A 57671-nucleotide genomic window follows, 5' to 3' on the forward strand; every position below is an offset into this window, starting at 1 on the left:
AATACTGGACGTTCTCCAATAATCTCCTCAACGCGATCATTTAAACTTACAATTTCTTCTTTTTGTACCTCCTCAGATACTTCCGGTATTGTCACATGATTGTATGTATGATTACCTATAAAAAAGCCCATATCATGAATTTCTTTTAACATTTTCTCTTCTTCGGGTGTATCAAGAAAATGACCATTCACAAAAAATATCGCTTTAGCATCTAATTCTTTAAGTGTTTTTGCCATTTCTACTGCATGTTTATCTGGTGCATCATCAATTGTTAATAATACTACATCCTCATTCGCACCTTCTTTAATTGGAACAAGCGACCAATTTTCGGTGACTTTGTATTTAGCTTCTGCTTTTTCTTCTATTTCCTCTTCATGCGAATTTTCATTTTCAGCATTTTCTTCACTTTCAGCTTTTTGCTCCTCTACTGCTTCTGATTCATTACTACTGGATTCTGATTTTCCTTGACTTGTTGTTTCAGTATCATTTGAGCATGCGGATACGATGAGACCTAACAAAATAAAGTACAACAAAGTTTTCTTCATATGTAAATTACCTCCTATATGGAATGAATAGATTACTAGATTTATTATAGGGTATTATGTCACTGTGGGCAATTTTGCAATCTTAGTATGTATACCAATATTAGGGTGAAACTTTATTTTCGCTGTATCTGATATTCTCAAAATATGGGAAAATTAAACTTGGGAAGCCTGATGACAAGCCTGACTTTTCCTATATAACATGGTTTGCCATGCTATTCAGTGCCGGTATGGGAATTGGTCTTGTATTTTGGGGTGCGGCCGAACCATTATCACATTTTAATACCCCACTATACGGTGAATCTGGAACAGGTGACGCTGCTAAGACGGCTATGCATTGGGGACTTCACCCATGGGCAATTTACGCAACTGTTGGATTAGCATTGGCTTTTTTCAAATTCCGAAAACAATCAACTGGATTGGTAAGCTCTATTCTACACCCATTGTTTGGTGACAGTATTAAAGGCGGATGGGGAACAATGATTGATACATTAGTTGTTTTCGCAACTGTAATCGGTGTAGCAACTTCATTGGGTTTCGGAGCAATACAGATAAGCGGAGGGTTATCCTATGTATTCGGCATGGAACAATCAGTTTTTATGGAATTAATCATAATCGCTATTGTGACCGTACTGTTTATGCTATCTGCAATGACCGGACTGAACAAAGGCATTAAGTTTCTAAGTAATACCAACTTAGTTCTTGCTATTGCATTATTACTTTTAGTATTTTTTCTTGGACCAACCAATTTTATTCTGAACTTATTTACGAATACGATCGGTAGTTACGTTCAAAATTTACCTAGTATGAGTTTTCGAACGGCTCCCTTTGATGGAGAAAACTCTGGTTGGATTAATGATTGGGCAATCTTTTATTGGGCTTGGTGGATCGCATGGGCCCCATTTGTTGGAACATTTATCGCTCGAGTCTCAAGAGGACGGACTATTCGGGAATTTGTTTCAGGTGTATTACTCGTACCAACTATATTCGGTGGATTATGGTTTACTGTTTTCGGAGGTACTGCCATCCATATGGATATGTTCCAAGGAACAAATATAATAGAACAAGTAACTATGGGCGGTGAAGAAATTGCATTATTTGCAATGCAGAAAACTTCCCAGCAGGGACTTTCATATCCATTATTTCCATATTACTTATCAGTACGTTTTTATCACATCTGCGGACTCAGCTACTTTCGTACTTGGTATGCAGACATCAGGGGGGAGCTTAGACCCTTCTATTCGCATTAAGTTCACTTGGGGTATTATTCAATCCGCAACAGCCGCTGTATTACTTTGGCAGGGTGGACTTCAAGCACTTCAAACAGCTTCAATTATTGCCGCATTACCTTTTACCATTGTCATGCTGCTCATTGTAATTTCATTGGTCAAGTCTTTAAAAGAAGAAGTCATCCTCATGGAAAAAACGAATAGAAAAAAGTTAATTAAAGAGGATTAGGTTCTCATAGAGAGAACCTGACCTTTTTTAATCATAGTTTCGTCGACAACCTAACAGCGATTATTTCTATTAGATGATAATTGTTTAATCTCATATCATTTAGTTAACAGTTTATTTACATTGGTTCTACAAACGCGTTTCTCTGATAAACTGAAGTTAATTACTATAAAACTAGTTTTTTAACTATGAGGATGTGAGCAGGTTTGAGAAGCAAACAATTGTTATTGATTCTCATGTTACTACTATTAACAAGTTGCCATAATGATGAATCAATTGAAATCATTACCTTTGCTCCATCTGATAACTATAATGTTGTCTTCATACCTAAGAAAACGACTGATGATATGAATGAAATGTATATGGATGCACTTATTGAATTAAAGGCGAAGTACCCATTTGAATTAAAAGAAATAAATAAAACCAAAAAGAAACCTGAAGAACTGAATGTAAGTAATGTAATGGCTAGCCCATCACTTACTATTTTTAAGAATGGACAAGTTGTTATACAACTGTCTGGAAATCCATCCAAGGATGAAATTAAAAGGAATCTCGAAATAACTGTTGGAAATGAAAAAAAGGATGCTCCGAATTGATCGGAACATCCTTTTATTTGTATATTAGAAAACACTTGCGCTTTTGTACATTAAGCTATTTCATCATATGAATCGGTGTACCTATTGCTACTTCTGCTGCTTCCATTGTAATTTCTCCTAAAGTAGGATGTGCATGTATGGTCAATGCAATGTCTTCAGCAGTCATGCCAGATTCTATAGCAAGTCCGATTTCAGAAATCATGTCACTTGCATTAGGACCGGCAATTTGGCCACCGATTACTAATCCATCCTCTTTACGAGTAATTAGTTTTAAGAAGCCATCACTATTATTTAATGATAGTGCACGGCCGTTTGCAGCAAATGGGAATTTCCCAACTTTAACATCATAGCCTGCATCCTTAGCTTCTTTCTCTGTTAATCCAACAGTTGCAAGTTCTGGTTCAGTAAATGCTACAGCCGGAATACCGATGTAATCCACTTCAGATTTTTCTCCACTAATTGCTTCAGCAGCAATCTTACCTTCGTAAGATGCTTTATGTGCCAGTGGTGGTCCTGCAACGATATCACCGATTGCATAGATATTTTCTATATTGGTACGGCTTTGTTTATCAACCTTGATTAAACCTCTATCATCAAGTTCAATTCCAACTTGTTCCAGTCCAATTTCACTTGTGTTCGGACGACGGCCAACAGTTACCAATACATAATCTGCTTCGACCGTTTCTTCTTTACCGCCTGCTTCATAAGTTACTTTCACACCAGCTTTTGTTTCTTCTACACCTTTAGCCATTGCTTCAGTAACGATGGTAGCGCCTTTGTTTTTCAAACGCTTTTTAACAAGCTGTGTCATTTGTTTTTCAAATCCACTTAGAATATCTTTAGCACCTTCGACAAAGATAACCTCCGTACCGAAGTTTGCATATGCAGATCCTAATTCACTTCCAACATAACCAGCGCCAATAACAACCAATTTCTTAGGGATTTCTTTCAAGTTCAATGCACCGGTTGAGTCTAGAACGCGGTCAGAAAACTTAAATGTCGGAATCTCAATAGGTGTGGATCCTGTAGCAACAATACAATTTTTAAATTTGTAAGTTTGGGAGGATTTTTCATCCATTACTTTCGCTGTGTTTTTATCAACAAAATATGCTTCACCTTTAACAATATCCACTTTGTTACCTTTAAGCAGACCTTCAACACCTGAAGTAAGTTTGTTAACAACAGAGCCTTTCCACTCCTGTACTTTGCCAAAATCAACCGTTACATTTTCTGATTTAATGCCGAGGTCTTCAGATCCTTTAGCACTTTCAGCTAAATGTCCAGCTTGGATTAGTGCTTTAGAAGGTATACATCCAACATTAAGACATACACCACCCAATGCTCCTTTATCAACAATTGTTACCTTTTGTCCTAGTTGCGCTGCACGGATTGCGGCAACATACCCACCAGGGCCTGCCCCAACGACTAGTGTGTCTACTTCTACCGGAAAATCTCCTACTACCATTCCTTACGCCTCCATCATAATTAGTTGTGGATCATTTAGCAATCGTTTAATTTGGTTTAATGCATGTTGCGCAGTTGCGCCATCAACGATACGATGATCAAAGCTTAAAGATAAAGCGAGAACTGGAGCAACTACTATTTCTCCATCACGAACAATTGGTTTTTCGGCAATACGGCCAATTCCAAGAATTGCAGCTTCAGGGTAATTCAATACTGGAGTAAACCATTGTCCGCCAGCTGAACCAATATTAGAGATCGTATTTGAAGCTCCTTTCATCTCGTCTGGTTTAAGTTTACCATCACGAGCTTTTCCTGCCAATTCATTGATTTCCTGAGAGATCTCAAAAATTGACTTTTTATCGGCATCTTTAACGACAGGTACTAATAAACCACGATCCGTATCTGCAGCAATACCGATATTGTAATAATGTTTTTGTACAATTTCGTCCGTGTTCTCATCAATGTAAGAATTCATGATTGGGAACTTCTTGGATGCTGATACAAGTGCTTTAACAACATATGGCAGATACGTAAGCTTAATTTCTTGCTCTGCAGCAATTGATTTGAATTTCTTACGATGTGCAACTAGGTCTGTTACATCGATTTCATCATGCAATGTAACATGTGGTGCTTTTGTTTTTGAGTTGACCATTGCATTAGCAATTGATTTACGAATACTCGACATTTTCTCACGTGTTTCTGGATATTGACCTTCTGGTGTTGCAGCTGGCTTGGATTCAGTGTTAGCTGATTGATCAGCAGTTTCACCTTTTTCAGTTGGTTGATCTCCACTTAGATAGCTATCAATATCTTCTTTCAATACACGACCATTTTTACCAGAACCTGATACAGCACTGATTTTCACATCATTTTCACGTGCATATTTACGTACAGACGGCATTGCGATTACTCGAATTCCTTCTGAGTCTGCTTCTTCCGATGGTTGCTCTTCTTGTTTTGTAGCTTGGGATGCTTCTTCTTTTGTAGCCGGTTCTTCTTTCTTCGCATCTTCCGGTTCTTCCTCGGATTCATAACCTTCTGCATCAAAAGAAATTAGCGTTTCACCTACTGTTGCAACTGTTCCTTCTTCAACATGAACTTTGGTAACCGTTCCATCCACTTGTGATGGAATTTCTACGACTGCCTTATCATTTTGAATTTCACATAACACGTCATCTTCTTTTACTTCGTCGCCTACTTTAACGAACCACTTAACAATTTCACCTTCGTGGATTCCTTCACCAATATCAGGCATTTTAAAATTAAAAGCCATTTCAAGAAAACCTCCTACTTAAATTTAGAAATTCATTACTGCATTTACTTTTTCAACAATATCACTATGATTCGGCAACCAAACTTCTTCTGCATCAGAAAATGCATAAACTGTATCTGGTGCAGCAACACGTAGTACTGGTGCTTCAAGATGTAGGATAGCTTTTTCCTGAATTTCTGCCATTACATTCGCTGCAACACCTGCTTGACGTTGTGCTTCTTGAATAACTACAGCACGACCTGTTTTCTTAACAGACTCTAATACTGTTTCATAATCAATTGGCGATACCGTGCGAAGGTCAATAACTTCTGCATCGACACCATCTTTTTCAAGCTCTTCTGCTGCTTTAAGTGATGCATGGACCATAGCACCATAAGCAATAAGTGTTACGTCTTTTCCTTCTCTTTTTACATCTGCTTTACCAATTTCAACTGTATATTCTTCTTCAGGAACTTCGCCACGGAATGAACGGTAAAGTTTCATATGTTCTAAAAAGATAACCGGGTCATTGTCGCGAATTGCTGAAATTAATAAACCTTTAGCTTCATATGGAGTCGAAGGGATAACAACTTTAAGACCTGGTTGTTGTGCCATTAATCCTTCCAATGAGTCTGCGTGCATTTCCGGTGTGTGTACACCACCACCAAACGGAGCACGAACTGTAATCGGAGCCGTATGGTGGCCACCAGAACGATAACGCAGACGAGCCATTTGTCCACTGATAGAATCCATTACTTCATATACAAAGCCGAAGAATTGGATTTCAGGAACTGGACGGAATCCTTGTAATGCTAGTCCAATCGCAAGTCCGCCGATGCCTGATTCAGCTAGTGGTGTATCGAATACACGATCTTCACCAAATTCATCTTGTAGTCCTTCCGTAGCACGGAATACACCACCGTTTTGACCGACATCTTCACCAAATACAAGCACATTTTCATCATTTTTTAATTCTGTGCGCATTGCATCAGTGATTGCTTGAATCATTGTCATTTGTGCCATGATTTACTTCGACTCCTTTTCTTTATATATTTCCATTTGCTCCTGCAGATTGGATGGAAGTTCTTCATACATATTACCGATTAAATCTGTAACCTTTTGCTTCGGTTGTTCTTCTGCTTGTTTAATTGCTTTTTTGATATCATCTTTAGCTTCATCAATTACTTTATTTTCATCTTCTTCAGACCACAACTTTTTACCTTCCAAGAATTTACGGAAACGAACAAGTGGATCCTTTTTCGCCCATTCATTATCTAGTTCTTCTGTACGATAACGAGTCGGGTCATCACCAGACATTGTATGGGGGCCAAAGCGATATGTTAATGTTTCAATTAGTGTAGGACCATCACCATTAATTGCACGATCACGAGCATCTTTTGTCGCTGCATAGACCGCTAAAACGTCCATACCATCTACTTGAATCCCTTCAATTCCGGCAGCAACTGACTTTTGAGCTAACGTTTTTGAGTTCGTTTGTTTTTCAACAGGGACAGAGATAGCAAATCGGTTATTCTGAACAATGAAAATTGCCGGGGCTTTATATGCACCTGCAAAGTTAATTCCTTCATAGAAGTCACCTTGCGATGTACCACCATCACCTGTGTAAGTTATAGCAACATTCTTTTTGCCACGCTTTTTAAAACCAAGTGCTACTCCTGCTGTTTGTACATATTGTGCACCAATAATAATTTGTGGGCTCAATGCATGTAATTTTTCAGGGAATTGGTTTCCATGAAAATGTCCTTTTGAGAAGAGGAATGCTTGATATAATGGAAGTCCTTGCCAGATTAACTGTGGAACATCACGGTATCCTGGTAAAATAAAGTCTTCTTGCTCCAATGCAAATTGGCTACCTAATTGTGATGCTTCTTGTCCAGCTGTCGGTGCATAGAAACCTAAACGCCCTTGGCGATTTAATGCGATGGAGCGCTGATCAAGGATACGAGTGTATACCATACGACGCATAATCTCTTTTAGATCCTCATCTGATAAATCAGGCATATCATCTTTATTCACTATCTTTCCATCTTCATTAAGAATCTGGAACATTTCGAACTGACTCTCAACATTTTCAAGTACATGTTTCAAAATGGTTCACCTCTTCCTTTCTTCATACCTTTTTATTATTGTCTTTCCTAGCTTACCCAGAATACAAAATCTGTATAAATATATACACATAGTTGTTGTACCCTTTTGCAGTTATTGATAATCACTACTCTTACTAAATGATAACCTGTTACACTAAATATGTAAAGTGAGTTGATACAATAACTCACTAATTTAATTTATAGCCTGTTTTCACCTTTTGGTCAACTAATATATATGTTGAGTTATCTTAAATGAAAGGATTTACAAAAAAATAATACGAATTCATCCTTTTAAAATCAAACTGTTATAGTATTCATTTCACCTGTGTTAGTTTAAGTGAGACAGATGAAGAAAAATGACATCTAAAAAAGAACGGCATCTAGTCTGGATGCCGTTCTTTTTTAGAATAACTTATGATTCATATGCAACGTCTAATTCGGCTGCTTCGTAAAATTCTTTTTTCAATGCGTTGTATTCGACTGTATGATTATTAAATTGTTCGTTTAAGTTAAGAACCTGTTCATATGATTCATTAATAGAATTAATTTGGTTCGTTAGTTCTTCCTGCTCAATATTTTCCTGCTGAAGCATGTTGTATAACTCCCGCTCTTTTTCTAAGGAGGTCATATAGGCTTCATTGAGTTCTGAATAAACACTATATCGATTATTCATCACATCATACATCTTTTCTGCTTTTTCCTTCACAACTGTATCTTCAAGATTAGATATTAAATCTTCAATATTAATGAACTCATCTTGTGAAGATTCAATACTCTCTTTCTCCAGTTCAATTTTCTCCGCGCGTTGATCTATGATCGATAATGCTTCATTAGATAGCTCCGTTATTTGTTCAAAATCATCGATACCCAAGTCAATAATTTTACTATATATTTCCTGTTCTTGAGTTTCAAGATCAGTAATTGCGCTTTGCTGATTTTCAAACTCTTCTTCAAGTAGAACGGCTTCCTCTAAATGGTTATGTATCTGTTCCTCCGTTGATTGGCTGCTACATCCAGTTATAACTACTAATAGGATGCTTGATATTATAAAAAATAAGTTCCTTACTCGCACATTTCTTCCTCCTAATTTGTTCTATTATCGGTAATGTTTTTAAATTATATCACAAAATGTTCTTAAAAAAAGAATGATTACGATAAGCACATCCATCTATTTTAAATTATGATTTATTCCACTAACATATGTTAAGATATTAAATTGAAGTAGATTTCAAAATTCCTAATTTGTATTCCGTTTATTAAATACCCTATATAATATATATCATAAACATGAAGGAGCAATATATAATGATAACTATGAAAGATATTGTACGTGAAGGTCATCCTTCCTTGGAAAAAAAAGCAGCGGAAGTAAGCCTTCCAATAAGCGATGAAGAAAGAACATTACTTAAAGATATGTTAGAATTTCTTATGAATAGTCAAGATGAAGAAAAAGCGCATATTTACCAGTTAAGAGCGGGCGTAGGTATTGCAGCTCCACAACTTGGAATTGAAAAGAGATTAATTGCCATCCATTTTGAAGATTTTAATGGAAAGTTATATAGTTATGGACTGGTTAACCCGAGAATTATGAGTCATTCTGTTGAAAAGTCGTATTTAAGCTCTGGGGAAGGCTGTCTTTCTGTAGACCGACCAGTGGAAGGATATGTACCGAGACATGCAAGAATCACAATAAAAGCAACGGATATAGACGGTAATCCCATTAAACTACGATTGAAGGGTTATCCAGCCATCGTATTCCAACATGAAATTGACCACCTAAACGGTATTATGTTCTATGATCATATAAATAAAGATCATCCATACGCAATTCCCGATAATTCTACTCCAATCGAATAATTCGAAAGGGTGTCTATAATCAATAGACACCCTTTCCTTCTGCAGTTCGAATTATTTATTAGATACATACTGAGGCGAGAATGTATAAGATTAATCTCCATGTAAAAGATAAATATACGAGTAGTATTTGTAAGATTTTACTATTTTTTTAAAGAATTGATGTCTTTTTATTTAATTATTCCTCATTTCGTACTATACTATAGTTAAGAGGATTGGACGGTAGAATGTTTTGTTGCTTTTCTTAGATATCTGAAAGGAGACGTGTGTCCTCATGCTGAAGCGCCTAAAAGAAAAGCTTAAGAAACGGTGGAGAGACTTTTTAGGCAAAGAAGGACGTGTACCTACTACTTTTAAATAAGACTACCAAGGATGCAACCAATCACAATTTAATAGTTCATCATTCCTCCAGTATGCTACGGAAACATACTGGGAGGAAGGTTCTAACGGAAAACTAATAACATCTGTAATGGGAGACAGTTATCGCCAATACTCGAGCATAGCTTATTTCCTTGAACAAATATAAGAAATACAAAAATTAGTAAGGAGAGATGAAATGATTTATAAAGTTTTATATCAAGAGCTTCCAGACGAAGTTCCAGTACGCGAACGTACACAAACAATCTACGTTGAAGCAGATTCAGTGAGGGAAGTAAGAAAGAAATTAAGTGATCGGAATTACAACATCGAATATATCCACGAATTAGATGAGGCACATCTGAATTATGAAAAAGCAACCGGTAAACTAGAATTGGAGAATATATAAGCTATGAAATTTGTAAAAAATGATCAAACAGCCGTTTTTGCACTAGGTGGATTAGGCGAAATCGGAAAAAATACGTATGCTGTTCAATTTCAGGATGAGATTATTCTTATCGATGCAGGAATTAAGTTCCCTGAGGACGAACTTTTAGGGATCGATTATGTTATTCCTGATTATACCTATATCGTACAAAACCAAGACAAAATCAAAGGTCTATTCATAACACATGGTCACGAAGATCATATTGGTGGAATTCCTTATCTTCTGCGTGAAGTAAATGTGCCAATTTATGCAGGACCACTAGCAATAGGATTAATTAGAAATAAGTTAGATGAGCACGGTCTTTTAAGAACTGCTAATTTAACTACCATTCAAGAAGATGATATTATTAAATTCCGTAAAACTTCCGTAAGTTTTTTCCGTACGACACACAGTATTCCTGATTCATATGGAATTGTGGTCAAAACACCACCAGGAAACATTGTCCATACTGGTGACTTTAAATTTGACTTTACACCTGTAGGAGAACCAGCTAATCTAACAAGAATGGCTGAAATTGGTAAAGAAGGCGTGCTTTGCCTTCTTTCGGATAGTACCAATAGTGAAATTCCCGGTTTTACTATGTCCGAGAAAGTTGTTGGACAAAGCATTGATGAAGTTTTTACCCGTGTTGATGGCAGATTGATTTTCGCAACATTCGCATCCAATATTTATCGTTTACAACAAGTTGTTGAATCTGCAGTGAAATATAAACGGAAGGTTGCTGTATTTGGTCGCAGTATGGAAAATGCAATAAATATAGGTTTGGAGCTAGGCTATATTCAAGCACCGAAAGAAACATTTATTGAAGCAAACCAAATCAACAGGTTCCCTGCAAATGAGATGACCATTCTTTGTACTGGTTCACAAGGAGAGGCAATGGCTGCATTATCACGTATTGCCAATGGTACACACAGACAAATTCAGATCATTCCTGGTGACACTGTCGTATTTTCTTCTTCTCCAATCCCTGGAAATACAGTTAGTGTCAGCAGAACAATTAATAAATTATACCGTGCAGGTGCTGAAGTAATTCATGGTAAATTAAGTAATATCCACACTTCTGGACATGGAAGCCAGGAAGAGCAGAAGTTAATGTTAAGACTTATCAAGCCTAAGTTCTTTATGCCTATTCATGGTGAATATCGTATGCTTAAAGAACATATTAAACTAGCTGAATCATGTGGTGTAGAACAAGAGAATTCATTTATCATGGATAATGGCGATGTTCTCGCACTAAGCAAAGATCAAGCAAATATATCAGGGAAAATACCTTCTGGGTCTGTTTATGTAGATGGAAGCGGAATTGGTGATATTGGTAATATTGTATTACGTGATCGCCGTATTCTTTCCGAGGAAGGTCTTGTCATTGTCGTTGTAAGCATCAATATGAAAGAATTCAAAATTGCTTCAGGCCCTGATATTATTTCCAGAGGATTCGTATATATGAGAGAATCCGAAGACTTAATTAATGAGGCACAAAAACTTGTTTCTACTCATTTGAATAAAGTGATGGATAGAAAAACAACTCAATGGTCTGAAATTAAAAATGAAATTACTGATACAATAGCACCATTCCTTTATGAAAAGACAAAACGTCGACCAATGGTATTACCAATCATAATGGAAGTAAACTAAAGACTAATTAAAAAACAAATAAAGACCTGGAAGCAAGTTTTTCACGCTACCAGGTCTTTTAAATTTGGCTGTATTTGCATAGATTGTTTTTACTCTGTCCCGTAGTTGAGAAAAACTGCGAACTAACTAAGAAACTTCGGCGAAGCTCAGGGAAATATACTGCGCGAATTCTAAGGCGGCTGGTGAGCCCCTTCATGCAGACATTTCTCAGGGTCTCACCTATGTCTCTCTTCCGGCAGGAGTCTTCGTATATTTCCCCTGAGCTGGTTTGATGGTAACTGACAATTACTTGTACTACTTGACTTGCTAATAAATGAAGTCTGCATGCGTACACTTCACCAGTCCGGCATCGCTGTGGGCGGTGACTCCTGCTTAGACAGCACGTGTCCGAAGACCAGAAGAGTGGTTTTCTCTTCGGGGCAGGCCGTGCCCTAAGGATGCGCATCCGCCCCCAGCAATCCCGGACGGCGGGAAAAGCACTTACTTATAGCAGCAGTTACTCCACACTTTATAGAAATTGCGAAGGTTAAAAATCAATAATTCTTTTCGGTGGGGCGAGTAATCGTAGTCCCACCGAAAGGAGCCTAGATTATTGTCGGCCATCCTCTAAAGCCGCTTGCTTCCCTTTTTAGTTTAATCATCAATCACGAGTTTTCTTTCAAATCTTGATATATCCTTATCAGCACCAATCACGATTAATATATCTTCTTCCCATAGTCCATCATTTGCGCTTGGTGAAACGTTAATCTCACGTCCGCGTTTAATCGCCACAACATTACACCCGTAATTAGCACGGATATCTAAGTCAATTAATGATTTCCCAACCATTTTCTTACCAGCCTTCACTTCTACAATACTATGTTCATCTGATAATTCAAGGTAGTCCAAAATGTTGTTTGAGATAATATTATGTGCCAATCTTCTGCCCATATCACGTTCCGGATGTACAACCTGATGGACGCCAATTTTGTTAAGTATTTTTTCATGATAGTCATTTTGGGCTTTAACTGTTATTTTCTTTATCCCCATATCAGTAAGAATTACAGCAGTTAAAATACTTGCCTGGATATTCTCCCCTATCGCAACTATCACATGATCAAAGTTTTTAATTCCAATTTCCTTTAGCATATCTTCATCCGTAGAATCTGCTATTACTGCGTGGTATGCAATGTTTTTGTATTCGTTTACCTTTACTTCGTTTGAATCAATTGCCAGAACTTGCATACCCTCTTGACTTAGTTCACGGCAAATACTTCCCCCAAAACGGCCAAGACCGATAACAGCAAAATCTTTCTTCATTGTTTATCCTCCATTAAATACATGTTTATTACAATAATACTAATTCATAGGAAAAGGAGCAAACTTCAACCGTAAGATTGCTCCTTCATTACACTGTATCCATTTAGAATGGCAAACGATAATTTAGAAAATCAAAATGTTCTCTACTCCTTTAACACGCGCTCCAGCCGTCTTTGAAGCAATCTAATGCCTCCATTACGACCTGACTGAAAATGTTTTAGTTCTCCTTCTTGATTAAATATAAAATATGCCGGGACATATTTTACTTGAAATCTTTGGGACAGTATTTCATCGTGATCTGCAAATAAGGGTTCGGTTATTTTAAAGTTATCTGCTTCTAATTTAATTCTCTGTAGATCCTTATCGTCTTTTATTAAAGGGGTATGAATACTTATGATAGTTAAGTTATCCCCATACCGATCCCGTAATCGATGTACAAACGGCAACTCCATTTTACAAATATCACAGCTGATCGACCAAAAGTAAATAAGCGTAGACTTTCCCTCAGTTAGTAATTCTTCCACTTTTATTCCATTTGAATTAATCCACTCTCCACTTGCATTCAGTTTCGGCAATTGATCATTTATTCTCATAAATAAGAACCTCCCCAATTCATTCATTCTTATTTTATATATGAGCTACGCATGTATGATGACACAAAAAAAGCAGAGTCACCTACGAATCAGGATTACTCTGCCTTGGCTTTCTTAACTATTAGCTTAACTTCGCATTTATCATTTGGCAAACATCTTCTGCGCTTTGCCCCTGTGCATTAATTACTGGACCTGCAATGCTTGTCGTTTGCATACCCATCACATCTTTATCCTGACCGGAAATAATACAAGCATCACAATGTGCTGCATCCTCTTCCGTACGCAGGTCAATAATCTCGTGACCCATTTCCATTAATGCTGTTTTAACATCTGTTAATGTTCCTTCAACACCAATTCGCGCCATACGTAATTCCTCCTCTGAACATGAACATTTACAATCATAGTTTTTACTGAAATGTAAATCTTATACGCATGATTCGTGAAAAGGTATCAAAGTCTGATGACGATGATTGGCTTTTTAGGCAGATGTTCAACTGTTTAAGCTTGCTACTTTTTATACGAATTAATATATATATTCTTTTTAATCTCCTTAAGGATTGCCCTTCTCGTTAAAATCCCATCAAAGAAACCATCTTTGTCAACGAGACAGACAAACGTATGATCAATAACAGCATTTAGCCCCTCAAGTAACGTACAATCCCTTGTCAAAGTTGGAATATTGCGATCAATTACTTCTTTCACCTTCATCTCTGAAAGTTTTTCGATTTCAAAGTTTTCCAATCCTAACATTTGATCTAAAATGACAGTTTTACCGATGATTCCAACATATTTATATGAAGCATCCAAGACTGGAACTGCTGCATATCCTGATTTCACAAGTACAAGTAATGCATGCTCCAAAGGGTTATTTATTTGGACATGGGCTACTTTTTCAGAGGGAATCATCAATTCATCTATGGATATCTCGGTTAATTGCCTATCTTGCAAGAGACTCATTCCTACACACCCCTTTTTAAAACTTCAAAATCATTTATTACAGAGAAAAAAGATATAACCTATACTTATATTACCATATCAAAAAAAATGAAACATCATATACGCCAGAACTACTTGAAAAGTCGATACACATATTTTACAATATGAACATATGATCATATATTAGAGAGGTGGAATAATTTGCAGGATCATTCAATGGACGATCAATTAATTGAACACACTTCACAAATTTTTAAAGCTTTATCGGATCCAACTAGAATCAGGATTCTTCATTTACTTTCCCAAAAAGAATGTTCTGTAAATGAAATCGCAAAACAACTTCATATGAACCAATCCACCATTTCACATCAATTAAAATATTTAAAACAATTACATCTAGTGAAGAAACGAAGAGAAACGTGATTAACTTATTAGAAGAAACTATTGAACATACAAAACATACCCGTTAGGAGGTTAATTCTGGGACATCATCACCAACATGAACACGGTCATAGTCACGGGCATCATCACCACTCAACTAATACTCGGGTACTGTTCTGGAGCTTTATTTTGATCTTTATTTTATGATTGTTGAAGCTATCGGCGGTATTTTTACAAACAGTCTTGCCCTTTTATCTGATGCTGGTCATATGCTAAGTGATGCCGCAGCATTGGGTTTAAGTTTACTTGCTTTCAAAATTGGTGAAAAAAAAGCAACTGGTGAAAAAACCTTTGGCTTTAAAAGGTTTGAAATAATTGCTGCTTTTATTAATGGTATCAGATGGTATCACACTGATTGTCATTTCACTTTATATTTTCTATGAAGCATTAAATCGATTCGCAGATCCACCAAATGTGAGTGGAAACATGATGATTATTGCCTTCTTAGGGCTATGCGTCAATATCTTTGTAGCCTGGTTGCTTATACGTGGTGATTCAAAAGGTAATCTGAATATAAAGAGTGCATTACTTCACGTTTTTGGTGACTTGCTTGGCTCTGTTGGCGCACTCATTGCAGGCCTATTAATTATTCTGTTTGGATGGAATATTGCCGATCCGATTGCAAGTATAATTGTCGCAATCTTAATCGTCATTTCCGGGTACCGAATTACAAAGGATTCTCTACACATCTTAATGGAGGGAGAACCACAAAACATTAATATTGATTCGATGAAAAAGCCCTTACTGCTATCGAAGGAGTTGAGGATATACATGATGTTCATGTTTGGTCAATCACATCTGAATTCTCTTCCATGAGCTGCCATCTTGTAGTTCACGAATCCATTAATCGTGATGATATACTAATAAAGGCAAACGAGCTGTTAAAATCACAATTCTATATTTCGCATTCCACGATACAGATTGAAGGAAATCAAACAGAATTCCATCCTGACAGTAATCCATGCAATTAATGCCTTCAATAATTAGAATGGTTCTTTGTATTATATGCCTATCAATAACGTCTTAACTGATTAAAAGACCCAATTTCCTAAATAAATATAAGACTCTTTCCATAATGTTGCTCGCAGTTGATATAAACTGCGAGGTAACTTTATGTTTATTTTACACCGCGTCTAGTGCGGCTGTCCACAATTGCTCTGGGCGTATGCTGATGCTTTCCATGGGCATGGACTCATGCATCCCCTCGGAAAACCATACGGGGTCTTCGTCCACTTGTTCCTGTAAGAGTCACCGCCCAGAGCAATCCCGGAATGGTGAAGCTATTTGCTGTTATTTTAGCTATTGTACGTTTTTAACCACCCTAATCTAATAATAAGTGTAAGTAGATTGGATGTCAATAAATTTACTGACTATTTAAAATAAATAATAATCATTCTTCATTTAATACCGAAGTATAAAATCAGCTGGAATTCATGCTATACTCTAACCATCTGTTTTATGATTTCGGAAAGGTATGGGTAACATGAATCGACGAATCTTTTTAAAAAGAACTTTAGGTAGTCTATTGGCTTTTATTGGTATCAGTGGTGGAACTTATTATTACTTTAGAAATATTGAGCCTTCATTATTAAAAATTACCGAAGAAGTTATTTCTTCCTCTAAACTAAATTCCGCATTTAATGACTTTAAAATAATACAATTTTCAGATACACATATTGGTTTTCATTATACTTTGGAACAATTACAAGAACTGGCAAATAAAATCAATTCCCAAAATCCAGATATCATTGTTTTTACAGGAGACCTTGTTGACGAACCAGATCATTATCATTGGGATTCAAGATTAAGCTCTATCCTACAATCAATGAAAGCAAATTACGGTAAATATTGGATTTACGGTAACCACGACCATGGTGGATACGGAACGGAAATTGTCAAGGAAGTCATGGAAAAATCGGAGTTCCAACTATTGCAAAACAGCCATGTCTCCATCGAAAAGGATGGAGCAAGCATGGTTCTTGCCGGAATCGATGATGCCCTACTTGGAAAACCTAATTTAGAAACAGCACTACAATACACGGACCCCAATCTATTTACATTACTTTTAGCACATGAACCTGATTTTGTAGAAAACACTATAAACTATCCAATTGATATACAACTCTCAGGACACAGTCATGGTGGACAGGTTCGCTTTCCTATCATCGGGGATCTCTATACACCAGCACTAGCTGAAAAATATGTACAGGGAAAGTATATCGTGAACGAAAATCTATCATTATATGTAAATAGTGGTATCGGCACGACGAGACTTCCCTATCGTTTTCTTTGCAGACCAGAATTGCATGTTTATAAACTTAAAAGTAAAATGTCATAAAGTCTTCATGGGTCAGTAAATAACATATCTATTATTAATGGTATAATATTTCTGAATCCATTAAACAACTATGATAGACCATTTCGGAAAGGAAGTTAACATGAAATACTTATTTATAATAATTGGTCTTAGTATTTTCTTAACAGCCTGTGGTGATTATCCAATTGAAACAACGATGTCCCAAGATGTTGATGAATTTGAATTTACAACACAGGATAACGGTACATTAAGTCTAAATGATTTAAATGGTGAATGGTGGGTTGCAGATTTTATTTTCACGAATTGTACAACTGTCTGTCTTCCAATGACATCTAACATGGCAAATCTTCAAACAAAGCTCAGTGAAGAAGGTATTGATGCACAACTCGTATCCTTTACTGTCGATCCGGATTATGATAGCCCAGAAGTTCTTAAAGCATATGGAGAAAGATACGATGCTGATTTCAGCAATTGGAATTTCCTGACAGGCTATGATTTTGATACAATTAAAGAACTTTCCATTAAATCATTCAAAAATATGGTTGCCGCAGCCCCTGAAGGAACAGATCAGGTGACACATGGTACTTCCTTCTTTCTTGTAAGCCCAGAAGGAGAAGTCATTAAAAATTACAGTGGTGTGGAATCGAAAGCAATGGATACGATTGTCCAAGATTTAAAGGCAGTTCAATAATTTGGGATGAAAGAAGAGTTGAAATTAAATAATTTCACTCTTCTTTTTAATTTCTATTTGCCAGTGGACAAGCTTTACGATACGATAGAATTATAATTATTTTTAGAAAGGAGATGATGATATGAATCCAGAGACTTCACTGAGGAATTTGGCGCAAGCAATATTTACAATCAATCGACATGCGAAGACAGCCCCAGAACCACAACATTTATACCAAATTAAAAAGGATGCAATTAGTAAATTATTAAAGGAGAATAAAGCTAAAAAAATAGGACTGCATTTCTCTGATCATCCGAAATTTAGCAATCAGCATTCTACTTTACTAGTTATGGTTGATGATTATTATTTTCATATACCTCCATCCAAAGAAGACTTCAAGGCATTAAAACATCTTGGTTCCCTTGATCAAAATTATCGAAATCCGCAAACAAAGATGTCTTTGTCACAGGCCAAAAGAATTGTTTATCAATACATTGACTGGAAACCGGAAAAGAAACCGCAATCCAGACAAACTGGATACACTTCTTCCTACTATACTCCTTCCTCTCTAGGAAAAATGGAATGGCCTCCGAGTAGATCGCATCGTTAATCATCTCCCCTCTTTATGAATGTTTCATTACCTTGCTGTTGAGGGTAGTGTACAAATATAGGAGGCGGTATTATGAATCTACAGGACTTCATTTATGAACTTCATCGATATGCCGAGCAGGCACATGTATTAAAGGATAAATATGAAAAGTTATCTGAGACAGAAAAGATGTTAGTAATGGATGCTGCGCCACCAAGTCTGAAAACACCCAAAGAATATTTCCAGCCCGTCTATCAATGGTTGGAGACTATTAATAACTTAATGGATAAATAGTTAAAGCGCATAACACTTAGGCTGTTATGCGCTTTAACTTGTTCGACTGATAAAGTGTTTGAGCATGATCAATAGCATTAATAATATTCCATAGAGTGACACACTTTGTAAGGCTAATTTCATAACTTCCATTCCGTTCACATTTTCGATTAGAAAAGAAAGATTAACAGCCACCAATATGGTAAAAATGCTGCTGATTAAATAACCCAATAATTTACGTAATTTTAATCTAATAGCCCATTCTAGGATGGGCTTCACACTATAGGAAATGATAATTACTCCTGCCAAACCACAGATTAAGTATACATAGTCCTCTTCTAAACCTACGTTACCAATTTGAATGAGGTCCATTAATATAAAATTTCTCATCAAGATGAACTCCCCCTCTTCCTCAGGGTTACTAAGAACATGGAATAACCCAATTGCAATATAAACATTTTCTCCTTTTTTTATTGAATTATACCTTTAACCCTGTCAAATTGTTATAATCATATCTAACTACTAATCTTCTAGGGGGATATCTGTTTGAATATACATTTTCTTTTAATTATAATTGGTGCGGCGCTCTGGGGGACAATTGGTTGGTTTGTAAAACATTTGTATGAATACGGATTTACGCCAATGGAAGTTGTTACATTACGTGCATGGTCTTCTTCGATTTTATTAATTACGTATATGATGATAGTTTCACCAAAAAGTCTGAAGTTAAAATCACTTTCAGACAGTAAATATTTTATAGGGACTGGTATTTTTAGTATTATCTTTTTTAATTATTGTTTATTTACAGCGATTGAACGATCTACCATACCGGTAGCAACTGCTTTATTGTATACTGCACCTGCTTTTGTAACCGTTATTTCTTTTTTCCTCTTCAAAGAAGCCTTGACACGTCTTAAAATTATTGCACTTTTTGTTACAATACTAGGAACCTGTCTAGTAGTCGGTATTACTCCTCATAGTATTCATAACTTGGAAGTTGCAAGCATCCTTCTAGGACTTGGTTCTGGACTTGGATATGCACTGTACAGCATTATTAGTAAATTTGCGTTAAAAAGATATAATAGCTTGAGCATAACCACCTTTACATTTACTGTTGCTGCAATTGCTCTTTTACCATTTTTCCCATATACGGAAAAATTCCTACTATTATTTAATCCAACTGTTTTATTTTACGCTATTGGACTTGGACTATTGCCAACAGCAATAGCCTATATCGTTTATACTTATGGATTACAGCATACTGAAGCATCAAAGGCTTCCATTCTATCGACAATCGAACCTGTAGTAGCAACACTTATTGGTATATTTATCTTTATGGAACCATTAACAAATGTGCAGATGCTCGGAATGGGGTGCATACTGGGTGGGGTCCTGATAATCCACCTATATGGGAGAAGAAAATTACCTTTTAAAATCAGAAAAGCAGGATGACTTATAGTCATTCCTGCTTTATTCGTTAACTTTTATATTCAAATTCTTTACGTTGCTTCGAGACAAGTACTTCCTGTTTCTTTTCTAAACGCATTTCTATTCTTGATATACTTTCTTTATCATTTAGAAGCTCTTGTCTATTCTCCTTAACTAATTGTTCGAAATTTAATGATTTTGGTCGCATATGTGACACTCCTTCTTATGTTCTAACTACATTATACCCTATTTTTCGCGTCACAAATCGAAATTGTTTGAACATTTTATTAAATTTTTGTCACAAAATCGCAAAATTTCAGGAAAAATGAATAATTTCATGCTAGATAACTCGCTTTCGGTCATCTTTTTTTACTTTTGACTTCATCATAAAGATTTAATAGCCTATCAAGTTCCTGACTAATATGTACAGATTCGCTATTGGTAAATCCTTTATTCATGGCTACCTCTGTCATTTTATTTCTTAAGAATTCAATACGATTAAGAATATTTTCTAAAGTATACATAATCCATTGCCTCTCCATATTCTAAGTGTGAATGCCCCACCTGATCATCTTCCAATAATGTTTGAAGATGGACTTCCTGTTCAGAAGGCTATGTCTGCATTAACATAGCCTATAGTGCCTTTGACAGGCTTGATTTATACTGTTTGGACAACACCTTGCCCTACAGTTTTCTTATATGTCACTATATTAGTGTCAATTATTGGTGTTGTATGTTTGTGAGTATTTGTTCTGATTTAAAATCTGCGGGTTTTCCTTAATCCCAATAGATGCATCGTAATATTATTGTAGAAGGTTATGCCGTAATAATCTGTATATTTCTTAAACGTGGGGAACTTATCTCTTGTTGAAAGTACTTTATAAATACCATTCCTGCAATCAGGTTTATCGTAGAATACGCAAGTTATATTCCATTCTAGAACAAACGTTCGTTTTATGCAAGTTCTAATACGAAAGATGCTTAAAGAGCCGAATATTTTTAACTTTAAGCTTACAAATTGTCACATTTTTTTTAAAAATATTCGATTACGGAATAACTCTATGCTAAAATTAAAGTGAAACTTGTAAAGGAAGGATGACTTCTGTGCCGGAAGCAAAAAAGAAAAACGAATGGTATGAATGGGCAAAAGCAATTATTATAGCAATTTTAATCGCTCTTTTCCTTAGAACGTTTATCTTTGCCACTTCCATCGTTGAAGGTGAAAGTATGGACCCTACCTTGGAGGATGGAGAAAGAGTAATCGTAAATAAACTCCTTTATATTCTGGATGAACCGGATCGTGGAGAAGTTATCATCATTCAAAGACCAACAAAAAACTATGTTAAGAGAGTTATTGGTTTACCAGGTGAGACAATTGAATTAAAGGGTAATCATTTAATCATAAACGGTGAGGAACATACCCAATCATTCCTATCTGAAGAAGCACAATACAAAACAGGCAATTTCGGTCCGATTAATATTCCGGAAGATAGCTATTTTGTAATGGGGGACAATCGCGCTATAAGCAAGGATAGTCGAAACGGTCTCGGATTTATTCTAAAAGAAGAAATCATTGGCAGATCTGAATTAATCATGTACCCATTTAGTGAATGGGAACTCATAAAATAAATGGAAGGGGATGGCAATATAGCCTCCCCCTTTTACTTACTCTTTATCAAGAATACAGTATCCTATGTTAGCTACAAGAATTGCAAAACAAACTACACCAAGCATTAACTCCATGTAAGTGGCACCCCTTTCATTTTCCCCTGGCAAGGAAAATCTCTAATGTTTCCTAGAATATCCCACTCTCTTTATAATACCAATATCTCTCCCTTAAATAAAGCAAAATTTGATAAAAGCTTCGAAAATGCTAAGCTGAAGACTAGCCATAGGCGAGCAATATATAAGAAAAAGAAGTAAGTTCATCTGAAATACCATAAAGTCAAACTGAAATCCACCACTATCAGGGTGGATTTTCTAGTTAAAATCCTATTTTTCTAGTGCAAACGTCTATACACATGCTCACCAGATGCATACAGTAATAATGTACCATCGGGAGGTGAAAAAGCATGGGCTTTGGATATGGCGGATACAACAACTGCGAAAATTACGGCGGCTATAAATGCGGTAGTGGATACGGGAATAACTTTGCACTAATTGTGGTGCTTTTTATCCTATTGATTATTGTAGGAGCTGCATTTTACTGCTAATAAAACTGGCTTGTGCTAATCATATAGCACAAGCCGTTTTTAATCCTTTTCACTTATCCAATAATAATTTTCTCTTTTGGATAATGATAATTCATTTTTTTCTTTTTTCTTTTAAAGATGAATAGAAACGTTATAATTCCAATTCTCCCAATAAACATCAAAAACATAAGTAGTATTTTGCTCCATATCGTTAAATCACCTGTAATACCTAGGGACAATCCTACAGTACCAAAAGCAGACGTCACTTCAAATAAAATTTGCCCCAAAGAAAATGGCTCAATAACCGTCATAAATAGCACAGAACCCGAAACCAATATGAACCCGACGAGAGTTACTGCAACAGCTTTAGCTAAATCCTCATCATAAATTTCCCGTTTAAAAACTCGGATGCTTTTGCCCCCACGTATATAAGTAAAGATAAAAATCGTAGCAAGCGCAAATGTGGTCGTGCGGATTCCCCCACCAGCACTGCTTGGAGAGGCACCGATAAACATAAGAAATGACATAAACAGCTGATTCGGTTCCGAAAGCAAACTAACATCCATGGTGGATAAACCGCCGCTCCTAGTCGTTACGGACTGAAATAATGCATAGAAAAAAGATTCGTGCCATGACTTATCAGCAAAAAAACCGTTCATATCCATAAGGTAAATACCTATCGTTCCAACGACAATTAAAATTAAAAATGTCGTTGTTGTTACTTTGGTGAATAATGTGAATCGATATATATTACGTGATTTATCCTTCATGAACAGATATTCTTTAACTTCTATCAATACTGGAAAACCGATTGCACCGAAAATAATTAACAGAATATTAATAAATTGCACGAAATAATCATTTCGAAAAGGGATGAGTGACCCACCGGTAATATCAAATCCCCCATTCGTTATCGCACTAATAGTCCCAAAAAAACCATGCAAATAGGCTTCTCCTGCAGTCGGAAAATAATTTAAAAAATAGGTTCCAAGGATGAGAAATCCAATAAATTCAATAACCAAAAGCACATATACAATCCCTTTAACTAATCTAACCATACCCTCAAAAGTCGTTTGATTTTGATCAGTCATAATGAGACTTCTTTCTTTCAGACCTATTTTTTTCCCTAATAAGAGCCAGATTAAAGTTCCCATAGCCATAATACCAATTGCACCGAGCTGCATAATTAATGCAAGGAATATAATTCCTATCGTACTTAATGATTCTGCAATAGAAATCGTGCTCAAACCCGTTACACTGATTGCACTTACAGCCGTGAATAAAATATCAATGAAAGGAATTTCTACCCCACTCTGATGTGCTATTGGTAAAGCAAGGATGATAGTCGATAAAAGAACGGCTATAAGATAGAAAGAAAATAACATTTGAACTGGTGTTAATTTATTTATCCATTTGTATCTAGTGTAATACAATTTCATAACATTGCTCCTAGCAGCTGAAATAATTCATTTCATTCATGATCAAGCCAATTCTTTAAACTTTTCAAGTAGTTCCCTTCCCTGGAAGCCTTGATTAATTAGATCAGTTAATAGTGTTTCTACAATATTTTTTCTTCTGTCAATAATGTTACCAATAAATAATACGTTCATATCATCTCCAATTTCATTGACACCAAGAACCTTGGCTATAAATGTTGCCGGTTCATTACTTTCTTTCGTTATCGTAGCGTGCACCATGATTTCATCTTTTTTTTCGTGGAGATTACTGAAATAAGTGAAGTGTGATTTACCGATATATGCTTCAATAATCCACTGGCTATTGTCATCTTCCCTATTTATAATTAAGCCATCCAGTAACGTAATCTTTTTTTGCTCTATATCTGCGTTATTATCTGCTATTTCCAACTTCTTCAGTTTAAAAGTTTTCAACATACCTACCCCCAGTTTTTCATGAGCTAATTAGAGTGTACCAAAAAAGGAAATAATTGAGTAATATAATATTACTTTGCAACATGTTTATTCCTTTGTTTCTAAGGGTATTTATTTATAAGCAACAACAAAAAAATATGAGGTGATTGCATGGACATAATTGAATCCTATAAAATTCAACTACAAGATAAGCTACATACAGAGGAAATTCTGGATCTCCATCAAATTGCTTCCCATAGTAATTCTAATATTTACTTATACCGTAAGCATATGATAGCAGATGCAGAAAATCTTCCCAAGTTATTATCCTTTTTTCTAACTACCGAAGCCGATGAAACATTCACATTGATTAATGATGGTGAAATGGATAAGAAAAATCAAAAAAATTTAATTAATTTTCTTAAGCAAAAACCGATAAATATTCTACTAAAAGATAATTATGATGCAAGTAAAAATGAATCAATTGTTATTGTGTAAGAGAGATCCACAGGGTCTCTTTTTTATTTTAAAAGAGAGAACTAAAAACTAAAAATATTCTTTGGCTTACTGTATAGTTAAGTTATATAGACTTAACTATACTATAATCGATTACCTATGAAGGAGGAAATTTCTATAATGAATCAAGTAATTGAAGGTCTACTTAGTCATCGTTCTATTCGAAAATTTACAGATGAAAAACTTACCCAAGAACAAATTTATACTATTGTAAAATCTGCACAGCAAGCATCATCTTCCAGCAATGTGATGGCATACTCAATCATTGGTATAACTGATCAAAAATTAAAAAACGAGCTTTACAAAGTATCTGGGCAAAAACATGTTAAAAATAATGCACATATGTTTGTTTTCTGTGGAGATTTACATCGCATAAATCAGCTTGCAAGTTCAGAGGAAAAAGCAAGCATAAAAGAAAATATGGAGAGTACAGAGCAATTCATAGTTGCAACCATCGATGCAGCCCTTGCCGCACAGAATGCTTCTGTTGCGGCTGAATCAATGGGTCTGGGCATCTGCTATATCGGAAGCCTTCGAAATGATATTAACCGGGTAAATGAACTACTCGGGCTTCCTGAACATGTTATTCCATTATTTGGGCTCATTACTGGCTACCCAGATCATAAACCAGATATAAAACCAAGACTTCCACTTGAAGCAATTTACCATGAAAATAAATACAAATCCTATGATGAACAATATCCATTAATTGAAGCATACGACAATGAAATGAAAAGCTATTATGAGCATCGCTCCTCTAATACTAAAGTAGATACATGGTCAGACCAAATGATTCGTAAATACAGCAAACCAACACGGATGGATGTTACACCATTTGTAAAAAGTAAAAAATTGAATAAGAGATAATTCGGGATAATTTAAATACCGGTACATTTAATATGTGCCGGTATTTATTTTTGTCTGAATAATTAATTGTACGAAATCGTCACATAACAATTCGATTTACAGTAAATGGTAAAATCCAACAAGTATATTTAATTGGTATTACCTCAAAATATAAATACAAGTAACCTGAGGAGGGATGAAATGACAGTAGCAACACAAGTTAAACAAACAATCGCCGGATTAAAAAGTGTTCAAGCAAGTTTCGAACAGTTTGCCCTCGAAACGGATAATAAGCAAGCAAAACAACTATACCAAGATGCCGCACAACAAACAATGACCATACTAAACAATGTACAACCAAGAGTTACCCAAATAGAACAAGAAGAACCACAATACAAACAATAAATAAAAGCGAAGGCGACTGCCCAGAAGCGAGTGCATAAGCAAAGAACCGTAGAGCAAACGCTTTTCCTGCTCGGAGTGTTCATTGCTTATGACGGGAGCTTCTAGGAGCCGAAGCTGGATAGATAACAATAATAGCGACTGACTGAACAGGAGGCTTTAAGAGGCCTCCTACATACCTTTGGATGAAAGAGATGGGTGTGAGAAATGCGAAAATCCACAATATTATTTACTTACCTAATTTTAGCTTTATTATTGACCGCTTGTGGAAATGAACCTATGGAACAAGGACAAGAAAATAGCGGTTCCCCAGATGTTACGAAGATTTCCAATGATAAACTAATTAGTCAGCAACCATCTAATGAAGCAAAAGATATTCTAGACAACTATGAGGAAATAACGGCTATAAAAGCTGTAAATACAAAGGATAGCCTTTTTATTGCAATTGAAGTCGAGCATCATGAGAGGTTCACCATGTCACAACTGGAAAAGAAACACAAAAAAGAAATGAAAGAACATTTCAAGGATATGAAAATTGAATTTTCAACTGATAAAAAGATTGTTCTTGAACTTGAAAAGCTCGAGCAGAAAATCAATCATAACGATATCTCAAAAAAAGAAATGGAGAAAAAATTTAAGCAGATAGTAAATTTAGCAAAGGAACAGACCTAAAAGAAAGAGTGAATAGTTATGGCTGATGAAAAGAAGAAAAACTTACCACCGGAAGCACAGAAGTATCAAGACTTTCAAACAAAAAGGGAAGTAAAAAGGCCCTTGCTGAAAAACTGTATAAAAGCTTTCTTAGTTGGCGGGATCATTTGCTTTATTGGACAAATCATTACTACTTTTTATATATATAATTTTAACTTCACCGAACAAACTGCTGGAAATCCAACTACAGCAACACTTATTTTCATTACCATGCTTTTAACAGGATTTGGTGTTTATGACCGAATCGGCCAGTTTGCTGGAGCTGGTTCGGCAGTACCTGTTACAGGATTTGGGAATGCTGTGATAGCATCTGCAATCGAGTACCGTACAGAAGGATTTATACTTGGTGTTGGCAGTAATATGCTTAAATTAGCGGGTCCAGTTATTGTGTATGGTGTCTTTTCAGCTTTTGTTATCGCTCTAATCAAAACAATTCTCGTTCAGTGGGGTGGTTTTTAAATGCTAGCCGGACATCAAACATGGATATTTAATAATAAACCTGTCATTTTAACAACTGGTACTGTAGGTGGTCCGTTTGAAGCGAATGGAAATATACCAGAAGCATTCGATACACTTCATGATGATATGTGGCTTGAGCAGGCTTCCTTTGAAAAATCTCAGCAGAAAATGATGGAAGAAGCCTGTCAAATTGCTATTAAAAAGAGTTCCATCGAAAAAGAACAAGTTCAATTTTTTATCAGTGGTGACTTAATTAATCAAATAACTCCGACAACTTTTGCAGCTAATACAATGGGTCTTCCCTATTTTGGTTTGTTCAGTGCCTGTGCAACATCAATGGAAAGCTTGGCATTATCCGCCGCAATTATCAATGGTGGTGGTGCCAATTATATACTTAGCGGTTCCTCCAGTCACAACGCTGCTACAGAAAAGCAGTTTCGGTACCCTACGGAGTATGGTGGTCAAAAACCTCCTACCGCCCAATGGACTGTCACTGGAGCAGGATGTGCTTTAGTAGCAAAAACAGGTGTTGGTCCAAAAATAACATCGGCAACAATCGGGAAAGTTGTCGATATGGGGATGACGGACCCGTTCAATATGGGCGGCGCAATGGCTCCTGCAGCTGCTGACACCATTGAAACCCATTTAAAGGAAAGAAATGTCGATCCCTCCTACTATGATTTAATTATTACTGGAGATCTTGGTCATGTTGGAAGAGAGGTATCCTTGGATTATATGCATAAGCGAGACATTCCAATCGAGGATAGTAAATATGTGGATTGTGGGCTTACAATTTATCGGGAAGGTCAGCCTGTTCTTGCAGGTGCGAGTGGCGCAGCTTGTTCTGCTGTCGTAACGTATGGACATTTTCTCAAACAGATAATCAAAGGAGAAATCAATCGAATACTAGTAGTTGCAACCGGATCCTTGCATTCTACATTGAGTGTACAACAAGGTGATCCGATACCATGTATTGCACATGCTGTATCAATTGAATCAGGAAGTGATCAGTTATGATATTTTTCTGGGCATTTGTCGTAGGGGGACTTATTTGTGTAATGGGACAAATTATGTTTGATGTTTTTAAACTTTCCCCTGCACATACCTTGACAATTTTAGTTGTAAGTGGCGCAATACTTGATGGATTTGGTTTGTATGAACCATTAATCGACTTTGCAGGTGCTGGTGCCACCGTTCCGATTACAAGCTTCGGGAATTCTCTTGTTCATGGAGCAATGCAGGAAGCTGAAAAGCACGGAATCATTGGCGTGGTCACCGGGATGTTCGAAGTAACGAGTTCCGGTATATCTTCCGCCATCATATTTGGTGTCATCGGTGCCTTGATTTTCAAACCAAAAGGATAAATGGAGTTGATCGTATGACTGTCGGTTCACAGGTTAAAGGATGCTATTCATCCATTAAAAGCATTGAAGCAAGTCTAGGTATATTATCGAACAAAACACAGAACGTAGAATCCAAACAAGCTTTTGAACATACTGAACAACTAATGAAACAAATTAAGAATGACCTCCAGAAGCAAGTGGTGATGCTTTCGAAGCAAGAACCGCAATATAAATAGAGAGAGGAAGAAGCGCTGTGCCGGAATGGATCATTATCTTGCTAAGATCTTTAACATTAATCACGTTATTGTTTTTTTTAACCAAATGGCTTGGAACAAAGCATCTATCACAGTTAAATATTTTTGAGTATATTTCTGGAATTGTCCTTGGAAGTATTGCCGCCATTCATACCGTCGATCCAGATACAAATTTTAGCTATGCCGTCATTGCCATGGTTGTTTGGTTCATGGTTCCATTTGGGGTAGAGAAAATGGCTTTAAAAAGTAAAGCCTTTCGAGACTTTACAGAGGGTAAAGGCGTCGTATTTATCCAGGACGGAAAAATTATGGAAGATAATTTAAAAAAGGAAGGTTATTCGACGGATGACTTGTTGGAAAAACTTCGTAATAACAATATATTTCTAGCATCAGACGTTGAATTTGCTGTTTTAGAACCAACCGGAAGTTTGAGCGTCCTTCCTAAAAGAGAAAATCGTCCCCTCACGGCAAAAGATTTAGGTATTAAACTAGCTCCCACAAAAGAACCACAAACAGTTGTTATGGATGGTAATGTGTTACTGGAGCCACTAGCAAATCTGTCGCTAAATACGAACTGGCTAGAAACCGAGCTTGATAAAATGAATGTAAGCATTGAAAATGTTTTCTTAGCCCAAGCAGACAGTGACGGTCAGCTGACCGTCGACTTATATGATGACATGATTGCAGTTCCAGCTCCAACAGAGAAGCCACTTCTTCTTGCGACAATGAAAAAATGTCAGGCCGATTTGGAATTATTTGCTCTTTCGACAGAAAATCCGGAGTCAAAGGAAATGTACCAACGTAATGGTAAAAAACTTCAAAACGCAATTGATACCATTTCTCCTTATTTAAGTTAATTTAATAGGATTTTATCGCAAAGTAAACTCCGAACTAAAATAAGTAACTTTGGCGACCGCTCTGGGAAATATACTATATGCAGATGCGTTTCGGGGAATAGAAGCACAAGCGAAAAGTCAAAAAATTGGTGTGTGAAGCATGATGGTTATGTTACAAATCGTGGATTTAATTCGGATGCTTTGAAAAATTATCATATCGATCAATAAAGAGCCAACACCTTGTGCTGGCTCTACTCTTAGATTCGAAGTGCAACTTTTCCAAATTGCCTTCCCTCTTTAAGATAATCAAATGCAGCCTGTGCTTCATCCAATTTAAAGGTTTTGTCAACAACCGGGTTCATATTGTAATTCTCAATATGATCCAATGCTGCTTGTAACTCCTGTCTTGAACCCATTGTTGAACCAATCAGTTGATACTGACCATAGAAAAATTTGCGTAAATCAAGGTCAACATGATCATCTGTAGTAGCACCAAATATCACGATTCGTCCACCCTTTTTCAACACATCTAATGATCGATTAAACGTAGCTTTCCCAACACTATCAATAACAATATCTACTTTTTCATTTTTCAGTTCTTCATTCCAATCACTATTAGTATCAATGGCTAAATCAGCACCGAGTTCTTTTGCCTTATTTCGTTTATCCTCACTGCGGGAGCTTACAATTACTCGAGCACCAATATTCTTCGCAAACGAAATTAAATATGTTGCTACACCACTTCCAGCCCCTGGTATAAATATGGTCTCTCCCCTTTTAATTTGCCCTTTCGTAAAGAGCGCTCGATAACCGGTTAATGCTGCTAGAGCAAATACACTTGCTTCTTCCCATGAGAGTTTTTCTGGTTTCCTTTCTACTTGTTCTTCTGATAAAGCTATTTTTTCAGCAAACGTTCCATGATCTGGCATCCCTAATATATCAAAACCTGTTGGTGGTGCGTCACTATTATCATACCAGCGAAGTGCAGGGTTAATAATTACTTCATCACCAACTTGAAATCGGCTTACCCCTTCCCCTACAGATTCAATGACACCTGCACCATCTGAACCGAGAATTAATGCCTCTTTGTCACTTCCCATGCGATCTGGAATATACAAATCCCTTCGATTCAGACCTGCTGTACGTAATGCTACGATTACTTCATGTGAACCCACAACAGGCTCGTCCATTTCTTTAATTGTTAATTCGCCATGTTCTAATACAAATGCTTTCATTGATTTCATCCTTTCATCACAGTTAAGAAGAATATAAACTTCGTGACACCAAAGTTTTCTAATAGTATAAGCTCATGTTTTCCAATTGTTGTTTACTCGTTACGTCTTCTGAAAATAACGGAACATAAACAAGCTTTTGACTTTGGAATGTATCTTCAATCATGGATACATAAGTTTTTTCATGTTCTTTTCTTTTTTCAAAAAATGCTCCATCAGCTTCCTTAGGTAAAATTTTATTTACAATTAAAGTTTTCACATGCAAATGATAGTTATCAAGCAGCTTGATTGCTTTTTTTGTTTCTAAAATGGAGAGACGTTCAGGATTTAAAACGAAAATAAAACCAGTTTGTTGATGATCGAGAAGCACCTTTCTAGCCTCGGAAAACCTTTCCTTCCTTTCTTTCAGAACATTATAAATTGGGTCCTCTATTGGCTCGCCATCATTCAATAACTGTGTGTAATTTTCATTCGTCTTCTGTCGTTTCTGTAGCAACCCTTCGATCCAAATACCCATCAATTCGGGAAGGGTCAGTAGTCGAATCGTATGACCTGTTGGTGCCGTATCAAATACTATTCTATCAAAGTTATCTCTTTCTTCCAAAATAATAGCTATTAATTTATCAAACATTGCAGCTTCATCTGCACCTGGGGAAGCTTTAGCAGTGTCTAATTGGCGATTTACTTCCTCCATCATACTTGATTGTACAATTCCCTTAATATTTTCTTTTACACCTCTAATATACTTTTCTGTTTCGATATCAGGATCTATTTCCAATGCAAAGAGATTCTCAGCTACTTGTTCTGTTTTCCCACCAATTTTCTGTTCAAATATATCTCCAATATTATGTGCCGGATCTGTTGAGATTAATAATGTCTTATAACCTTCCTTAGCCGCTTTCCAGGCAATTGTTGCAGCAGAAGTAGACTTACCCACTCCTCCCTTACCACCTATAAAGAGAATTTTTTTATTAATATCCAGCATCGTTTTACTTCCTTTCTTTAACAACAACGAATCCCTGTCATTGGAGACTTATCCATTCCCATTCGCAAATGCCAATCATGAAATTTTTCAATTATATATGGATATAATTCGAGTGTATAATAATAAACTGGATTTGGAATACCAATCATTTCGGAATAGAGAAGTAAAAGAAAGAAATCATCTTCATTTCTTAATTCCCTAGCAACTTCCTGCCGGTGCGGCATACTTAGTACTTCTTCATAAAATGTTATTAGTTGCTTTAATTTATCCAACATAATCTCTCACTCCTTTTTTCCTAGATGATATAAAGAAGGAGTCATCAATTACATGACCCCTCTCATATACTATTTATTTTTCTTTATCAAGCGGATCATCATACTTTTTTGTTAGCGCATTGAATGCTGTTAAACTAATCCATATCGCAAATACAAAGATAATCGCACCGAGTACGAATAATAGGGTGTTCGAGTTATCCCCAAACCACGACCATTCGAATATGACTTGCTGGAACATGGCATATAATGTCATAAACATAAGGAAAATCATTGGAATCAATGCCACTGCATAGTTTCTTCCTAAGCGCTTAAGCCAGATTGCAATTAGCATTAAACTGATTCCTGCAAGCAACTGGTTGGCCGTTCCAAAGAGTGGCCAAATTAGGTAACCCCCTGACCCAAAGCCATTTGGTCCTTCAGGTATTAATACCAATGCAGCACTGGAAACAACTGCAATTGTCGTTGCTACATGTGTTTTAGTAATAGCCGGAACATTATACTCTACACCCAATTCAGCTATAATATATCTCATTAATCGAACCGAAGTATCCAATGTCGTAGCTGCAAAACTAACAACAATAATTGATACGATGGTTGTAGCTATATCATTTGGAATAGCCATTCCCTCAGCAAGCTTTGCTGCACCTTCTACAAAAGTACCTAAACCAACAGCATTTGCTTGTGTAAAACTAGTATATGTTGCTGCAAATGCATCTGTATTCGCAAAAAAGGTTGCAACAGCAATGATAGATATTAACGCTAAAATCCCTTCACCAACAGCACCGAAATAACCAACAAATCTGGCATCAGTTTCTTTATCTAATTGTTTGGATGATGTCCCAGATGAAACAAGTCCATGGAAACCAGAAATTGCACCACAGGCAATGGTTATAAATAAAAGTGGCAGCCAATTTCGGTCTGGATTTTCATTCATCATTGGTGCCGTCATTTCCGGATTTAAGAAAATTAGACCTAAATACAAAATACCAAGTCCTACAACAAGTTGATGAGAGTTAATAAAATCCCTTGGTTGAAGCAGTTTCCATACCGGAAGTGTGGATGCAATATATACATAGATCATTAAAATTACAATCCAAATCAAAAACGCGGTGGATACTGCCCCCAATCCAAATAATCCAGCGCCAGCTTCCCCACCCATATATTGCACTAAGTCAATTTGTAGAAACTCTGTTCTGCTGGCTACAATGGCAGTCAGATACATGATAGCCAATGCAATCAGCGATGGTATGAGCATTTTTAAATTGCGTTTATATGCTGCATATCCAATCCAAATTGCCAGAGGAATTTGAATAAAAACCGGAACAACACTTGCTGGGTATTGAATAAACAAATTTGAAATAACCCAGGCAAACACTGCATTGACCATGAGAACAAGAATCAAGATAATAAATAAAAATAATATTTTTCCGCGTTGCCCAATTAGTTTATCTGCTATCGTACCAACGGATTGCCCTTTATTCCTAACTGACAATGCAAGTGTTCCAAAATCATGGACACCCGCAGCAAAGACGGTACCGAGAATAACCCATAGAAAAGCTGGAAGCCATCCCCAATAGACTGCGATTGCAGGTCCAAGAATCGGTGCCGCTCCTGCAACAGAAGTAAAATGATGGCCCCAAAGCACAAACTTGTTCGTCGGCACAAAGTCAACACCATCTTTAAACTGATGTGCAGGTGTCACATAATTTGGGTCAAGTCTAAATATTTTTTCTGCTATAAATTTGGAATAATAGCGATAACCTAAAGCAAAAATTACCATCCCAATCAGCGCAACTAAAATACCACTCAATTTCTCTACCTCCCCTATTTTTTATTGAAATAATTATTTCTCTTACAAGCTATGTAAAAATCGATTCATTTAGTACATATTAATACGGAAGATAAATTACGGAAGTTTTCATAATTGCAAAGTTTAGATAAACTGCGAAGTACTTACACCCTACGTATAGGTGACTGCTAAAACCGCCGTCCAGGATCGCTCCGGGCTGATGAAGTTGTATGATGCTATTTTCTCTATTGCAGCTATAGTAATTGTCGAAAAACTTCTAACCAGCTCCGGGAAATATATGAAGACTCCTGCGGGAAGAGAGGCATTGGTGAGACACTGAAATGCGTTAGCTTGAAGCGACTCACCTATGCCTTAGGATGCGCGAATTGTATTTCCCAGAGCGGTCTCCAAAGTTTCTGCATACTGATATAAAACCAGCAGTTACTCCGCAGTTTATAGATTATTTTACATTAGTAGCATACTTCTTTGTGACGCGGGCGAAGTAGAAAAGCAACTAAAAAAGAGATAATCACTAAATAGCGATCACCTCTTTTTCCAGCACATATTAATACAACTTTCCTTGCCTATACAAAACATCCGATAATTTCATAACAGATTGTCTATAACAAATCTGTCTTAATGTATAGGTATTAGAGAAAAATTGCGGATATATTGTATCAAATGTAGATTCCATTTGCTCAAATTGCTTTTTAAAAACTTCTTCCTCTTTATAATATTGTGTTTCCCGACCTTGTAGCCATTCGAGATATGATACAATGACACCGCCGGCATTTGCTAGTATATCAGGGATAATAATGGTCCCTTTTTGATTCAGGTAATTATCCGCATCCGTTGTAATTGGTGCATTTGCTCCTTCAACAATAACCTGAGCTTGAATTTCTTCCATATTATCCTTAGTTACCTGGTCTTCCAGGGCAGCAAGAAACAACACATCAACATTTAACGTTAATAAGTCATCGCGACCTATAACTTTAGCCTTTATACCGGCATCTTCAAGTTCTTTGTCATTAATTGGTAAATCTTTATTGTTTTCGATCGTGAATTTCACTAATGTTGGAATATCTAATCCATCCGAATTATAAAGTGTTACATTACGGTCACTCACTGCAATCACCTTGTTATTCAGTTGATTACACTGATATGCTTCCAAGGCTGCGACCGATCCTAAATTCCCAAAACCTTGTACTGCAATAGTGAAATTCCGATCTTTCAAATCGAGGATATTTTTTGCAATCAGATGATTCCGTTCCGAGAGCCATGTTTGCTGCTCCGTCGCAAAGTTATGAAAGAGATATCGAAAAGTGAAATATACCCCTTTTCCTGTAGCTTCCCTTCTCCCTAATGAACCACCATTGACAACGCTTTTCCCAGTAAAACTACCACGGTAATTTTCACCAGGATGGATACTTTTATATTCTCCCATCATCCAGTCCATTTCACGTGCACTCGTACCCATATCTGGTGCAGGAATATCTTTGTCTGGACCAATAATATCACTAAAATATTGCACATATTTTTTGCATATTAAATTTAATTCTCTAACATCATATTCTTTTGGATCAATTACAACGCCACCTTTTCCGCCTCCAAAAGGCACTTCATGAAGAGCGTTTTTCAGTGTCATAAGGGTGGCGAGATTTATAACTTCATCTTCATTTACAGATTCATGAAAACGAATCCCACCTTTATATGGGCCAAGCACATTATTATGCTGAACCCGAAAAGCTGGTATTCGAATGACTTCATCATTTTCCAGTGTTATTCTAAGAAACGATTTACTTACGTGGTTTGGTGTAGAAAGAATTGATCGCAGGGCTCTAAATGCCTTTTCTCTTGGCTTTTCCTGGATTTCAGGAAGAAACAAATCATCGTCAAATAATACATTTAATGATTCATGAACAACTGCACCAGTATTGATTGGCATACTTTGAACCTCCTGAATTAATAAATTTTTATATTACTTAAGAGTGTATCAAATGAAAAAGCGTGTAACCAGTCAAAGCCGTTATAGTAAAAATACTGCTGCAATTGTAGCAATGATTAAACCAGAAAAAACCGGAATAAAATTCTTTCTAACTAACTCCATGACGGACACACCACAGAAACCTGCAATCGCAATTAATGATGACCAGGCAACAATGGTACCTCCACCAGTCCAAATAGCTCCCATTTGGCCAATCGCAGCGAGGGTTGCAGCATCAATTGATGTTGTCTCCAATGAAGCAGCAAGTGCTCCTGTTAGTGGTAAGCCAGAAAATCCTGAACCGTCAAGTCCAGTTATAATACCGATAATGAGTACACTTAACGCTGCAAGCAATGCACTTTGTGGCAAAAATTCTTGTGTGGATGTAACAAGGTCAAATAATAACGCTGGTCCTTCCTCCACACCTAAAATATTTCCTGAAAAATCAGGACTTCCTAAAAAGAAAAAACCAGCAATAGGGATAACAGGGCCCATTGCTTTAAAGGCAAATACAAATCCATCTGTAATATGATTACTAACATAATCTAAAGCATGATATTTACCAAAAGCAATTGTGGAAAGTAATAATAGGATGACCGCAACACCACCTACAAATGCTGCACCGCCTCCACCAACAAGCTCGTCACTTCCTCCAGAAAAGAGCTTGGAATACATCATGTAAATAACTACAAACAGAAGTGATATTGGAACAGCAATGGAAAAAACCTTACTCCAAACATCTAAATTTTCGGTTTGGACCTTGTTCTTTGATCCTTCTGCAGTCTGCAGCTCTTGTAGTTCTACCATATTCAACGGATCGTTTTTAGAGCGAATGGTTTTGCGATATAATAGGTAAGCTAAAGAAACAGCGACTCCCCCAGCTATCAGGGATAGTATCAATGATTTGTCAGCTACAGAACCAACATCAATGCCAGCAGATGCAGCAGATAAGCTTGGAGCAACTTGAACAATATAATCCGAGGACAATGCCATTCCCTGTCCTGCTATTGCAATAGCAACTGCCGCTGTCATTGCAGGCAATCCAGCTCTTACCGCTGCAGGGACAAGTAATGCACAGATCAATGGAACTGCAGGAGTTGGCCAGAAAAATAAGGAAATAATATAGGTTACAATTATAAGAATAAAAAAGGAAACATGCCCATTTACCATCATTTTCTGGAGAGGCTGTATCATTCTGACATCTGCCCCTAAATCACGTAAAGAGTGTAAAAGCGCCAACATAAACGTGATAATTAAAAAAATGCTAAACAACTCTTGAGCAGCAACTAGATTTGCATTAAATATGGCAGTAAATCCATCAATAAGATTACCTTGATACACCCAGGCAATGACAAATGTCCCAAGTAATGTCGGTAAAACAACACCCTTACGGAAAATCATTGTTACGATGATTGCTAATGTGAATAATCCATATAGCAGATGGGGTAACGTTAATCCAATACCCATAAGATCTCTTCCTTTCTTCGGGTTGTGCTTTAGCCTATGCACCACCTGAAGAAAACGCTACAACTCGTAAACGGTTATGTTTAATTCTCTATTGAATGGGGAATAAGCCAACTAACAACAAAGGAGGAATCTACAATTATGAAACCTTTTATTAGAGAATATATAAACGAAGAACAATTGAAAACGGATGTAAACAAATTACAAGCCAAAGGAATTAACAAAGATGATATTTATCTCCTCACCCATGATGATGAAAGAACTGGGCGTATAGCAGATAATGCGAATACGAATACAATTGGCATGAAAGAGATGGATTTCTCAAGTGCTGTTGGGAACATGTTCAGCAGTCAAGGTGATCAGTTACGTACAAAACTGGAAGAGATGGGCTTTAGCGAGGCCGAAGCGGCTAATTATGAAAAAGACCTCGATGAAGGTAAGGTTCTATTAATGGTTACCAATCATGAAAATATAGATACTTTCATCATTTAATATTAGGGACATCCCAGGATGGGTTGTCCCTCTTCATATGGCAAAGAGGAAACTCGTCTACTCTTTTTTCAGAGCTGCACATTCATTACATAATAGCTTTCCATTTTCCTGCACACCATCAAAAAAACCACTTTCACAATAAACGTTTTTATTACATGACAGACACTTTCCAATTAATTCACGCATTCTATCAGCCTCCCAAAAGTAAAATAACCTCTTTGACTAAGAGATTATCTTAAAATGAGCGAATATTCAACTGACGTTTAAGCTGCGTTTAGTAATGTTCGAGGTTGCTTATGGAAAAAGAAAAATACAACAACTATATATATAATAAAGGATGGGATCATATTAGCGTTATACAGCAAGGAATATAGCCATCAGGTTGTCCTTCGATGGCAGATCCGAAAAATTACATTCCTGCGATATAATGAACGAAAAATCACAATGTAGATCCCAAGAACACCCCAACTGTTATATAAGTAAGGTAATTTTTTGTTTCACCTGACTTTACTTACTGCCTGCTGAATTCGATTTGCAAAAATACCAACAAATCCAATTACCGTAAGGGCTAGCCCATAATCAATAAATGCTTGCAATGGGCTAAAACATACGCTGTTCCTGTTGCAACCTGTAATACTCCCCATGAGAAACCAGGCCACCCTTTAATCCCCAGCGAAATGCAACAATAAATACAGGTATCATCGCAAACGATATCGAACCACCTTGCGCCCATATTTCAAAGGATAATGGCAAGATATCCAATAATAATGCCAATGCAATAAAAATGGATACTTCAACTAAAAATAGAATTCGATTTGACCTCAACCGTATTACCTCCTCCAAAAATTTTCATATTAGAAAGCTTGATTGTCACCAAGCTTTTGAAGTGACGACGACCAGCCCGCACTTATGCATGAAGAAAGTATTTTCTTAATGACAAAAAAAGCAATGTCTGAGGGGAAAGTTCCTGATGGGGAAATCCGCTCACATTGCTTTTATTCTATCAAAAAAACCATCAATTCCTACGCTAGTACTAACTAACAGGTTCAAAGGGTCTAAAACATCATGTTCACTCTCAGCCATGGCTCCGCCTGTAGGTTTTTATTTTATACTCTTGATTTGTTAAGTGCAGTTTAGGCATTAACAGAAAAATAACAATGTTTAACGAGAAGTTTTCATGAGTGTCTATTTTCTTATATTTTTCCTACGCTTTTTCTTCTTAGTAAGACCCTTTTCAATTAATGTCTTTCGCTGTTTCATTCCAGTTTTTGTAACGTAATTATTTTTGAACCAAGCTGTTAATGTAGTAACAACAGTGAATAGTCCTGAGACGACATGCTCTGCCAATAAACTGTCTATCGGTAATGGGGATTTCCCGTATATGACGAGAAACTGATTTACAAGTGCTAGAAGAAGCATGATTGTCCGTATAATAGTACCTTTGTCCACTTTTAATCCCCCTAAAATCCAAAGTTATTTATATACTATTATTTTCACTTTCCTTACTTTTTGGAACGGCTTTTGTACTTGTGCTTGTAGATAGATACTTGATTATGTTTATTACAAATAATTTTGGGAAGAGTATATTAAGGTTATCTAATTAAATTGAATTCAATTATTTTTAATTAAAAACACTTGACTATAAGTATTAATCAATTTATACTAGGTAACAGAAAGTAACTAACGGTTACGAAAATTATTTGGAGGGATTTATAATGGCAAAGACAGTTTGGACAGTTGACCAAGTACACAGTGAGGTTGGCTTTTCAGTAAAACATATGATGATTTCAAAAGCGAAAGGTACATTTGATAAATTTGATGCAGTTTTCGAAGCTGATGTAGAAGACTTAACTGATTCTAAAGTGGAAGTAACTATTGATACAGCAAGCATAAATACTCGTAATGAAGATCGTGACAACCACTTACGTTCAGGAGATTTCTTTGATTCAGAAACATACCCGAAGATGACTTTTGTAGCTACTGATATTAATAAAAAATCATCTAATACGTATGATGTCACTGGTGATTTAACAATTAAAGATACAACTAAACCAGTTACAATCGATGTAACATTTGAAGGACAAAGCAAAGACCCAATGGGTGGCGCTACTGTAGCAGGTTTCAGTGGTTCAACATCCATTAACCGTAAAGAGTTCGGTCTTACTTGGAACGCAGCAGTTGAAACTGGTGGCGTACTTGTTGGCGAGGATGTTAAAATTAACTTTGAACTTGAGCTTCATAAACAAGCATAATATAAAACCACATTTAAAAGCTGTATTTCCTTGGAAATACAGCTTTTTTTACGCAGTTGGATTATACTATTATTGGAGGTGGTATAAGAATGATTGTCTATTATGATAGTTACTGCAAGATGTGTACAAACTCATCTACGTTATGGAAGAAACTGGACCGGAGAAATAAACTTATATTCAATTCCTTTCGATTAATGAAAAATTACCCACCTGAAATGGAAAAGAGTCTTCATGTCAGACATAATAATCAATGGTATAAAGGATACTCAGCAATTGTTCAAATAGCTAAAATGCTCCCACCTCTATGGATATTAATACCACTCATGTATATGCTCAAGGTTATTGGACTCGGCGACATTATTTATAAACTGGTGGCTAAAAATAGAAAACTTGTACCTGTAAACCAATGTGCAGATGGTGAAGCGTGTAAAATCAATCCGCATTCCCGTTAAAGTACTCTACCGTATCTGAGGAATATAAAGTAACAACCATTTGGCCACTTTCTGATTTGGCACGAATTAAAATCGGCTCATTATACAGGTTTTTAAACACAAAATCTGGCCCCCACCAGCTAACAGTTGCATCTCTTCCTGGTGGAACATATGGTACCTGTCTGCTATGAGCATATCTTTCCACAATTTGAATACCTTTAAGATCTACTGCGTTGTAAAGCGTTGAGGAAACCTGACAAATTCCTCCACCAATATCTTCGGCTAATTCTCCTTTTACAATAACCGGTGCCTTTTTATATCCTCTTTCAGCAGTTCGTTCGCCAACCACCTGATTAAATGAGAATGTCTCCCCCGGAAAAATAACTGTATTATTGATTGCTTCTGAAGCAAGGTCGATATTGTGGGATCTTTCTAAGTTACTTTGCTTAAAAGAGGTAACATATCTGCCAAGCTCCAGCATACTTATTTCTTTTAAAAGTCCACGATTAACTTTAGGGTAGACAGCTGTTTTTGGAACTGTTAATTTCCCTTTATTCTCGTTATAATATAACTCCCGGAATAAATTGCGAAATTCTTGTCTATCCAACGTGGCACCAAGCTCCTCTCCAATAATCTTGCCATCTTTATCAAAGCGTGCGTCTTCTGCATTCCGATAGACCGCTTCTTCAAGGTTGTCCATTAAATTTTCTAATTTATATTCATCGATAAATGCCATATCAATTAAATCCATTCCATATTGTTGAACTTCAACCCTATCTAATGTAATTTCATTATTATTCGTATCCAAACTGTCGGCGCCCGAATCCACCGGAATACCCGTCATCAGCAAAAGCAATAAAAAAATATGCAACATTACACCTCCTGCTAATAGTATGGAGTAAATCCGTTGATTCATTCTATTTTGGAGTCATATCTCTTTTTTATTTAGAGGAAAACAGAAGGTACTTTTCGAGGTCATTGTGCATTAAATCATCACAGTTTCTATAAAATGCGAAGTAACTGTTAGTTGATTACTAAAAATATGGTGTTGAAACTTCGCCGACCGCTCTGGGAAATATACTCCGCATTTCCGCGGGCGGCTGGTGAGCCAACTTGCGCTAAAGCGCTTCGTTGTCTCACCGATGCCTTTCCTCCCGCTGGAGTCTACGTATATTTCCCAGAGCTGGGTAGGAGGTTGCTGACAATTAATATACCAGCAATAGAAAAAATAACATCATACAGCTTCCAGTCCGGGATCGCTCTGGGCGGTGACTCCTACGGGAACAGCACGTGTCCGAAGACCAGAAGAGTGGTTTTCTCTTCGAGGCTGAGGCCGTGCCCGTGGAAAGCATCCGCCCAGAGCGATCCCGGACGGCGATAAAAGCACAATTCTTTGGAAAACAGCCAACGGTTACTTCGCACTTTATCTCAACTCTGAGATACTTAAAAAGCACAACTCTTTTCGTTAGGACGAGTAACCACAGTTCCAAACATATACAATAAGCCAAATAAAAAGACCACCCTAAAGGATGATCTTTATCACTTATCTGAAATCTCTATTGTCTTCTAAATAATCACTTGCAAGACGATACCCTACAAAAGTTGCCAGTACAAGTAATATTCCACAAAGGAAATTTTTCATTAATTAGTTACCTCCTTAGTTCTGGACCTTATTTTAATTATTAATAAAGTTAATTAGAAAGGACGGAATTTACCTTTTTTAAGTACCAATTTAGGTCCACCAACCATAAATAATGTACGGTCATCGACAACTTTCTTCATAGCAGCTGCAGATTTTCCACGTATTTTATTGCCATCAAGGATACTACCAATACCATCTGTAATTCCTAGAGATGCAACAGTTCCTTTATTACTGAAAACGAAGTCCTGTACAGGTTGATTACGTAGCAATGCAGTAATATTGTCTGCAGCAACGACACCTTCTTGTGTAGCTAGTTGGCCTGTTGGTGGATATGGTCTGCCGGATTCTTTATCCATCACCCATGAACAATCTCCAAGAATAAAGAGATTTTCTTCACCAGGTACTCTTAAATCAGCATCAACATTTACCTTACCTTTTACTAATTCAAAACCGGATTTAGCAAGTACTGGGTTACCAGTAACGCCACCTGTCCAAACAACTGTTCCAGCCTTAATTAATTCTTTATCATCACCAACAATAAATCCTTCTGGTGTACACTCTTTAATTGGGGCACCAATTCTGAATTCTACACCACGATCCTCAAGCGACTTTTTCGCATAGGAAACAAGATCATCGTCGAATACCGGCAAGATTGATGGTGCAGCCTCAACATTGATAATGCGGGCTTTGCTGCGATCAATGTCATATTTATTACATAGTTGCGGGATTTTTTCTGCTAACTCTCCGACAAATTCAATACCAGTAAAACCACCGCCACCAACAAGAATGGTCAAGTCGTCATCATTCGGATTTTCCTCTGTGGAATATTTTGCGAATTTGTATTCCATATGCTCCGCAATTAGACGGCTTGACTCAATATCCGTGATTGCAAAAGCATTTTCTTCCATACCTGGAATTCCAAACGTATTGGACACGAATCCAAGTGCAATAACGAGATAGTCATATGAAACTTCGCTATTTTCCAAAACCACACGTTGCTCGTCCTTTTTCACTTCAAGAACACTATCGTAAATTAAACGAACTTTTTTCGGATTAACGACATCAGTAAGCATAAAACGTGCTTGATTCGGGTTGATTGTCCCTGCTGCTACCTCATGTAACCAAGTACTTTCATAATGGTAATTATGTTTATTGATTAATACAATTTCTGCTTCTTCAGGTGAAAGTTTTTGTGATAAACGTCTTGTCGTTACAAGACCAGCATAGCCAGCACCGAGTACAACTATTTTTGGTTTACTCATAAATATTTCTCCGTCCTTCCTATTCCTATAAATGTAAGGATTATACACGTTTTAATCTGTTAAACACACTAAAATCCAAATAATCTCCTAACCGATTATTTGTATTGTCATTACTTAAATATAATATCAAACTTTCGATGAATAGGCTAATATTCCAAACGTTTTTCACTCAAAAATTTACTTGTATATAGCCATTCTAGAATGTTGTAAAAATCCGAAAACATAATATGATTCGACTAAACAGGTCTTACTGTTATTTCATTTACATTGACATAATCTGGTTGGGTGACGGCATAGATAACGGCCCTAGCAATATCATCTGTTTGCAAGGGTTTCCGATCTGTAGGAAGCCTATCTGAAGTACGTTCCGTTTCAACCATTCCTGGAGAAATATTCGTCACTCTCACCCCTGTTCGTGCCAATTCTTTTTCAAGCCCCAGTGAAATAGCCCGAACAGCATATTTCGTTGCACTGTAAACCGTACTATTCTTAGTTACTTCATGACCGGAAACGGAAGAAATATTAATAATATGGCCACTGGATTTTTCCAGCATACCTGGCAAAATTGCATGAATTCCATATAATACTCCTTTAACATTTACATCTATCATCTGGTCCCATTCTTCCACATTCTCTTTTCTTACTCCATTACCTATGAATCCTGCATTATTCACATAAATATCGATATCTCCAAAAGCTTCTATTGCTTTTTTTACCATAGAATCAACTTTTTCTTGATTGGAAACATCCGTTGGAATACCAAGGGCTTTTCCCTTTCCACTACTATTTATCTGAGTTACTATGGCTTCTAGCTTGTCTTTTCGGCGTGCTGCAACAATAACATTTGCACCCTCTTGCGCCAAATACTGAGCAATAGCTGTCCCAATTCCACTGCTTGCACCTGTTACGATAGCTGTTTTTCCATCAAGTTTTAACATTAAATATCCCCTCTTATACAACTTTTTAGTATACATTTTCATTGTAATCTTTATTTGGTTTATTTTACAAACTTTTAAGGTGTTTTATTTCACCCCAGTTTATAAAAAAAGAACTGCCCAAGTAGGTTCTTAATCTACTGTTGGGACAGTCCTTTCATAAACTATATTGTTTTTTTCTTATTTGAAAAGGCTTTTCCTCTTTCCATCCACTTAAGTTTCGCTTCTTTTCTTCTATTTAATTCTGTTTCTTTCAGGATAGGGTACTCATTTTCAGCAAACTCCTGAACATCTTCCCAGCTAGGGAAAAATAAAACTTTCACTTCTTTTTTTCCGTTATCAAGACGCCGTTTATTTAAGCAAATCCCGAATATTCTATCTGACTTTGCAAGCATACGGTTAAAAAGTGCAGGTTGCTTATCGTGGTTTCGATAAAGCTCGTGGACTTTTCCCATATAATTGGAATTGTACTCACTAAAGGCTATTTCACCTTCAATAGCCTTACTACTGTGATATACTTTTTTGTTACTTGCATAAATCCAGATTAATGTACCATAATGCAAGTTTTCCTTTGTACTTACGATAACTTTTTTCATTTGTACCATCCTTCTCTTTCGAGGGAAAATTAGCATCGCAAATATAATTATCCGTTTATTGAATTATGCTACCTCTACTACCTATTATTATACACCATTAAGCAAGTAAAAGCTTTAAAAATACAATTATATGCTCTCCAGGAGACTGTGAATGTTCGGTTATTTAGAGAAATCCATTTTCCAACTGTAGTAATCTTTTTTATCATTTTTTTCATAACTTAGGTACGCATTAAATTTATTACCACTTTTGCTTGTGAGTCCTTTTACATATGCTTGCTTATTTTTCAATAAATCCTTGACCATTGTTTTCGTTGGCTTTTTCTTCATCGTTGCTAAGAATTTATCATTTTTCCAAATGACAAATTTACAGCCTTCCTTCCAATTATTGCATCCGAAACTTTTGTATCCATCCGTTATCTTTCCTCCACAAGCTGGACAGATTCCAAGTATTTCATTAGTTGCACGAGTAGAGGCCAATTCATTGATTGTCGTATCTTCTCCATTTTTAATTGTTTCCACGGAATCATTGGTAAAGTGGAATACTAGATTAAGAAATTCCTTTTTGTTGGCTTTTCCTTTTTGAATATCCGACAATGCCTTTTCAAGCCGTCCAGTAAACTCCAAGTCAAATAAATTCTGGACAGGGAATGTCTCCACAAGTCGCTTCCCAAGATCCGTGCACAACAGATTTTTACTATTGGTTGTAATGTAACCAACATCTTTTAACTTTTTAATTGTTTCTGCCCTTGTTGCTGGTGTTCCGATACTAAACCCTGTTAAAATACTTCCCATTAATTCTTCACTGTCATCTTCTTTGAAGCTCTTTCCACAAGTTTCCATAACTCTTAGCAATGTTCGCTCTGTATGTTGTTTTGGCGGTTTGGTTACATGGGAGGTAACCTCGGAATCAATTAAACAGACACGGTCCTTCACTGCAACTAGAGGGAGTAAAGTGTCCTTGGATTGAATTCTTTCGACCTTTTTCCATCCTTCTATAAGTTGTACCTTGCCTTTGGAAACAAAAACTCCCTGAAGCTTGCTTTCATCGATTTTTGTTGTAAGCTTTGTTTCTTCATATTCGGCAATCGGCATAAATTGCATAATAAAGCGATTTTTAACTGCTGTATAGACGATGCTTTCATCAGCATTGAGTCGTTTTGGCTTTACATATGTTGGGATGATTGCACTATGGCTTTCCACCTTCGCATTATTAAAGACTCTTTTGGATTTTATAAATTTTATTTCGTCCTTATACGGCAAATCTTCGGTATGTGTTTTCAATACAGAGGCAGTTTTTCCAACAAGGCTTTCCTCCAAGGCTATACTGGATGTTCTTGGATATGTAATATACTTTTTCTCGTAAAGTGATTGGGCCACTTTCAATACCTTATCTGATGTAAATCCTTTGAACTTATTCGTTATATACCCTTGTAAGTTTGATAGATTGAATAGAAATGGTGGGAACTCTTTCTTTTTATCCACCTGTTTATCAATGATTTCAGCTTCTTTGTTTTGAATTGCATTATGAATGTTGTCCAAAACTTCTTTCCTTTTAAATTTCTCTTCTTTGCCTTCTATATATGTACCTTCATATTCAGCATTGTTCTTTGTCTGAAATATTGCTTTCAGTTTGAAATAATCTTCGGGCTTAAAGTTCTCAATTTCTTTATCACGGTCATAGATTATTTTTAATGTTGGCAACAAGACCCTGCCAATGTTCAATGCCTTCCCTTTTCCTTTTTGATACTTCAAGGTAGCAACAGACGTCAGATTAATGCCGATTACCCAGTCAGCCCACTGTCTGCTGATACCGGCATCACGCAAAGGTTTCATAGCTGTATTCGGTTTGATTGTTTGCAAGCCTTGTAAAACTTCATTTTGGGTCCATTCATTTAATAAAAGACGGTAAACTTGGGCTTTTGGTCTTGAACCACCTCGGTAAATAATGCTGTCTCCGATTAACTGGCCTTCCCGATCATAATCACATGCAGAAATAATTGCTTCTACATCTGACCTCTTTATCAGAGATTGAATTATTTTTAGCTGCTTGGCTGCTCCAGCATCAGACTTTGCTCTGTTCCGCGGACTGCTTTTTACTTTATATTTAAATTCAGTTGGGATAAAGGGAAAGTTATCCATTTTCCAGCTTTTCATCTTGCTGTCATAATCTTTGGCATCATATAGCTCAACAAGATGTCCAAAAGCCCATGTAATAATATGACCATTTCCTTCAAAATAGCCATCTTTTTTCGTTTTAATTTTTAATGCATCCGCAATGTTTTTTGCGACAGATGGTTTCTCTGCTAAAATTAATTTCATTTGATTTCACTCATTTAATAGTTTTTCTATATTATAACATGTTTTTACCAACTAGGAACGAACGTTCTTTATAATCTACTTCCTAATCACCCGTTCTATTCATTTAAAATGGTAACAACTATATAACTTTTGCTCTTTTAGAATGCTAGTGGATAAGCCAGTTCTCCTTCATTATGCTCAATTGTTTCGATAAACTTTTCGAGTGTGGAAGTTAAATAAGAGTCTTTACGTCTAATGAACACGATATTGATCACACTATATTTCTCAGGCAAATAATGACATTGGATTAGTCCTCTTTCCTCTAGATGAGAAACGGCTGATTTTGGAACAAACGTAATTCCGAGACCCATCGTAACGCTCCCCAATATTGTTTCTAATGTTCCGAACTCCATTATTTTTTGTGGGGTTAAGTTTTGATCTTTATACCATGCTTCCAGTCTAGCCCGGTAGCCACATCCTTCGCTAAAGCATAAGAATGGCTCCTTTTTTAATTGCTCAAATGATGTAGTCTTGTCTGATATTAAGACAAGCTCTTCTTGAAACACGTCATGGCTAACGAGTTCAGGATGTTGGTCGTTCTCTGTCACGAAGGCACCGTCTAAATGGTGGTTTAATACATCTTTTTGGAGTTGTTCCGTTACCCCTGTAAAAAGTGATAAATCTACATTCTTATACTTTTTGTTATAGGAAGATAAAATAATCGGTAGCTTTATGACTGTTTCTACGGATCCAATTTCCAATTTGCCTGCAGGTTCTGTTTTACTTTGGACGACTTTTTTCATTTCATTTGTAAGTATTAGGATCTTCTTGCAATAGACAAGTAGTTTTTTTCCTTCAGGAGTTAACGTCATTCCACGATTGTTACGGTTAAAAAGAGCTGTATCCAATTCAGCTTCAAGCTTCTTGATTCTTGATGTAATATTAGATTGAACGTAACTTAATTCCTTTGCAGCTTCAGTGACCGTACCTTTTATTGCAACCATTTGAAAAATTTCTAAGTCTTTAAATTCCATCTAAATACCTCTTTCGCCTTTCTTTGTTTCTATGATATCACCATTTGAGATGGTAAACATCATTAATTTTCATTTTGAGTGATATCAATTGTGTGCTTCAATAAATATAGAAGTTATTTGAAGGGAACGTGGGTTTATTGAAAAATAATGTATTATTGGGTACTTTTTTATGTTTCATCTCAAGTATATCCTGGGGAGCAATGTTTCCAGTAGCAAATCATGCGTTTCAGCATATCGATCCATTTTATTTTACGATTTTTCGTTATGTCTTTGTATCGATTATTTTAATTGTATGGCTGCTATGGAAGGAAGGCAGACAAGCATTTCGCTTTGAAGGGAAAGGTTGGTTACTCTGGTTTTTCGGCACAATGGCCTTCGCAGTTTATAATTTACTTATTTTCTGGGGTCAAGACTTATTAGGTAATCCAGGTACAATGGTGGCTTCAATTATGGAATCTTTAATGCCAATGATCTCCATCATCATTGCATGGATACTAATAAGACAACGACCGAAAGCTTTTACACTATTTTGTGTTTTTATAGGATTTGTTGGAGCAATGTTAGTCGTAACGAAAGGTGATTTTGGTGCCTTCTTTACAGCGACAACTGACATTATTCCATCCTTATTAATCTTTGTTGCAGTCATTGGGTGGGTTGTCTACACGATGGGTGGCAGCAGATTTAGTAAGGATGGATGGTCTGCATTGCGCTATTCTACGCTAAGTTGTTTGCTCGGAACGGCTACGGCAGCAGTTATCGTTTTAGGTGTGACACTTTCAGGATATGTAGCTTTTCCAACCGTTGAAACAATGGTCTTAACGAGCCCACATATTGCTTTTATGGTAATCTTCCCGGGTGTAATTGCCTTGGTAGGGTGGAATTATGGCGTAAGTGTAATCACACCCTTGAATGGATTATTATTTCTTAACTTTGTACCAGTTACGACATTGATCATTCAAATTTTTCAAGGTGCAGGTGTCACCGTATATGATTATATTGGCACAATTTTCATCATCGTTTCCTTACTTTCAAACAATATTTATCTACGGTTGCAGAGGAGAAAAACAGAACCGCAAGAAGAATTCCATGGAAGAATACAGGAACAGGTATCTTAATAAAAAAACGACTTCGCTGATGAAGTCGTTTTTTTATGTTGCTGGATAGTCGCTTTAATAATAAGACCTTTGTTATTGAATCAATAAATCGTTATTAAACGCCGCGCTTATTCCCCCACAAGAATGTATGGAGCTGTGGCAAAATACGAACATCTTTCAATTCATCACTTTCCATCACTTGATCAATTAACTGCTCATATTCACTTAATAAATGAATAAGTAACTTTTCATCATCCAGTGTTTCTAGATCATCATTTCCAACTTGGAGAAACAATTCTGCATCTGGGTATCTTTGATGTACTTTGATGGCATATTGCAAATCATTTTGTTCAAAAATAACAACCTTCAAACTAAATTTCCCTGTCTGTTCCCGGTCCAATGTGTCGATGATTTGATCAAGTATTTCAAAATTAGTTTCCATACCTGAACTTGGAGGCTTAGGTGACAGTGTCAAATCGTCAATTTTAGTAAACCATGGTTGCCACTTGCTTCCTTGAGTTTCCAATGCTGTTTTAATATTTTTACCGTGCAATAAGTCAACAAGGCCATCCAAATGTCGCAATAAACCGGGATTTCCACCTGAAATGGTAACATGTTCGAAGCGTTCACCGCCAAGTTCCATAAGTTCTCCCCATATTTCTTCCGGTTCCATTAGTTGAATTTTATCTTTTTCAGATCCGTTCCAAGTAAATTGGGAATCACACCAGGAACAGGAATAATCGCAGCCAGCTGTTCGAACAAACATCGTCTTTCGTCCAATCACCATTCCTTCTCCTTGGATGGTCGGACCAAAAATCTCGAGGACTGGTATTTTCATTTTTACACAGCCCCCTTTGGACGATAAACACAATAACTTGTGGGCGTTTCTCGCAAGAAAACCTGCAGGCAGACCGGCTGATTTTGCAATGTATCTAAATGTGCCTGAACAATTTCATATATGGTTCGGGCAACAACTTCTGTCGTAGGGAAGTAATCCGGTTTCTCATCAGAAAAAGCTGGATCCCTGTTAAGTATGCCATGATCAAAACGCCGATGGATTAAATCTTTGATTGTTTTAAAATTTACTAGGAATCCTGAATGGTCCAATGTATCGCCCGCAATTGTAATGTTGGCAAAATAGGTGTGACCATGTGTGTGCTTACATTTACCTGCATCCTCTACCGGTACATAATGTGCTGCAGCAAAATGAAAATCTTTATTTAATTCAAAGCTATAGTTGTGAGGTGTAGTAGGGTATATTTGCTGCATCATCATTCAGCACCTGCTTTTTTCTTTTCTTCATATTGTTCTAGACCTCTTTGTCTTAGCTTACATGCAGGACATTCCCCACAACCACTGCCTTTTATGCCGTTATAACAGGTGAGTGTGTGCATTTTCACAAATTCAAAAGCATCCAGCTGATCACTTAGCCCCCACACCTCTGACTTATCCAACCACATCAGCGGTGTATGAATGACAAACGTATCATCCATTGATAAATTTAATGTGACATTTAAGGATTTCATAAATACATCACGGCAATCTGGATAACCACTGAAATCTGTTTCACTCACGCCCGTAATCAAATGTTTCGCACCGATTTGTTTTGCTAATACACCGGCAAAAGATAGAAATAATAAATTCCTGCCTGGTACAAATGTCGATGGCAGTCCTTCGTCATCTTCAGTTATCTCGATATCATCCCGTGTCAATGCATTTGGTGCCAATTGATTCAATAATGTCATATCTAGTTCATGATGCCTTACTTTCAACGTTTGGCATATTTCCTTTGCACATTCCAATTCAGCAATATGACGCTGACCATATTGAAACGTTACAGCCTCGACCTCATCAAAATGTTTCAATGCCCAGAATAGACATGTAGTACTATCCTGTCCGCCACTAAATACAACGACTGCTTTCTTATTCATTCTTGTTGCTCCTCTCTTTTCCATCAAAAAAGAGTTCATTTCGTTCCATCATATAAATTACCGGCCTATCACTAGGTCCTACGGAGAAAGCCTTAGACTTTTTATCAAATAAAAAAACAACACTAAAAGAGAGTGTTGTTGTCTCCTTAGTTTTTTATAGAGGGATGGAATTGCGAACCTCTCCTGCATTTATGCAGACTTATTTTTTTGATTATATATATTTTAACATATTTTGGGATTGGAGTGAGGGGATTTTTGAATATATACCAAGAACAGAAAATATGAATGGTTCATTTCGATTGAAGAGAGCATTCTTATTTTCTTTTTAACTACTTAACTTCCCGTTTACAAATTTATAACAATTCCCTTGCCAATAAGCGATAAACTTCCAAACGTTTTTCCTGCGAATGTGGGATACTGCAAATCATTGCTTCATCAAATCCGTATTGTGCTTGTTCTTCTTGTAATTGTGTTGAGACTTCTTTAGCTGATCCTACTAAATGCAATTTGCGATCTCTTTGGATGGTCATTCGATCTACTTCAGTCAACGGGTAATCTTGGGCCGCTTTAGGTGTTAACGTTTGACCTATTCGCCCTTTCATCAACCATAAACGGGAAATATCTTGTGGTAGCGCCTCGAATTCAGCTTCTTCTTTCGTTTCAGCAGTTGTAACCATATATGCGACATTAATTTTCGGCTTCTCCATAAATACGGACGGCTGAAAATGATGCTTGTATGTGTCTAAAATCTCTTTTGACATCTCTCCATTAAAAAATTGCGCAAAAGAATAGCCAACACCCATTTGTGCAGTTTTTAATGCACTGTTACCGCTCGATCCCAGCATCCATGCTTCTGGCAAAGTTATTTGGGATGGTGTTGCAACCATTTTGTACAAGCTATCTTCCGGTACTTCATCATTGATCAGTTTTAATGTTGTCGCAAATTTCTCATACATATTGTTTAACATTGGTTGACGCCCTTCGGATAGCGCATATATAGCATCTCTATCCCCACCCGGTGCACGACCGACGCCAAAATCAATCCGACCAGGAGAAAAGGCACTAAGTGTTTTGAACACCTCGGCTAGTTTTAAAGGCGAATAATGCATCATCATAATGCCACCAGTTCCGATTCGAATATTTTTTGTCTTGGCAGCCAAACGAGCTATCGTTACTTCTGGCGCTGAACTAACATGTGTTTCTGTCCCATGGTGCTCTGCCATCCACAATCGGTGATAGCCTAATTCATCTGACAAGATAGCCAATTCTTCTGCTTTTCTCAATGCATCTACAGCTGTATTCCCACTCGTCACAGGTGCTTGGTCCAATACACTTAATTTCATATGTAACCATCCCTTCCTTCTATTCTAGTTTACATTATTTATTTGCTTCCTGCTCTTTCCGAAGCTTGTCCGGTGTCACATCATTCCCTAGCGGATCGATTACTGTCATTCCTGAGAAAGTGTTTAGAACCTGGCCGCGGATTTGCCGTAAATAGTCTTCACGCAATACTTGTTGCTCCACTTTTTCAGCATTTGTCAGGCCTTCTCTACGCTGCTTTTTTGCCAATTCATTAATACGATCTAATCCTTGAATCATTTCTTTCCTCTTTTCTCATTATTTACTATGCCACTTCATCGTTTTCTTTACTTTTCTAATCCTAGTAGTTGTTCCTTCATCTCTAACCCACCTCTATAACCAGTCAATTTCCCACTTTTTGCGATGACACGATGACAAGGAACCGTAATTAATACAGGATTGGCTCCAATCGCAGTTCCTACAGCACGAACCGCATTTGGCTTTTGTATCTGCTCAGCAATACCCGTGTACGAAACCGTCTGCCCATATGGAATTTCCTGCAACACCTTCCAAACAGATTGCTGAAACGGTGTCCCATGAAGGTCCGTTGGCAACGTGAATTGTTTTCTTCGTCCTTCTAAATAATCGATTAATTCCTTTGCATAAGGGTTTAGCACATGCTCATCTTTCAACGGTATATAAGTAGGAAGTCGTTTCTTCACCCATATGGCAAGTTCTTCAAACGGCTTATTTTGTGAACCAACATAACAAAGTCCTTCTGTAGTTGCTGCAATATACATTCTCCATTGACCGTGATTGACTAGCATCCAATACACAATATTTCCATTACTTTCTTTCATGTTCTTGCACCTCCCCATTTGTTGAATTTATTTAAGTGTTTGTCTAGTTTGGTATTTGAATATCTAATGAAATACGCGGTTTTCAGAGTCCAACAGTAGTACCCTTGAACAAATTCACTCCAATTCCAGATTAATCATGTTCCTTTAGTAAAATTATATCAAAGTCACCATAAGAAATATATGTTACCTGTCATTTCACTTTTAATATGGTTTTTTTATAAAACTCTTATTTCTAACCCTATTTTAACAGTTTGTTAGAAACAGAATTCGAAAATGAAATAGGCCCATATTTTGCAATAATAACTCTTTCTCCGATGGAAATTACACACTCTTTCTACTACAATCGAAATTTGAATTAGAGTGACCGAAGTGGACGTAAGATAACCACACTATTCTCAAAGTGAAGCGTGATAACATAATATTTTTCTTGCTTTTTCTACATAATTAGTGTAGAGTGACACTATTGTTAGAAAAATTACATAAATTATTTAAACTCTTATCAAGAGAGACGGAGGGACTGGCCCTTTGATGTCTCAGCAACCTCCCCGTACAGGTTAAGGTGCTAATTCCAGTAGGCAGTTTTATTCTGCTTAGAAGATAAGGAGAATGCTTCTATATTAGAGCCTTCTTCTTAATTGAAGATGGCTTTTATTTATATTTGGAGGTTTTAAAAAATGTCAACCAACAGTATTGAAACGAAGCTTGCCCAATTAGGAAATAAAAGTGATGAGAAAACCGGGGCCATCAATCCACCAATCTATCTATCAACAGCTTACCAGCATAAAGGTCTTGGACAATCAACTGGCTATGATTATACGAGAACGAAAAATCCTACCCGTACCATTTTGGAAGAAGGAATAGCCGAATTAGAGGCCGGAGATGTCGGTCTAGCCTGCAGCTCTGGCATGGCGGCAATTCAATTAGTCCTATCCCTCTTCCGGTCTGGTGACCATTTAATTGCACCAGATGATTTATACGGTGGAACATATCGTATGTTTGAACAATATGCAGCTGCTTATGATATTCAAACGAGCTATGATGTATTTGACAATGTTGAACAAACGGAACAATTAATAACTGATAATACAAAAGCAATATTTATTGAGACGCCAACAAATCCATCGATGCAGGAAATTGATATATCGACTTATGCAACGTTAGCAAAGAAACATGAACTATTATTAATAGTAGATAATACTTTCTTAACACCATACTTGCAGAAGCCACTTGATCTCGGTGCTGATATTGTCATTCACAGTGCAACAAAATATATCGGGGGTCACAATGATGTTTTAGCAGGGTTAGTTGTAGCTAAAGGTGAAGAGATTTGTGCTAAATTATCTTTGAATCATAATGCTAATGGTGCTGTTCTCTCCCCATTTGATTCCTGGTTGCTAATCCGGGGATTAAAAACATTGTCCCTCCGAATGGATAGACATGAGGAAAATGCTAGGATCATTGCTAAATATCTAAAAGAACACCCCGCTGTTACAAAAGTTCTTTATCCCAATAAAGGTGGCATGCTGTCATTCTGCCTAAGAAAAAGCAAATATGTCGATCCTTTCATATCGAAATTACAATTGATTGTTTTTGCCGAAAGCCTTGGTGGTGTCGAAAGTTTTATTACGTATCCAACCACCCAAACCCATGCAGATATGCCAGAAGATGAGCGGTTAAGACGGGGCATCAGCAACGAACTGCTGCGTTTTTCCGTGGGTATTGAGAATGTGGAAGATTTAAAAGCAGATTTACAACAAGCACTATCAATATTGGAATAGGAGGATGTTAAAAATGAGTCAACATAATAATCATTTAGAAACAAAATTAATTCATGGCGCACAAAGAGGGGAAACACAGACAGGAGCGGTTAATGTTCCTATCTATCTTTCTTCCACTTTCCACCAAAATAGTTTTGAAGAATTTGGACCCTTCGATTACAGCAGATCCGGAAATCCAACTCGCCAGGCGCTTGAGGAAAAAATCGCTGAACTGGAAGGCGGAACCCATGGATTGGCATTTGCATCTGGGATGGCTGCCATCTCGTCTGCACTATTACTCTTATCTGCTGGTGATCATGTAGTAGTGACAAAAGATGTGTATGGTGGGACTTTCCGATTTGTATCAGAAGTTTTAAAACGATTTAATATCGATCATACTTTTGTGGATTTAACGGATCTTAATGAGGTATCAAATGCAATCAAACCGAATACAAAAGTGATTTATGCGGAGACCCCTTCCAATCCTTGTATGAACATTACTGATTTACCAGGACTTTTAAAAATTGCCAAAGCAAATAACTGTCTGACTTTTGTTGATAATACATTTATGACACCACTTTATCAGAACCCACTAGATTTAGGCGCAGATATTGTTCTGCATAGTGCAACTAAGTTCCTTTCTGGACACAGTGATGTCATTGCTGGTCTAGCAGTAACAAGAAATCAAGAACTCGGCGAAAAATTAGCGTTCATCCAAAATTCCTTTGGTTCCATTCTTGGTGCACAGGATTCATATGTTTTACTTCAAGGAATTAAGACTCTCGGGGCTAGACTCAATCAATCTAGTAATTCTGCCGGACGTATTGCTGAATACTTAAATGCGCATTCCTTTATTGAAGAAGTCTATTACCCAGGTCTTCCTTCCAACCCTGGATACGAACTGCATAAAGAGCAATCCACAAGTGGCGGAGCAGTTCTTTCTTTCCGATTGCCAAATAAGGCTGCTGCCAAAGCATTCGTTGATCATGTTCGTATTCCGGTTTTTGCCGTAAGTCTTGGTGCAGTCGAGTCAATTTTATCGTATCCGGCGACAATGTCTCATGCTGCAATGCCTAAGGAAGAACGCGAATTGCGTGGAATCACAGATGGATTGCTTAGGTTCTCTGTAGGTCTTGAGAATGTTGATGATTTAATTGCAGATTTCGATCAGGCACTTGAAGCTGCTAAAAAAGAAGCTGGTGTGACTTCGGTTTCTTAAATAGTACTTAATTTAAAACGCGCCTTTGGTTTCATTACCATAGATATTTTACATGCCATGCATCTTGCACTGCTCCATATATTATCTAAACTACACATAAATGCCCCGACTTTTCTAGTCAGGGCATTTTATATTAAAACTAACTTTCCGCCAAACTTAGGTTATTCAATCGCCATTCCAACCATTGATACTTCCGAGTTTTCCTTGGGAGAAATTGACGTATATCATCTTCATGGTACCCAACCTGTAACCTTTTCTCATCGACAATAATTGGACTTCTAAGTAATCTTGGATACTTATGAATTAATTCAAGTAATTCCTGTAATGGTAGGTTATCCAAATTCATGTTCAGTTCTTTATAAACTTTGGACCTGGTAGAAATAATTTCGTCTGTACCTTCTACTGTCATACGAAGAATTTCTTGAAGTTCTTTTACAGATAATGGTTCACTTAATATTTTCCGTTCGACGTAAGGAATTTCATTCTTTACAAACCATTGTCTTGCTTTTCTTGTTGATGAACAAGCTGCTCCATATATTGTAACCGTCATATATCATTCTCCTTCATTTTATTTAATTTTAAACTCATACTTCATGCCTTTCATTTGGTAACATTTTAGTGATTTTACTCTCGTCTGTACAAACCGTGTTTTAATAGATCCATCTCTTTATTAAAGTTTTCGATAGCCTCTTCATCAGATAACTCTTTAGAGAACTTTTCTACAAAATTTCGAAAAGCTACTGTTGTCACAATTTGCATGATATGAAATATATCTTTGTCATCCCTAATATTCAGACGTTCCTTGTTCACTAATGCTGTAATTTCTTCAAGATGTTCTTTTCCATCGCCGATGTCAAATACATCTGTAAAAGCATTTTCAACTTTATGTGTAACATGTAACATGGCATTCTTTAAAAACTTTTGTTCATCCTCATCTGGCATTTGTTTAAGAAAGTCATAGTACATTTCAATGGTTGCTTCAACAATATCTCCATTATGCTTTTTTAATAAGGATATAAAATTCATCTTTCGTTCTTTTGTCTGTTCTCCTAGTAGGAAATAATAGAGATCTTCTTTGTTTTCAAAATACTGGTAAAAACTCCCTCTTGGAATTTTTGCCGATTTAATAATGTTGGCAATGGAAGCCCCCGATAAT

General features: G+C 36.7%; 62 protein-coding genes, 5 pseudogenes and 2 riboswitches (2 of these 69 only partly in view). Of the genes and pseudogenes, 29 read left to right on the forward strand and 38 right to left on the reverse strand.

Translation table 11 applies throughout. From position 1 onward, the window contains the following. Positions 1–545 carry the 5' portion of a polysaccharide deacetylase family protein gene (locus tag BV906_RS08530; protein WP_087973066.1) on the reverse strand. 310 nt of this gene lie to the left of the window's left edge, so only the first 545 of its 855 coding nucleotides appear in the window; its start codon is at positions 543–545; its stop codon lies off the left edge, out of view. A gap of 152 nt (positions 546–697) precedes the next feature. On the opposite strand from BV906_RS08530, the pseudogene BV906_RS08535 reads away from it, so the two are divergent. Beyond that, positions 698–2000: pseudogene (locus BV906_RS08535) on the forward strand (BCCT family transporter). A gap of 203 nt (positions 2001–2203) precedes the next feature. Further along, on the forward strand, positions 2204–2593 hold the full coding sequence (locus tag BV906_RS08540) for a YbbN family protein (protein ID WP_087973068.1): 390 nt from the start codon (positions 2204–2206) through the stop codon (positions 2591–2593). 55 nt (positions 2594–2648) lie between these two features. Here BV906_RS08540 and lpdA read toward each other — a convergent pair whose 3' ends face one another. From lpdA to BV906_RS08565, 5 genes are all read right to left on the reverse strand, one after another. Next, positions 2649–4058 (reverse strand): dihydrolipoyl dehydrogenase, encoded by a 1410-nt coding sequence (gene lpdA / locus BV906_RS08545; RefSeq protein WP_087973069.1) that lies wholly within the window; start codon positions 4056–4058, stop codon positions 2649–2651. A gap of 3 nt (positions 4059–4061) precedes the next feature. Beyond that, positions 4062–5330, reverse strand: a complete 1269-nt coding sequence (locus BV906_RS08550) for a dihydrolipoamide acetyltransferase family protein (protein ID WP_087973071.1) — start codon at positions 5328–5330, stop codon at positions 4062–4064. A 24-nt stretch (positions 5331–5354) separates the two neighbouring features. Beyond that, a complete protein-coding gene (locus BV906_RS08555; RefSeq protein ID WP_087973072.1) occupies positions 5355–6332 on the reverse strand; it encodes an alpha-ketoacid dehydrogenase subunit beta in 978 nt (325 codons plus the stop codon). A gap of 3 nt (positions 6333–6335) precedes the next feature. Continuing rightward, a complete protein-coding gene (pdhA, locus tag BV906_RS08560) occupies positions 6336–7418 on the reverse strand; it encodes a pyruvate dehydrogenase (acetyl-transferring) E1 component subunit alpha (RefSeq protein WP_087973074.1) in 1083 nt (360 codons plus the stop codon). Positions 7419–7829: 411 nt separating this feature from the next. Beyond that, on the reverse strand, positions 7830–8489 hold the full coding sequence (locus BV906_RS08565) for a YkyA family protein (RefSeq protein ID WP_087973076.1): 660 nt from the start codon (positions 8487–8489) through the stop codon (positions 7830–7832). A gap of 233 nt (positions 8490–8722) precedes the next feature. On the opposite strand from BV906_RS08565, the gene def reads away from it, so the two are divergent. From def to rnjA, 3 genes are all read left to right on the forward strand, one after another. Next, a complete protein-coding gene (gene def, locus BV906_RS08570) occupies positions 8723–9274 on the forward strand; it encodes a peptide deformylase (protein ID WP_087973077.1) in 552 nt (183 codons plus the stop codon). Positions 9275–9827: 553 nt separating this feature from the next. Continuing rightward, positions 9828–10037: a DNA-dependent RNA polymerase subunit epsilon gene (locus BV906_RS08575; RefSeq protein WP_087973078.1), complete on the forward strand. Its 210-nt coding sequence runs from the start codon at positions 9828–9830 to the stop codon at positions 10035–10037. A gap of 3 nt (positions 10038–10040) precedes the next feature. Further along, entirely contained in the window at positions 10041–11711 is a 1671-nt protein-coding gene (rnjA, locus tag BV906_RS08580; protein ID WP_087973080.1) for a ribonuclease J1, read from the forward strand. A gap of 633 nt (positions 11712–12344) precedes the next feature. On the opposite strand, the gene BV906_RS08585 is transcribed toward rnjA, so the two are convergent. From BV906_RS08585 to cbpB, 4 genes are all read right to left on the reverse strand, one after another. Then, positions 12345–13010 carry a potassium channel family protein gene (locus tag BV906_RS08585; RefSeq protein ID WP_087973081.1) on the reverse strand — a complete coding sequence of 222 codons (666 nt, stop codon included), beginning with the start codon at positions 13008–13010 and terminating at the stop codon, positions 12345–12347. A gap of 143 nt (positions 13011–13153) precedes the next feature. Further along, complete coding sequence (locus BV906_RS08590; protein ID WP_087973082.1) at positions 13154–13603, reverse strand: TlpA disulfide reductase family protein; 450 nt, start codon at positions 13601–13603, stop codon at positions 13154–13156. Positions 13604–13724: 121 nt separating this feature from the next. After that, positions 13725–13967, reverse strand: coding sequence for a YkuS family protein (locus BV906_RS08595; RefSeq protein WP_087973083.1), 243 nt, complete (start codon positions 13965–13967; stop codon positions 13725–13727). Positions 13968–14110: 143 nt separating this feature from the next. Then, a complete protein-coding gene (gene cbpB / locus BV906_RS08600; protein WP_087973085.1) occupies positions 14111–14560 on the reverse strand; it encodes a cyclic-di-AMP-binding protein CbpB in 450 nt (149 codons plus the stop codon). Between the two features lie 195 nt (positions 14561–14755). Between cbpB and BV906_RS08605 the strand changes: the two are divergent. The 6 genes and pseudogenes from BV906_RS08605 to BV906_RS08630 all read left to right on the forward strand — a co-directional run bounded on the left by BV906_RS08605 (position 14756) and on the right by BV906_RS08630 (position 18850). Beyond that, positions 14756–15009, forward strand: a pseudogene (locus BV906_RS08605) (ArsR/SmtB family transcription factor). Between the two features lie 10 nt (positions 15010–15019). After that, positions 15020–15951: pseudogene (locus BV906_RS19810) on the forward strand (cation diffusion facilitator family transporter). Between the two features lie 512 nt (positions 15952–16463). Then, on the forward strand, positions 16464–17318 hold the full coding sequence (locus BV906_RS08615) for a metallophosphoesterase (RefSeq protein WP_087973087.1): 855 nt from the start codon (positions 16464–16466) through the stop codon (positions 17316–17318). A gap of 100 nt (positions 17319–17418) precedes the next feature. Next, on the forward strand, positions 17419–17988 hold the full coding sequence (locus BV906_RS08620; RefSeq protein WP_087973089.1) for an SCO family protein: 570 nt from the start codon (positions 17419–17421) through the stop codon (positions 17986–17988). Between the two features lie 121 nt (positions 17989–18109). Continuing rightward, positions 18110–18577 (forward strand): YkyB family protein, encoded by a 468-nt coding sequence (locus BV906_RS08625; protein ID WP_087973090.1) that lies wholly within the window; start codon positions 18110–18112, stop codon positions 18575–18577. Between the two features lie 72 nt (positions 18578–18649). Next, entirely contained in the window at positions 18650–18850 is a 201-nt protein-coding gene (locus BV906_RS08630; protein WP_087973092.1) for a hypothetical protein, read from the forward strand. A gap of 33 nt (positions 18851–18883) precedes the next feature. Here BV906_RS08630 and BV906_RS08635 read toward each other — a convergent pair whose 3' ends face one another. After that, positions 18884–19219, reverse strand: a complete 336-nt coding sequence (locus BV906_RS08635) for a hypothetical protein (protein WP_087973093.1) — start codon at positions 19217–19219, stop codon at positions 18884–18886. Positions 19220–19375: 156 nt separating this feature from the next. Between BV906_RS08635 and BV906_RS08640 the strand changes: the two genes are divergently transcribed. Continuing rightward, positions 19376–20281: a DMT family transporter gene (locus BV906_RS08640; RefSeq protein WP_087973094.1), complete on the forward strand. Its 906-nt coding sequence runs from the start codon at positions 19376–19378 to the stop codon at positions 20279–20281. Positions 20282–20306: 25 nt separating this feature from the next. Here the strand turns inward: BV906_RS08640 and BV906_RS08645 are convergent, their stop codons facing one another. Both BV906_RS08645 and BV906_RS08650 read right to left on the reverse strand, forming a co-directional pair. Beyond that, on the reverse strand, positions 20307–20465 hold the full coding sequence (locus tag BV906_RS08645; protein ID WP_087973096.1) for an FbpB family small basic protein: 159 nt from the start codon (positions 20463–20465) through the stop codon (positions 20307–20309). 151 nt (positions 20466–20616) lie between these two features. Further along, positions 20617–20799 (reverse strand): aspartyl-phosphate phosphatase Spo0E family protein, encoded by a 183-nt coding sequence (locus tag BV906_RS08650; protein WP_245844014.1) that lies wholly within the window; start codon positions 20797–20799, stop codon positions 20617–20619. A 553-nt stretch (positions 20800–21352) separates the two neighbouring features. On the opposite strand from BV906_RS08650, the gene lepB reads away from it, so the two are divergent. Further along, positions 21353–21886, forward strand: a complete 534-nt coding sequence (lepB, locus tag BV906_RS08655; RefSeq protein ID WP_087973099.1) for a signal peptidase I — start codon at positions 21353–21355, stop codon at positions 21884–21886. A 506-nt stretch (positions 21887–22392) separates the two neighbouring features. After that, positions 22393–22470 (forward strand): annotated as a pseudogene (locus tag BV906_RS19815) (YjcZ family sporulation protein); the annotation flags it as partial. 53 nt (positions 22471–22523) lie between these two features. Here the strand turns inward: BV906_RS19815 and BV906_RS08665 are convergent. Beyond that, a complete protein-coding gene (locus tag BV906_RS08665; protein WP_087973101.1) occupies positions 22524–23888 on the reverse strand; it encodes a TrkH family potassium uptake protein in 1365 nt (454 codons plus the stop codon). Between the two features lie 42 nt (positions 23889–23930). Further along, positions 23931–24338 carry a YwpF family protein gene (locus BV906_RS08670; RefSeq protein WP_087973547.1) on the reverse strand — a complete coding sequence of 136 codons (408 nt, stop codon included), beginning with the start codon at positions 24336–24338 and terminating at the stop codon, positions 23931–23933. A gap of 150 nt (positions 24339–24488) precedes the next feature. On the opposite strand from BV906_RS08670, the gene BV906_RS08675 reads away from it, so the two are divergent. From BV906_RS08675 to BV906_RS08715, 9 genes are all read left to right on the forward strand, one after another. Then, the gene (locus BV906_RS08675) at positions 24489–24815 is read left to right on the forward strand and encodes a hypothetical protein (RefSeq protein ID WP_087973102.1); all 327 of its coding nucleotides are present in this window, start codon (positions 24489–24491) and stop codon (positions 24813–24815) included. Between the two features lie 138 nt (positions 24816–24953). Beyond that, the gene (gene nfsA / locus BV906_RS08680; protein ID WP_087973104.1) at positions 24954–25700 is read left to right on the forward strand and encodes an oxygen-insensitive NADPH nitroreductase; all 747 of its coding nucleotides are present in this window, start codon (positions 24954–24956) and stop codon (positions 25698–25700) included. Positions 25701–25880: 180 nt separating this feature from the next. Continuing rightward, positions 25881–26084: a DUF1657 domain-containing protein gene (locus BV906_RS08685; RefSeq protein WP_087973105.1), complete on the forward strand. Its 204-nt coding sequence runs from the start codon at positions 25881–25883 to the stop codon at positions 26082–26084. Positions 26085–26288: 204 nt separating this feature from the next. Then, complete coding sequence (locus tag BV906_RS08690) at positions 26289–26753, forward strand: hypothetical protein (protein WP_087973107.1); 465 nt, start codon at positions 26289–26291, stop codon at positions 26751–26753. 18 nt (positions 26754–26771) lie between these two features. Further along, positions 26772–27251 (forward strand): stage V sporulation protein AC, encoded by a 480-nt coding sequence (spoVAC, locus tag BV906_RS08695; RefSeq protein ID WP_087973108.1) that lies wholly within the window; start codon positions 26772–26774, stop codon positions 27249–27251. Further along, positions 27252–28268, forward strand: a complete 1017-nt coding sequence (gene spoVAD, locus BV906_RS08700) for a stage V sporulation protein AD (RefSeq protein ID WP_087973110.1) — start codon at positions 27252–27254, stop codon at positions 28266–28268. Further along, on the forward strand, positions 28265–28615 hold the full coding sequence (gene spoVAE, locus BV906_RS08705; RefSeq protein WP_087973112.1) for a stage V sporulation protein AE: 351 nt from the start codon (positions 28265–28267) through the stop codon (positions 28613–28615). The genes spoVAD and spoVAE overlap by 4 nt, the downstream gene beginning before the upstream one ends. A gap of 14 nt (positions 28616–28629) precedes the next feature. Then, a complete protein-coding gene (locus BV906_RS08710) occupies positions 28630–28830 on the forward strand; it encodes a DUF1657 domain-containing protein (RefSeq protein WP_087973113.1) in 201 nt (66 codons plus the stop codon). 17 nt (positions 28831–28847) lie between these two features. Continuing rightward, a complete protein-coding gene (locus BV906_RS08715; protein ID WP_087973114.1) occupies positions 28848–29705 on the forward strand; it encodes a DUF421 domain-containing protein in 858 nt (285 codons plus the stop codon). A gap of 236 nt (positions 29706–29941) precedes the next feature. Here BV906_RS08715 and BV906_RS08720 read toward each other — a convergent pair whose 3' ends face one another. The 6 genes from BV906_RS08720 to BV906_RS08745 all read right to left on the reverse strand — a co-directional run bounded on the left by BV906_RS08720 (position 29942) and on the right by BV906_RS08745 (position 37410). Further along, positions 29942–30919, reverse strand: a complete 978-nt coding sequence (locus tag BV906_RS08720; protein ID WP_087973115.1) for a zinc-binding dehydrogenase — start codon at positions 30917–30919, stop codon at positions 29942–29944. 58 nt (positions 30920–30977) lie between these two features. After that, positions 30978–31901, reverse strand: coding sequence for an ArsA family ATPase (locus BV906_RS08725; RefSeq protein ID WP_087973117.1), 924 nt, complete (start codon positions 31899–31901; stop codon positions 30978–30980). 17 nt (positions 31902–31918) lie between these two features. Beyond that, positions 31919–32176 carry a cory-CC-star protein gene (locus tag BV906_RS19820; protein ID WP_087973118.1) on the reverse strand — a complete coding sequence of 86 codons (258 nt, stop codon included), beginning with the start codon at positions 32174–32176 and terminating at the stop codon, positions 31919–31921. Between the two features lie 73 nt (positions 32177–32249). Further along, positions 32250–33986: a carbon starvation CstA family protein gene (locus tag BV906_RS08735; RefSeq protein ID WP_087973120.1), complete on the reverse strand. Its 1737-nt coding sequence runs from the start codon at positions 33984–33986 to the stop codon at positions 32250–32252. 544 nt (positions 33987–34530) lie between these two features. Then, the gene (locus BV906_RS08740; protein ID WP_087973122.1) at positions 34531–35910 is read right to left on the reverse strand and encodes a Glu/Leu/Phe/Val family dehydrogenase; all 1380 of its coding nucleotides are present in this window, start codon (positions 35908–35910) and stop codon (positions 34531–34533) included. A gap of 81 nt (positions 35911–35991) precedes the next feature. Further along, positions 35992–37410, reverse strand: a complete 1419-nt coding sequence (locus BV906_RS08745) for a hypothetical protein (protein ID WP_087973548.1) — start codon at positions 37408–37410, stop codon at positions 35992–35994. A 144-nt stretch (positions 37411–37554) separates the two neighbouring features. Between BV906_RS08745 and BV906_RS08750 the strand changes: the two genes are divergently transcribed. Further along, positions 37555–37905: a YflT domain-containing protein gene (locus BV906_RS08750; protein WP_087973123.1), complete on the forward strand. Its 351-nt coding sequence runs from the start codon at positions 37555–37557 to the stop codon at positions 37903–37905. 57 nt (positions 37906–37962) lie between these two features. Here BV906_RS08750 and BV906_RS20020 read toward each other — a convergent pair whose 3' ends face one another. The 3 genes and pseudogenes from BV906_RS20020 to BV906_RS08760 form a co-directional block, all read right to left on the reverse strand. Next, on the reverse strand, positions 37963–38091 hold the full coding sequence (locus BV906_RS20020; protein WP_281254128.1) for a hypothetical protein: 129 nt from the start codon (positions 38089–38091) through the stop codon (positions 37963–37965). A gap of 311 nt (positions 38092–38402) precedes the next feature. Next, a pseudogene (locus BV906_RS20245) lies at positions 38403–38748 on the reverse strand (energy-coupled thiamine transporter ThiT). A 342-nt stretch (positions 38749–39090) separates the two neighbouring features. Next, on the reverse strand, positions 39091–39354 hold the full coding sequence (locus tag BV906_RS08760; protein ID WP_087973124.1) for a phage holin: 264 nt from the start codon (positions 39352–39354) through the stop codon (positions 39091–39093). Positions 39355–39620: 266 nt separating this feature from the next. On the opposite strand from BV906_RS08760, the gene BV906_RS08765 reads away from it, so the two are divergent. Beyond that, positions 39621–40157, forward strand: coding sequence for a YceI family protein (locus tag BV906_RS08765; RefSeq protein ID WP_087973126.1), 537 nt, complete (start codon positions 39621–39623; stop codon positions 40155–40157). 89 nt (positions 40158–40246) lie between these two features. Beyond that, on the forward strand, positions 40247–40609 hold the full coding sequence (locus tag BV906_RS08770; RefSeq protein ID WP_087973127.1) for a thiol-disulfide oxidoreductase DCC family protein: 363 nt from the start codon (positions 40247–40249) through the stop codon (positions 40607–40609). Here the strand turns inward: BV906_RS08770 and BV906_RS08775 are convergent. The 6 genes from BV906_RS08775 to BV906_RS08800 form a co-directional block, all read right to left on the reverse strand. Further along, complete coding sequence (locus BV906_RS08775; protein ID WP_087973129.1) at positions 40590–41462, reverse strand: VanW family protein; 873 nt, start codon at positions 41460–41462, stop codon at positions 40590–40592. The two genes, BV906_RS08770 and BV906_RS08775, sit on opposite strands and share 20 nt — an antisense overlap. 821 nt (positions 41463–42283) lie before the next feature. Further along, the gene (locus BV906_RS08780; RefSeq protein WP_087973130.1) at positions 42284–43492 is read right to left on the reverse strand and encodes an NAD(P)/FAD-dependent oxidoreductase; all 1209 of its coding nucleotides are present in this window, start codon (positions 43490–43492) and stop codon (positions 42284–42286) included. 236 nt (positions 43493–43728) lie between these two features. Then, positions 43729–44430: an SDR family oxidoreductase gene (locus BV906_RS08785; protein WP_087973132.1), complete on the reverse strand. Its 702-nt coding sequence runs from the start codon at positions 44428–44430 to the stop codon at positions 43729–43731. Between the two features lie 161 nt (positions 44431–44591). Next, positions 44592–45023, reverse strand: coding sequence for a hypothetical protein (locus BV906_RS08790; protein WP_087973133.1), 432 nt, complete (start codon positions 45021–45023; stop codon positions 44592–44594). A 159-nt stretch (positions 45024–45182) separates the two neighbouring features. Then, on the reverse strand, positions 45183–47342 hold the full coding sequence (locus BV906_RS08795; RefSeq protein WP_087973134.1) for a type IA DNA topoisomerase: 2160 nt from the start codon (positions 47340–47342) through the stop codon (positions 45183–45185). Between the two features lie 137 nt (positions 47343–47479). Then, a complete protein-coding gene (locus BV906_RS08800) occupies positions 47480–48355 on the reverse strand; it encodes a LysR family transcriptional regulator (protein ID WP_087973135.1) in 876 nt (291 codons plus the stop codon). 137 nt (positions 48356–48492) lie between these two features. On the opposite strand from BV906_RS08800, the gene BV906_RS08805 reads away from it, so the two are divergent. Then, entirely contained in the window at positions 48493–49470 is a 978-nt protein-coding gene (locus tag BV906_RS08805; protein ID WP_087973549.1) for a DMT family transporter, read from the forward strand. A gap of 94 nt (positions 49471–49564) precedes the next feature. On the opposite strand, the gene queE is transcribed toward BV906_RS08805, so the two are convergent. The 6 genes from queE to BV906_RS08835 form a co-directional block, all read right to left on the reverse strand. Then, positions 49565–50287: a 7-carboxy-7-deazaguanine synthase QueE gene (gene queE, locus BV906_RS08810; RefSeq protein WP_087973137.1), complete on the reverse strand. Its 723-nt coding sequence runs from the start codon at positions 50285–50287 to the stop codon at positions 49565–49567. A gap of 2 nt (positions 50288–50289) precedes the next feature. After that, positions 50290–50721: a 6-pyruvoyl trahydropterin synthase family protein gene (locus tag BV906_RS08815; protein ID WP_087973138.1), complete on the reverse strand. Its 432-nt coding sequence runs from the start codon at positions 50719–50721 to the stop codon at positions 50290–50292. Continuing rightward, a complete protein-coding gene (queC, locus tag BV906_RS08820; RefSeq protein ID WP_087973139.1) occupies positions 50721–51380 on the reverse strand; it encodes a 7-cyano-7-deazaguanine synthase QueC in 660 nt (219 codons plus the stop codon). The genes BV906_RS08815 and queC overlap by 1 nt, the downstream gene beginning before the upstream one ends. A 140-nt stretch (positions 51381–51520) precedes the next feature. Beyond that, positions 51521–51567, reverse strand: a riboswitch (PreQ1 riboswitch). Positions 51568–51733: 166 nt separating this feature from the next. Continuing rightward, the gene (locus BV906_RS08825; protein WP_087973140.1) at positions 51734–52723 is read right to left on the reverse strand and encodes an LLM class flavin-dependent oxidoreductase; all 990 of its coding nucleotides are present in this window, start codon (positions 52721–52723) and stop codon (positions 51734–51736) included. Positions 52724–52757: 34 nt separating this feature from the next. Then, on the reverse strand, positions 52758–52979 hold the full coding sequence (locus BV906_RS08830; RefSeq protein WP_087973141.1) for a DUF896 domain-containing protein: 222 nt from the start codon (positions 52977–52979) through the stop codon (positions 52758–52760). 47 nt (positions 52980–53026) lie between these two features. Further along, positions 53027–53539, reverse strand: coding sequence for a methylated-DNA--[protein]-cysteine S-methyltransferase (locus BV906_RS08835; protein ID WP_087973142.1), 513 nt, complete (start codon positions 53537–53539; stop codon positions 53027–53029). Positions 53540–54032: 493 nt separating this feature from the next. Beyond that, positions 54033–54143, forward strand: a riboswitch (SAM riboswitch). Positions 54144–54213: 70 nt separating this feature from the next. Here BV906_RS08835 and BV906_RS08840 point away from each other — a divergent pair. Both BV906_RS08840 and metC read left to right on the forward strand, forming a co-directional pair. Then, on the forward strand, positions 54214–55317 hold the full coding sequence (locus BV906_RS08840; RefSeq protein WP_087973143.1) for a methionine biosynthesis PLP-dependent protein: 1104 nt from the start codon (positions 54214–54216) through the stop codon (positions 55315–55317). A 13-nt stretch (positions 55318–55330) separates the two neighbouring features. Then, on the forward strand, positions 55331–56515 hold the full coding sequence (gene metC / locus BV906_RS08845; protein WP_087973144.1) for a cystathionine beta-lyase: 1185 nt from the start codon (positions 55331–55333) through the stop codon (positions 56513–56515). A gap of 139 nt (positions 56516–56654) precedes the next feature. Here the strand turns inward: metC and spx are convergent, their stop codons facing one another. Beyond that, entirely contained in the window at positions 56655–57065 is a 411-nt protein-coding gene (spx, locus tag BV906_RS08850) for a transcriptional regulator Spx (protein ID WP_087973146.1), read from the reverse strand. Between the two features lie 74 nt (positions 57066–57139). Further along, positions 57140–57671 carry the 3' portion of a TetR/AcrR family transcriptional regulator gene (locus tag BV906_RS08855; RefSeq protein WP_087973147.1) on the reverse strand. Its footprint extends 86 nt past the window's final position, so 532 of the gene's 618 nt are visible here — the last part of the coding sequence; the start codon falls outside the window, past its right edge; it ends in the stop codon at positions 57140–57142.

It is taken from the genome of Oceanobacillus rekensis (assembly GCF_002153375.1).
GTDB classification, from domain to species: Bacteria; Bacillota; Bacilli; order Bacillales; family Amphibacillaceae; genus Oceanobacillus; species Oceanobacillus rekensis.

Coding starts and splice junctions, on each gene's coding strand:
- lpdA (WP_087973069.1), bottom strand. CDS start 4,058: ATGGTAGTAGGAGATTTTCCGGTAGAAGTAGACACACTAGTCGTTGGG.
- BV906_RS08550 (WP_087973071.1), bottom strand. CDS start 5,330: ATGGCTTTTAATTTTAAAATGCCTGATATTGGTGAAGGAATCCACGAA.
- BV906_RS08555 (WP_087973072.1), bottom strand. CDS start 6,332: ATGGCACAAATGACAATGATTCAAGCAATCACTGATGCAATGCGCACA.
- def (WP_087973077.1), top strand. CDS start 8,723: ATGATAACTATGAAAGATATTGTACGTGAAGGTCATCCTTCCTTGGAA.
- BV906_RS08575 (WP_087973078.1), top strand. CDS start 9,828: ATGATTTATAAAGTTTTATATCAAGAGCTTCCAGACGAAGTTCCAGTA.
- rnjA (WP_087973080.1), top strand. CDS start 10,041: ATGAAATTTGTAAAAAATGATCAAACAGCCGTTTTTGCACTAGGTGGA.
- BV906_RS08585 (WP_087973081.1), bottom strand. CDS start 13,010: ATGAAGAAAGATTTTGCTGTTATCGGTCTTGGCCGTTTTGGGGGAAGT.
- BV906_RS08590 (WP_087973082.1), bottom strand. CDS start 13,603: ATGAGAATAAATGATCAATTGCCGAAACTGAATGCAAGTGGAGAGTGG.
- BV906_RS08595 (WP_087973083.1), bottom strand. CDS start 13,967: ATGGCGCGAATTGGTGTTGAAGGAACATTAACAGATGTTAAAACAGCA.
- cbpB (WP_087973085.1), bottom strand. CDS start 14,560: ATGAGTCTCTTGCAAGATAGGCAATTAACCGAGATATCCATAGATGAA.
- BV906_RS08615 (WP_087973087.1), top strand. CDS start 16,464: ATGAATCGACGAATCTTTTTAAAAAGAACTTTAGGTAGTCTATTGGCT.
- BV906_RS08620 (WP_087973089.1), top strand. CDS start 17,419: ATGAAATACTTATTTATAATAATTGGTCTTAGTATTTTCTTAACAGCC.
- BV906_RS08625 (WP_087973090.1), top strand. CDS start 18,110: ATGAATCCAGAGACTTCACTGAGGAATTTGGCGCAAGCAATATTTACA.
- BV906_RS08630 (WP_087973092.1), top strand. CDS start 18,650: ATGAATCTACAGGACTTCATTTATGAACTTCATCGATATGCCGAGCAG.
- BV906_RS08635 (WP_087973093.1), bottom strand. CDS start 19,219: ATGAGAAATTTTATATTAATGGACCTCATTCAAATTGGTAACGTAGGT.
- BV906_RS08645 (WP_087973096.1), bottom strand. CDS start 20,465: ATGCGACCAAAATCATTAAATTTCGAACAATTAGTTAAGGAGAATAGA.
- BV906_RS08650 (WP_245844014.1), bottom strand. CDS start 20,799: ATGGAGAGGCAATGGATTATGTATACTTTAGAAAATATTCTTAATCGT.
- lepB (WP_087973099.1), top strand. CDS start 21,353: ATGACTTCTGTGCCGGAAGCAAAAAAGAAAAACGAATGGTATGAATGG.
- BV906_RS08665 (WP_087973101.1), bottom strand. CDS start 23,888: ATGAAATTGTATTACACTAGATACAAATGGATAAATAAATTAACACCA.
- BV906_RS08675 (WP_087973102.1), top strand. CDS start 24,489: ATGGACATAATTGAATCCTATAAAATTCAACTACAAGATAAGCTACAT.
- nfsA (WP_087973104.1), top strand. CDS start 24,954: ATGAATCAAGTAATTGAAGGTCTACTTAGTCATCGTTCTATTCGAAAA.
- BV906_RS08685 (WP_087973105.1), top strand. CDS start 25,881: ATGACAGTAGCAACACAAGTTAAACAAACAATCGCCGGATTAAAAAGT.
- BV906_RS08690 (WP_087973107.1), top strand. CDS start 26,289: ATGCGAAAATCCACAATATTATTTACTTACCTAATTTTAGCTTTATTA.
- spoVAC (WP_087973108.1), top strand. CDS start 26,772: ATGGCTGATGAAAAGAAGAAAAACTTACCACCGGAAGCACAGAAGTAT.
- spoVAD (WP_087973110.1), top strand. CDS start 27,252: ATGCTAGCCGGACATCAAACATGGATATTTAATAATAAACCTGTCATT.
- spoVAE (WP_087973112.1), top strand. CDS start 28,265: ATGATATTTTTCTGGGCATTTGTCGTAGGGGGACTTATTTGTGTAATG.
- BV906_RS08710 (WP_087973113.1), top strand. CDS start 28,630: ATGACTGTCGGTTCACAGGTTAAAGGATGCTATTCATCCATTAAAAGC.
- BV906_RS08720 (WP_087973115.1), bottom strand. CDS start 30,919: ATGAAAGCATTTGTATTAGAACATGGCGAATTAACAATTAAAGAAATG.
- BV906_RS08725 (WP_087973117.1), bottom strand. CDS start 31,901: ATGCTGGATATTAATAAAAAAATTCTCTTTATAGGTGGTAAGGGAGGA.
- BV906_RS19820 (WP_087973118.1), bottom strand. CDS start 32,176: ATGTTGGATAAATTAAAGCAACTAATAACATTTTATGAAGAAGTACTA.
- BV906_RS08740 (WP_087973122.1), bottom strand. CDS start 35,910: ATGCCAATCAATACTGGTGCAGTTGTTCATGAATCATTAAATGTATTA.
- BV906_RS08750 (WP_087973123.1), top strand. CDS start 37,555: ATGAAACCTTTTATTAGAGAATATATAAACGAAGAACAATTGAAAACG.
- BV906_RS20020 (WP_281254128.1), bottom strand. CDS start 38,091: ATGCGTGAATTAATTGGAAAGTGTCTGTCATGTAATAAAAACGTTTAT.
- BV906_RS08765 (WP_087973126.1), top strand. CDS start 39,621: ATGGCAAAGACAGTTTGGACAGTTGACCAAGTACACAGTGAGGTTGGC.
- BV906_RS08770 (WP_087973127.1), top strand. CDS start 40,247: ATGATTGTCTATTATGATAGTTACTGCAAGATGTGTACAAACTCATCT.
- BV906_RS08775 (WP_087973129.1), bottom strand. CDS start 41,462: ATGTTGCATATTTTTTTATTGCTTTTGCTGATGACGGGTATTCCGGTG.
- BV906_RS08780 (WP_087973130.1), bottom strand. CDS start 43,492: ATGAGTAAACCAAAAATAGTTGTACTCGGTGCTGGCTATGCTGGTCTT.
- BV906_RS08785 (WP_087973132.1), bottom strand. CDS start 44,430: ATGTTAAAACTTGATGGAAAAACAGCTATCGTAACAGGTGCAAGCAGT.
- BV906_RS08790 (WP_087973133.1), bottom strand. CDS start 45,023: ATGAAAAAAGTTATCGTAAGTACAAAGGAAAACTTGCATTATGGTACA.
- BV906_RS08795 (WP_087973134.1), bottom strand. CDS start 47,342: ATGAAATTAATTTTAGCAGAGAAACCATCTGTCGCAAAAAACATTGCG.
- BV906_RS08800 (WP_087973135.1), bottom strand. CDS start 48,355: ATGGAATTTAAAGACTTAGAAATTTTTCAAATGGTTGCAATAAAAGGT.
- queE (WP_087973137.1), bottom strand. CDS start 50,287: ATGAAAATACCAGTCCTCGAGATTTTTGGTCCGACCATCCAAGGAGAA.
- BV906_RS08815 (WP_087973138.1), bottom strand. CDS start 50,721: ATGATGCAGCAAATATACCCTACTACACCTCACAACTATAGCTTTGAA.
- queC (WP_087973139.1), bottom strand. CDS start 51,380: ATGAATAAGAAAGCAGTCGTTGTATTTAGTGGCGGACAGGATAGTACT.
- BV906_RS08825 (WP_087973140.1), bottom strand. CDS start 52,723: ATGAAATTAAGTGTATTGGACCAAGCACCTGTGACGAGTGGGAATACA.
- BV906_RS08830 (WP_087973141.1), bottom strand. CDS start 52,979: ATGATTCAAGGATTAGATCGTATTAATGAATTGGCAAAAAAGCAGCGT.
- BV906_RS08835 (WP_087973142.1), bottom strand. CDS start 53,539: ATGAAAGAAAGTAATGGAAATATTGTGTATTGGATGCTAGTCAATCAC.
- BV906_RS08840 (WP_087973143.1), top strand. CDS start 54,214: ATGTCAACCAACAGTATTGAAACGAAGCTTGCCCAATTAGGAAATAAA.
- metC (WP_087973144.1), top strand. CDS start 55,331: ATGAGTCAACATAATAATCATTTAGAAACAAAATTAATTCATGGCGCA.
- spx (WP_087973146.1), bottom strand. CDS start 57,065: ATGACGGTTACAATATATGGAGCAGCTTGTTCATCAACAAGAAAAGCA.